The organism is Ruegeria sp. HKCCA5491 (assembly GCF_013034565.1).
Taxonomy (GTDB): Bacteria; Pseudomonadota; Alphaproteobacteria; order Rhodobacterales; family Rhodobacteraceae; genus Ruegeria.
Window position 1 is genome coordinate 224,834 of the sequence record NZ_WQGG01000003.1, and the last position, 57,671, is coordinate 282,504.

The 57,671-nt window shown below is 57.9% G+C and carries 52 protein-coding genes (2 of these 52 running past the window's edge); 20 read left to right on the top strand and 32 right to left on the bottom strand.

What is annotated here, in order from left to right; translation table 11 throughout:
* The 9 genes from pheT to GOV88_RS06805 all read right to left on the bottom strand — a co-directional run.
* Positions 1-1,651 carry the 5' portion of a phenylalanine--tRNA ligase subunit beta gene (gene pheT, locus GOV88_RS06765; RefSeq protein ID WP_171239934.1) on the bottom strand. The gene continues 746 nt to the left of window position 1, outside the view, so 1,651 of the gene's 2,397 nt are visible here — the first part of the coding sequence; the start codon lies at positions 1,649-1,651; its stop codon lies beyond the left edge, outside the window.
* A gap of 78 nt (positions 1,652-1,729) precedes the next feature.
* Positions 1,730-2,533, bottom strand: coding sequence for a PHB depolymerase family esterase (locus GOV88_RS06770; protein WP_171239935.1), 804 nt, complete (start codon positions 2,531-2,533; stop codon positions 1,730-1,732).
* Positions 2,534-2,798: 265 nt separating this feature from the next.
* Positions 2,799-3,113, bottom strand: a complete 315-nt coding sequence (locus GOV88_RS06775; protein WP_171239936.1) for a hypothetical protein — start codon at positions 3,111-3,113, stop codon at positions 2,799-2,801.
* Positions 3,114-4,187, bottom strand: a complete 1,074-nt coding sequence (pheS, locus tag GOV88_RS06780; RefSeq protein ID WP_171239937.1) for a phenylalanine--tRNA ligase subunit alpha — start codon at positions 4,185-4,187, stop codon at positions 3,114-3,116.
* Between the two features lie 85 nt (positions 4,188-4,272).
* Entirely contained in the window at positions 4,273-5,340 is a 1,068-nt protein-coding gene (locus GOV88_RS06785; protein WP_171239938.1) for a Hint domain-containing protein, read from the bottom strand.
* 127 nt (positions 5,341-5,467) lie between these two features.
* The gene (locus tag GOV88_RS06790; RefSeq protein ID WP_171122737.1) at positions 5,468-6,838 is read right to left on the bottom strand and encodes a glutamate--cysteine ligase; all 1,371 of its coding nucleotides are present in this window, start codon (positions 6,836-6,838) and stop codon (positions 5,468-5,470) included.
* A gap of 64 nt (positions 6,839-6,902) precedes the next feature.
* Positions 6,903-7,430, bottom strand: coding sequence for a hypothetical protein (locus GOV88_RS06795; protein WP_171239939.1), 528 nt, complete (start codon positions 7,428-7,430; stop codon positions 6,903-6,905).
* Positions 7,427-8,275, bottom strand: a complete 849-nt coding sequence (locus tag GOV88_RS06800; protein ID WP_371808221.1) for a GNAT family N-acetyltransferase — start codon at positions 8,273-8,275, stop codon at positions 7,427-7,429. The genes GOV88_RS06795 and GOV88_RS06800 overlap by 4 nt, the downstream gene beginning before the upstream one ends.
* Positions 8,272-8,997: a 16S rRNA (uracil(1498)-N(3))-methyltransferase gene (locus GOV88_RS06805; RefSeq protein ID WP_171122743.1), complete on the bottom strand. Its 726-nt coding sequence runs from the start codon at positions 8,995-8,997 to the stop codon at positions 8,272-8,274. The genes GOV88_RS06800 and GOV88_RS06805 overlap by 4 nt, the downstream gene beginning before the upstream one ends.
* Before the next feature lie 12 nt (positions 8,998-9,009).
* Between GOV88_RS06805 and ubiA the strand changes: the two genes are divergently transcribed.
* The 3 genes from ubiA (at position 9,010) to GOV88_RS06820 (ending at position 12,270) form a co-directional block, all read left to right on the top strand.
* Positions 9,010-9,972: a 4-hydroxybenzoate octaprenyltransferase gene (gene ubiA, locus GOV88_RS06810; RefSeq protein ID WP_171239940.1), complete on the top strand. Its 963-nt coding sequence runs from the start codon at positions 9,010-9,012 to the stop codon at positions 9,970-9,972.
* Positions 9,973-10,037: 65 nt separating this feature from the next.
* Positions 10,038-11,948: an OmpA family protein gene (locus tag GOV88_RS06815; RefSeq protein ID WP_171239941.1), complete on the top strand. Its 1,911-nt coding sequence runs from the start codon at positions 10,038-10,040 to the stop codon at positions 11,946-11,948.
* Between the two features lies 1 nt (position 11,949).
* Entirely contained in the window at positions 11,950-12,270 is a 321-nt protein-coding gene (locus tag GOV88_RS06820) for a hypothetical protein (RefSeq protein ID WP_170387322.1), read from the top strand.
* A gap of 1 nt (position 12,271) precedes the next feature.
* Here GOV88_RS06820 and GOV88_RS06825 read toward each other — a convergent pair whose 3' ends face one another.
* From GOV88_RS06825 to pgsA, 3 genes are read right to left on the bottom strand one after another with little or no spacing between them, the layout of a single operon-like run.
* A complete protein-coding gene (locus tag GOV88_RS06825) occupies positions 12,272-12,715 on the bottom strand; it encodes a molybdenum cofactor biosynthesis protein MoaE (RefSeq protein ID WP_171124299.1) in 444 nt (147 codons plus the stop codon).
* A 3-nt stretch (positions 12,716-12,718) separates the two neighbouring features.
* A complete protein-coding gene (gene moaD, locus GOV88_RS06830) occupies positions 12,719-12,964 on the bottom strand; it encodes a molybdopterin converting factor subunit 1 (protein ID WP_142635267.1) in 246 nt (81 codons plus the stop codon).
* 3 nt (positions 12,965-12,967) lie between these two features.
* Positions 12,968-13,636, bottom strand: a complete 669-nt coding sequence (pgsA, locus tag GOV88_RS06835; protein ID WP_171122753.1) for a CDP-diacylglycerol--glycerol-3-phosphate 3-phosphatidyltransferase — start codon at positions 13,634-13,636, stop codon at positions 12,968-12,970.
* Positions 13,637-13,806: 170 nt separating this feature from the next.
* On the opposite strand from pgsA, the gene GOV88_RS06840 reads away from it, so the two are divergent.
* Entirely contained in the window at positions 13,807-14,691 is an 885-nt protein-coding gene (locus GOV88_RS06840; protein ID WP_171239942.1) for a DMT family transporter, read from the top strand.
* Here GOV88_RS06840 and uvrC read toward each other — a convergent pair.
* The 7 genes from uvrC to GOV88_RS06875 all read right to left on the bottom strand — a co-directional run bounded on the left by uvrC (position 14,688) and on the right by GOV88_RS06875 (position 22,749).
* Positions 14,688-16,562: an excinuclease ABC subunit UvrC gene (uvrC, locus tag GOV88_RS06845; RefSeq protein WP_171239969.1), complete on the bottom strand. Its 1,875-nt coding sequence runs from the start codon at positions 16,560-16,562 to the stop codon at positions 14,688-14,690. The genes GOV88_RS06840 and uvrC overlap by 4 nt on opposite strands.
* A 290-nt stretch (positions 16,563-16,852) precedes the next feature.
* Entirely contained in the window at positions 16,853-17,632 is a 780-nt protein-coding gene (locus GOV88_RS06850; protein WP_171239943.1) for an SDR family oxidoreductase, read from the bottom strand.
* Positions 17,633-17,653: 21 nt separating this feature from the next.
* The gene (locus tag GOV88_RS06855; protein WP_171122759.1) at positions 17,654-18,616 is read right to left on the bottom strand and encodes a calcium/sodium antiporter; all 963 of its coding nucleotides are present in this window, start codon (positions 18,614-18,616) and stop codon (positions 17,654-17,656) included.
* Between the two features lie 168 nt (positions 18,617-18,784).
* Complete coding sequence (locus tag GOV88_RS06860; RefSeq protein WP_171239944.1) at positions 18,785-19,582, bottom strand: S49 family peptidase; 798 nt, start codon at positions 19,580-19,582, stop codon at positions 18,785-18,787.
* Positions 19,583-19,695: 113 nt separating this feature from the next.
* Positions 19,696-20,457: an ABC transporter permease gene (locus tag GOV88_RS06865; RefSeq protein ID WP_171124289.1), complete on the bottom strand. Its 762-nt coding sequence runs from the start codon at positions 20,455-20,457 to the stop codon at positions 19,696-19,698.
* Entirely contained in the window at positions 20,454-21,383 is a 930-nt protein-coding gene (locus GOV88_RS06870) for an ABC transporter ATP-binding protein (RefSeq protein ID WP_171211708.1), read from the bottom strand. Before GOV88_RS06870 ends, GOV88_RS06865 begins: the two co-directional genes overlap by 4 nt.
* Before the next feature lie 100 nt (positions 21,384-21,483).
* A complete protein-coding gene (locus GOV88_RS06875; RefSeq protein ID WP_171124285.1) occupies positions 21,484-22,749 on the bottom strand; it encodes a TAXI family TRAP transporter solute-binding subunit in 1,266 nt (421 codons plus the stop codon).
* Positions 22,750-22,872: 123 nt separating this feature from the next.
* Between GOV88_RS06875 and GOV88_RS06880 the strand changes: the two genes are divergently transcribed.
* Complete coding sequence (locus GOV88_RS06880) at positions 22,873-23,961, top strand: CaiB/BaiF CoA-transferase family protein (RefSeq protein ID WP_171239945.1); 1,089 nt, start codon at positions 22,873-22,875, stop codon at positions 23,959-23,961.
* 82 nt (positions 23,962-24,043) lie between these two features.
* Here GOV88_RS06880 and hemE read toward each other — a convergent pair whose 3' ends face one another.
* Entirely contained in the window at positions 24,044-25,078 is a 1,035-nt protein-coding gene (gene hemE, locus GOV88_RS06885; RefSeq protein ID WP_171239946.1) for a uroporphyrinogen decarboxylase, read from the bottom strand.
* Positions 25,079-25,184: 106 nt separating this feature from the next.
* On the opposite strand from hemE, the gene hemC reads away from it, so the two are divergent.
* Positions 25,185-26,144, top strand: a complete 960-nt coding sequence (gene hemC / locus GOV88_RS06890) for a hydroxymethylbilane synthase (RefSeq protein WP_171239947.1) — start codon at positions 25,185-25,187, stop codon at positions 26,142-26,144.
* 232 nt (positions 26,145-26,376) lie between these two features.
* Here the strand turns inward: hemC and GOV88_RS06895 are convergent, their stop codons facing one another.
* Genes GOV88_RS06895 through GOV88_RS06915 form a run of 5 tightly spaced genes read right to left on the bottom strand, consistent with a single transcriptional unit; the run spans position 26,377 to position 32,863 of the window.
* Positions 26,377-27,654: an aspartate aminotransferase family protein gene (locus tag GOV88_RS06895; protein WP_171239948.1), complete on the bottom strand. Its 1,278-nt coding sequence runs from the start codon at positions 27,652-27,654 to the stop codon at positions 26,377-26,379.
* 1 nt (position 27,655) lies between these two features.
* Positions 27,656-28,759, bottom strand: coding sequence for a mandelate racemase/muconate lactonizing enzyme family protein (locus GOV88_RS06900; protein ID WP_171239949.1), 1,104 nt, complete (start codon positions 28,757-28,759; stop codon positions 27,656-27,658).
* Positions 28,756-29,331, bottom strand: a complete 576-nt coding sequence (locus GOV88_RS06905; protein ID WP_171239950.1) for a dimethylsulfonioproprionate lyase family protein — start codon at positions 29,329-29,331, stop codon at positions 28,756-28,758. Before GOV88_RS06905 ends, GOV88_RS06900 begins: the two co-directional genes overlap by 4 nt.
* Positions 29,328-30,410 (bottom strand): alcohol dehydrogenase family protein, encoded by a 1,083-nt coding sequence (locus GOV88_RS06910; protein ID WP_254449180.1) that lies wholly within the window; start codon positions 30,408-30,410, stop codon positions 29,328-29,330. The genes GOV88_RS06905 and GOV88_RS06910 overlap by 4 nt, the downstream gene beginning before the upstream one ends.
* Positions 30,407-32,863, bottom strand: coding sequence for an FAD-dependent oxidoreductase (locus tag GOV88_RS06915; protein WP_171239951.1), 2,457 nt, complete (start codon positions 32,861-32,863; stop codon positions 30,407-30,409). Before GOV88_RS06915 ends, GOV88_RS06910 begins: the two co-directional genes overlap by 4 nt.
* A 68-nt stretch (positions 32,864-32,931) precedes the next feature.
* Here GOV88_RS06915 and GOV88_RS06920 point away from each other — a divergent pair, with 68 nt between their 5' ends.
* From GOV88_RS06920 to GOV88_RS06930, 3 genes are read left to right on the top strand one after another with little or no spacing between them, the layout of a single operon-like run.
* Positions 32,932-33,819, top strand: a complete 888-nt coding sequence (locus GOV88_RS06920) for a MurR/RpiR family transcriptional regulator (RefSeq protein ID WP_171239952.1) — start codon at positions 32,932-32,934, stop codon at positions 33,817-33,819.
* Positions 33,816-34,904: an aromatic ring-hydroxylating dioxygenase subunit alpha gene (locus tag GOV88_RS06925; protein ID WP_171124267.1), complete on the top strand. Its 1,089-nt coding sequence runs from the start codon at positions 33,816-33,818 to the stop codon at positions 34,902-34,904. The genes GOV88_RS06920 and GOV88_RS06925 overlap by 4 nt, the downstream gene beginning before the upstream one ends.
* A 43-nt stretch (positions 34,905-34,947) precedes the next feature.
* The gene (locus tag GOV88_RS06930; RefSeq protein WP_171239953.1) at positions 34,948-35,331 is read left to right on the top strand and encodes a carboxymuconolactone decarboxylase family protein; all 384 of its coding nucleotides are present in this window, start codon (positions 34,948-34,950) and stop codon (positions 35,329-35,331) included.
* Positions 35,332-35,370: 39 nt separating this feature from the next.
* Here the strand turns inward: GOV88_RS06930 and GOV88_RS06935 are convergent, their stop codons facing one another.
* Positions 35,371-35,967, bottom strand: a complete 597-nt coding sequence (locus GOV88_RS06935) for a TetR/AcrR family transcriptional regulator (protein ID WP_254449181.1) — start codon at positions 35,965-35,967, stop codon at positions 35,371-35,373.
* Between the two features lie 140 nt (positions 35,968-36,107).
* Between GOV88_RS06935 and GOV88_RS06940 the strand changes: the two genes are divergently transcribed.
* The 4 genes from GOV88_RS06940 to GOV88_RS06955 are packed head-to-tail and all read left to right on the top strand — an operon-like array spanning position 36,108 to position 40,073.
* Entirely contained in the window at positions 36,108-37,463 is a 1,356-nt protein-coding gene (locus tag GOV88_RS06940; protein WP_171239955.1) for an NAD(P)/FAD-dependent oxidoreductase, read from the top strand.
* Positions 37,460-38,362: a bile acid:sodium symporter family protein gene (locus GOV88_RS06945; protein ID WP_171239956.1), complete on the top strand. Its 903-nt coding sequence runs from the start codon at positions 37,460-37,462 to the stop codon at positions 38,360-38,362. Before GOV88_RS06940 ends, GOV88_RS06945 begins: the two co-directional genes overlap by 4 nt.
* Positions 38,359-39,297 carry an SDR family oxidoreductase gene (locus GOV88_RS06950; RefSeq protein ID WP_171239957.1) on the top strand — a complete coding sequence of 313 codons (939 nt, stop codon included), beginning with the start codon at positions 38,359-38,361 and terminating at the stop codon, positions 39,295-39,297. Before GOV88_RS06945 ends, GOV88_RS06950 begins: the two co-directional genes overlap by 4 nt.
* Positions 39,294-40,073, top strand: a complete 780-nt coding sequence (locus tag GOV88_RS06955; RefSeq protein ID WP_171211697.1) for an SDR family oxidoreductase — start codon at positions 39,294-39,296, stop codon at positions 40,071-40,073. Before GOV88_RS06950 ends, GOV88_RS06955 begins: the two co-directional genes overlap by 4 nt.
* Positions 40,074-40,089: 16 nt before the next feature.
* Here the strand turns inward: GOV88_RS06955 and GOV88_RS06960 are convergent, their stop codons facing one another.
* Positions 40,090-41,166, bottom strand: coding sequence for an AI-2E family transporter (locus GOV88_RS06960; protein ID WP_171122801.1), 1,077 nt, complete (start codon positions 41,164-41,166; stop codon positions 40,090-40,092).
* Positions 41,167-41,390: 224 nt separating this feature from the next.
* Complete coding sequence (locus GOV88_RS06965) at positions 41,391-42,149, bottom strand: bifunctional 2-polyprenyl-6-hydroxyphenol methylase/3-demethylubiquinol 3-O-methyltransferase UbiG (protein ID WP_171211695.1); 759 nt, start codon at positions 42,147-42,149, stop codon at positions 41,391-41,393.
* A gap of 420 nt (positions 42,150-42,569) precedes the next feature.
* Here GOV88_RS06965 and GOV88_RS06970 point away from each other — a divergent pair, with 420 nt between their 5' ends.
* Positions 42,570-43,715: an AIPR family protein gene (locus GOV88_RS06970; RefSeq protein WP_217358911.1), complete on the top strand. Its 1,146-nt coding sequence runs from the start codon at positions 42,570-42,572 to the stop codon at positions 43,713-43,715.
* Between the two features lie 394 nt (positions 43,716-44,109).
* Here the strand turns inward: GOV88_RS06970 and GOV88_RS06975 are convergent, their stop codons facing one another.
* The 3 genes from GOV88_RS06975 to GOV88_RS06985 form a co-directional block, all read right to left on the bottom strand.
* Entirely contained in the window at positions 44,110-45,243 is a 1,134-nt protein-coding gene (locus GOV88_RS06975; RefSeq protein ID WP_171124897.1) for a DUF2652 domain-containing protein, read from the bottom strand.
* A gap of 316 nt (positions 45,244-45,559) precedes the next feature.
* Positions 45,560-46,447 carry a YegS/Rv2252/BmrU family lipid kinase gene (locus GOV88_RS06980; RefSeq protein ID WP_171124895.1) on the bottom strand — a complete coding sequence of 296 codons (888 nt, stop codon included), beginning with the start codon at positions 46,445-46,447 and terminating at the stop codon, positions 45,560-45,562.
* 438 nt (positions 46,448-46,885) lie between these two features.
* On the bottom strand, positions 46,886-47,278 hold the full coding sequence (locus tag GOV88_RS06985; RefSeq protein WP_170385925.1) for a hypothetical protein: 393 nt from the start codon (positions 47,276-47,278) through the stop codon (positions 46,886-46,888).
* 200 nt (positions 47,279-47,478) lie between these two features.
* Here GOV88_RS06985 and GOV88_RS06990 point away from each other — a divergent pair, with 200 nt between their 5' ends.
* The 6 genes from GOV88_RS06990 to GOV88_RS07015 all read left to right on the top strand — a co-directional run bounded on the left by GOV88_RS06990 (position 47,479) and on the right by GOV88_RS07015 (position 52,084).
* Positions 47,479-47,994 carry a DUF805 domain-containing protein gene (locus GOV88_RS06990; RefSeq protein WP_170386721.1) on the top strand — a complete coding sequence of 172 codons (516 nt, stop codon included), beginning with the start codon at positions 47,479-47,481 and terminating at the stop codon, positions 47,992-47,994.
* A gap of 42 nt (positions 47,995-48,036) precedes the next feature.
* A complete protein-coding gene (locus GOV88_RS06995; RefSeq protein ID WP_170386722.1) occupies positions 48,037-48,807 on the top strand; it encodes a hypothetical protein in 771 nt (256 codons plus the stop codon).
* On the top strand, positions 48,807-49,328 hold the full coding sequence (locus GOV88_RS07000) for a hypothetical protein (protein WP_170560367.1): 522 nt from the start codon (positions 48,807-48,809) through the stop codon (positions 49,326-49,328). Before GOV88_RS06995 ends, GOV88_RS07000 begins: the two co-directional genes overlap by 1 nt.
* A gap of 76 nt (positions 49,329-49,404) precedes the next feature.
* Positions 49,405-49,623 carry a DUF3955 domain-containing protein gene (locus GOV88_RS07005; RefSeq protein WP_217358912.1) on the top strand — a complete coding sequence of 73 codons (219 nt, stop codon included), beginning with the start codon at positions 49,405-49,407 and terminating at the stop codon, positions 49,621-49,623.
* Between the two features lie 1,071 nt (positions 49,624-50,694).
* A complete protein-coding gene (locus GOV88_RS07010; protein WP_217358913.1) occupies positions 50,695-51,366 on the top strand; it encodes an AAA family ATPase in 672 nt (223 codons plus the stop codon).
* A 256-nt stretch (positions 51,367-51,622) separates the two neighbouring features.
* Entirely contained in the window at positions 51,623-52,084 is a 462-nt protein-coding gene (locus tag GOV88_RS07015; RefSeq protein WP_171239958.1) for a hypothetical protein, read from the top strand.
* A gap of 322 nt (positions 52,085-52,406) precedes the next feature.
* On the opposite strand, the gene GOV88_RS07020 is transcribed toward GOV88_RS07015, so the two are convergent.
* Positions 52,407-57,671 carry the 3' portion of a VCBS domain-containing protein gene (locus GOV88_RS07020; RefSeq protein ID WP_217358914.1) on the bottom strand. It continues 441 nt past the right edge of the window, so 5,265 of the gene's 5,706 nt are visible here — the last part of the coding sequence; its start codon lies off the right edge, out of view; the stop codon is at positions 52,407-52,409.

The following is a 57,671-nucleotide window of genomic DNA, read 5'->3' on the forward strand; positions in this document are numbered from 1 at the left end:
GAAGATCGGGGCGCATATGGCTCATCTCAGACGAGATCGGGTTTTCCAACTGCGTCACCTCATCACCGCCACCGAACAGCGCAGCCGACGCCTGATCAATGAACGTGTATGACACGCACTCATTAAACCCCAAGGCCGCGCAAGTACGACGTGCCATGGATTGACGGCGCTGTGTGGGCGTCATCACCGGTTTGGGGATACCATCCGTGATACGCGGCAGCGGCTTGCCTTTAAGCTTGGTCAGGGACGCAATCCGCGCGACCTCTTCCACCAGATCGGCTTCACCCATGATATCGGGGCGCCAACTGGGAACATGGGCCATCTCGCCCTCAAGGCGGAACCCCAGACGGGTCAGGGTCTGGCGCTGCTCGCTTTCGGGAATATCCATCCCGACCAGCGACTGCACACGCGCCGCGTCCAGCTTGTAGGCACGCGCATGGTTCGGTGCTTTGCCTGCTTCGACAACGGACGAAACCTCGCCCCCGCAGATATCCAGAATCATCTGCGTTGCCTGCTCCAGCCCTTCGCGAGTGTAGTCCGGATCAACGCCACGTTCGAACCGATAACGCGCGTCCGAGTTGATCTTGAGCGCACGACCGGTCAGGGCGATCTGCACATGATCCCAGAACGCGCTTTCGAGGAAGACATTCACTGTCTCTTCGGTACAACCGGTTTCCTCGCCACCCATGATGCCAGCGATAGATTCCGCGCCCTTGTCGTCCGAAATCACCATCATGCCGGGCTGCAAAGTGTATTCTTTTTCATCCAGCGCCACCAGCTTCTCGCCGCCCTTAGCGCGATGAACGCGCAAGTTGCCCTGCACCTTGTCCGCATCAAACACATGCAACGGGCGGTTCTGGTCAAAGGTCATGTAATTAGTGATATCCACCAGAGCCGAAATCGGACGCAACCCAATCGCCTTCAACTGATCCTGCAACCATTGCGGGCTGGGGCCGTTCCTGACCCCGCGGATCACCCGTCCGGTGAAGTGCGGCGCACCGTCCAGCGTGTCTTCGTCAATCGTCACCTTGATCGGGCTTTCGAAATCGCCGGGTACAGGCGTATAGTCACGCTGCTTCAGCGTCCCCACACCCCGCGCGGCCAGATCGCGCGCAATCCCCGCCACACCAAGCGCATCGGGGCGGTTCGGCGTGATCGCGATCTCGATCATCGGGTCGACCTTCGAGGGTTCATTCTCGGCCAGCCAGTCCACGAACGTGTCACCCACCTCGCCCGAGGGCAGCTCGATAATGCCGTCATGTTCGTCCGACAGCTCCAGCTCGCGCTCGGACGCCATCATGCCAAAGCTTTCGACGCCGCGAATCTTGCCGACGCTGATGGTGATATCCAGACCAGGGATATACATGCCCGGCTTGCAGACAACGACCGTGATCCCTTCGCGGGCATTGGGCGCACCGCAGATGATCTGCAAATCGCCCTCATCGGTTTCCACGGTGCACACACGCAGCTTGTCCGCGTCGGGGTGCTTCTCGGCGTGTTTCACATGGCCCAGCGTAAAGCCTGCCAGCCGGTCCGCCGGGTTCACGATCTCTTCGACCTCAAGGCCAAGGTCGGTCAGCGCCTCGGCGATCTCATCAACCGACGCATCCGTATCGAGGTGGTCTTTCAGCCAGGACAGAGTGAATTTCATTGCAGCGGGCTTTCTTGGGCAATCATCCGTTTGGCACAGGCAATGGCAAAGATTGCGCCAAGGTGCAAGCGCTGCGCGCTACGGATAGGTGGGGGTGCGGCCCAAAAGCTCGTCCAATTGCCAGCCGATCCATCCATGCGGAATGAAATGTCCGCCCGGATGCGTGTCCAGCACCACCTGCCCCTGCGCACAATCGGTCCATTCCGTGCGGCTGAGCGTCAGGAACGGCTTCACGCTCCAATCCCCGCGCGGGGTCGCGCCGTTGCAATTGAACTTCTCGCGCCACAGCGCCACCGGATAGGTCGTGTCCCCATCGGGGCCGAGGGGGAAATCCATCACCGTATCATCCAAGCCATGCACATGCCGCACCTCACGCGGAGCTTCGGGGCAGGTTTCCGTCTGACGGATCGAGCCGGCAACAGCCAGCAGCGCCGCCATGTCATTGCCCGACTGACACACAAAGCGCCACGCCATCGCACCGCCATAAGAATACCCCGAGACATAGATACGGTCCGGGTCGACCGGATAGCGATTGGCCACATCCTCCAGCACCCTGTCGGCAAAGGGGACATCCCCAGTATCCGCCGACCAGAAATTCCAGCTTTTGCCCAAGCCGTTCGGGGCCACCAGCAACACACCCCGCAGCTTCGTGGCCCCTGCGATCCGTTCATGGTTCACCACTACGGTGCCCTGCCGCGACCATCCGTGAAAATGCAGCAGCACCGGCAGGCGGCTTTCCCCATCCCATCCATCCGGCTCCAGCACATGATACGAACGGTCTCCGACCTCACAGGCGGTATCGCCATGGCAATCGGATTTCCAAGGTCCCATGGCGAGCGCCGGGGTTGCGGTCATCAAGAGGAAAAGCAGTCGATAGATCATAGGTCAGAGCCTAGTCACCCGACACGCGGTGTCACATAAAATATTGGTGTAGGCCGAGCTTCAGCCCGGCACCCGACGCATGGCGGACTCAAGCCCGCCCTACGATTAACGGAACCACAAGCCGCGCTATTGCCAGACCGCGGGTTGGCGATCCAAGGGAAGTGTTGGGCACTTTATGCTAGCCAAATCTGAATATCGTTCGAGCGTCGCGCCGACGGAGACAAATCGCCAGCCCGTGCGGGCGGTCTGGCGATAGCGCGGCGGCCTATCGGCCTTTGTTCCGTGCCCTTTCGTCGAGTTTTTTTGCCCCATCTTGTACATTTGAAATACGGTTTACTTTTTCGCGCTTGTTTATGAACTGAATGCCCAGCCGTATGTAGCCAACAAACAAACCTGGAATGGCGGCAAACATTATGATGAAGCCAAAAATGATGGACAATGGGCCAAACAGTGCCATTGTAATATGGGTTAATGCAATCGGTCCAAGGAGCAAGCCTAGCACCCACCAAAAGGGTGCGCCTTTTACTCGATCACTCCACCAATCGAAATAGCGCGCAAGATATACGCCCAGCGGGTACACCTACCTACTCAAACCACCATGCAGGTTCGGCATATCCAGCGCCGCGAACCCGTAGTGGCGCAGCCAGCGCAGATCGCTATCAAAGAACGCCCGCAGATCAGGAATACCGTATTTCAGCATCGCCAGACGGTCGATGCCGATGCCAAAGGCAAAGCCCTGATAGACCTCGGGGTCAATCCCACCGGCGGCGATCACCTTGGGGTGAACCATGCCGGAACCCAGAATCTCCATCCAGTCGTCGCCCTCGCCGATCTTCAGCTGGCCGTTATCCCAAGAACAGCGGATATCAACCTCAGCCGATGGCTCGGTGAAGGGGAAGTGCGAGGCGCGGAAGCGTAGTTCGACATCGTCTACTTCGAAGAACGCCTTAACGAACTCTTCCAGAACCCATTTCAGGTTCGCCATCGAGATGTCTTTGTCGATGGCCAACCCCTCGACCTGATGGAACATCGGCGTGTGGGTCTGGTCGTAGTCGGCGCGGTACACACCGCCCGGACAGATCACGCGGATCGGCGCGCCTTGCAGTTCCATCGACCTGATCTGCACCGGAGACGTATGCGTCCGCAGCACATGCGGAGGGCGATTGTCACCCTCAGCGCGGTGCATATAGAACGTATCCATCTCGGCCCGTGCAGGGTGGTGGCCGGGGATGTTCAGCGCGTCGAAATTGTACCAGTCGTCTTCAATGCGCGGCCCTTCGGCCACCGAGAAACCCAGTTCAGCAAAGATCGCAGTCAGTTCCTCGGTCGCCTGACTGACCGGGTGGATCGACCCCTGTCGGCGCGCGCGGGTCGGCAGGGTCACGTCCAGCCATTCAGTGCGCAGGCGTTCGTCCAGCGCGGCATCGGCCAAAGCCGCCTTTTTCGCGGACAGGGCCGAGTTGATCTCGTCCTTCAAAGCGTTCAGCGCAGGGCCTGCGACCTGACGTTCCTCGGGCGTCATCTTGCCCAGTTCGCGCATTTTTAGCGCGACCTCGCCTTTTTTGCCCACGGCCGCGACGCGGATCGCCTCAAGCGCGTTCTCGTCGCCTGCCTCGGCGATCTGCCCCAGATATTTTGCCTTAAGATCGTCCATGACGCTTCCTGAACCTGGCCTCTGACTGATGTTCAGGACCTGCTATCACAGCGACGCGCGAAAGCAAGAGGGGGCCGGTGCGCTTTCAAATCGACCGCAGCGCGATTGCCTCGGCCTTGCGCTGTACGGGCCGTGATGTCGGGCCATAGCTGCCAGGATGGTCGCGCAATTCGGGAAACAGCGCGAAAAGTTCATCCGCCGTGTCAGCACCAAGCCCCTTTAGCCCTTCACCCCCTGGAAAAAAACTCTCAGAAATCAAGCCAGAGGTTGAGACAAGCTGATGGCGATCAAACATCAGATGCACATAGCGCACGATATCGCAGGGCGCAGAGGCGATCGTTTTGCCATTGGTCAAAGCGCTGGCGGCGATCAGAACGTCGTCCTCGCCAAACAGCAATTGCGCCTGCCAGCCAGAAATCAGCAACCGATGTTGGGGTGAGACAAGGATGTCGCGCTGCGCGCCCAAGGTGCCGGCCTGAATCCGAACAGGGGCAAACCGGCCGTTGCCCCTGACCGTCTGCCCTCCGACCCACCGCACCGGGCACGCACCGTCGTCAACCGTCAAAACCAGATCGCCCGGCCGCAGCGTTTCAACCCGACGCGGGCCGTCCGGTGTCTCCACAAGCGCTCCCGTCACAAAACAGGCCGCACCGCTGTCACCCGGCGAAAGAGGCGCGTTAACCTGCGTATCAGGGTCTGGCTGATTAAACTGAATAGACGTCGTCGTCTGACCCGGATTTGTCAAAACCGGCAGGTTTTCCGAGGTCGCACCAGCAGCGGCCCCATCCAAAGCCAGAATATTCTGCGTCCCGCGACCGATGTCGTAAAAGTCGATTACTTCGTTCGTCGCGGTATTGGTGAGCGCATAAGCCTCAAAAATGTTCGGACCACCGCCGTTAGGATCGGTAAGCAGGATCGGGAAATCGTCCGCCGAGATCACAAAGACCTGCTCGCCGTTGTCAGGGTCGGTAAAGACCTGAACAGACGGGTCATCAAGCGGAATTTCTATGCCGACCGTACCATTGGCCTGATAAAAGGACACCGTGAAATCCGATGGGTCCTCGGACGGGCTGAGCGAGACTTCCAGAAACTCGGCCACGCCTGTTTGCGCGGCATACGCGTTCGAATAATGTAGTTCACTGATACGAGCCATATGTCCACCGACACACAAAGGTTTGTCGGGACTATACCCTCAAAACCAAAAACCGAACCTTAATACACATGAGATTTGGACCGGGGATCACTCATTTGCAACAATCCGGCGATCGGCGTGACGGCAATCAATAGCTGTATTCGGGATAAATCCGGGTCAGATCGCCATTCCAGTCGCCATTGTAGTGATCCAGCAACTCGTCCGCGGGGACTTTGCCTGTCTCGATGCTGTCCTTCAGAGCGTTCAGAAAATGGGTCTCATCCGGAACCAACCCGCCAGCGCCGGGCAAGGCGCGGGACTTCAGGCCAGACTCGGCAATCGAAACAACTTCGCGCGCAAGATCGTGCATGTTGATGTTTCCGACCCGTGCCTGCAGGCCATCTTTAGCGGCCTCGACGCGTAAGGATTCGCGCGTTTCAGCGTCCCATCCTTTGACCAGATCCCACGCGGCATCCAGTGCACCCTGATCATAGGTCAGACCCACCCAGAAGGCAGGCAACGCACACAGCCGACGCCAAGGGCCGCCATCTGCGCCGCGCATCTCCATGAACTTCTTGATCCGCGCTTCGGGGAAGGCGGTCGTCAGGTGATCGGCCCAATCCGACAGGGTTGGCGTTTCACCGGGCAGCGCGGGTAGTTTGCCCTGCAGGAAGTCGCGGAAGGACATGCCCAGCGCGTCGATATACTGCCCATCGCGATAAACGAAGTACATCGGCACATCGAGCGCGTATTGCACGTAACGCTCGAATCCGAAGCCTTCTTCGAACACGAAAGGCAGCATTCCGGTCCGGGCATCGTCCAAATGCCGCCAGATATAGCTGCGCCAGCTTTTCTGGCCGTTCACCTTGCCCTCGAAGAACGGCGAGTTCGCAAACAGTGCGGTCGCCACCGGCTGCAACGCCAGCGCCACACGCAATTTCTGCACCATGTCGGCCTCGGACCCAAAGTCAATATTGACCTGAACCGTACAGGTGCGACGCATCATGGCGCGCCCCATGGTGCCAACCTTTTCCATATAGTCGTTCATCAACCGATAGCGGCCCTTGGGCATCAACGGCATCTCGTCATGGGTCCAGATGGGGGCCGCGCCCAGTCCGATGAACCCCACGCCGATCTCGTCGGCAATATCCTTCACCTCGCGCAGGTGGGTGTTCACCTCATCGCAGGTCTCGTGGATGGTCTCGAGCGGAGCACCCGACAACTCCAGCGCACCGCCGGGTTCAAGGCTGACATTCGCACCGTCTTTCTCAAGCCCGATCAAGTGACCCGCTTCGCGCACCTCGGCCCAGCCATGGCGGTCGCGCAGACCTTCCAGCACAGCCACGATCGAGCGTTTGCCTTCAAACGGCAGCGGTTTCAGAGTGTCTTTGCAATAGCCGAACTTCTCATGCTCGGTCCCGATACGCCAATCGGACTTGGGCTTGCAGCCCGATTCCAGATATTCGGCAAGTTGTTCGTGGCGTTCGATCGGCCCGCCGCCGGACTGGGGGATGGACATGAACCGCTCTCCGATCCTGATGTGTCTGTCTTTCGGTCAGTCCTGCGGTGAAATGCCGCCAGTGTCAATGCAGCCGAAGATGTTGCGGGCGCATCGGCTTACGCTCCCATATGACCACCGGATGCACGCCTCCGCTGTTCAGTTCCGCCAGCATTGCTTCGGTTTTAAGCCCCGGCAAGGCCGAGAAAACGTCGAACAACGCCTCGGCCCCTTCTGCATTCACAGGAATGTGAAGCGCAGGCTGACCCGGCTGATCCAGAACCCAATGCGCAGGGTTCGAGGTCGGGTCCAATGCCAGCCGCTCGATTTCACGTGCAGCGACGATGCCACCATCCAACGGGCCAAGATAGGTGATCTGCCCTTCGTCAATAGTAACAACGCCGGGTCCGCCTGCTCCGGTTCTGAACCGCGCGCGTTGAATACCGACCACGGTCAACGCCGCGGCGACAATCACCAGCACCCACCCCAACCAGCCAAGCAGGCCCCCGGGGCCGCTGATCCAACTGAGTCCGACCAACAGAACCACACCGGCCGCCAGCACCTCGCGCCAGCGCCACAGGGTCAGTTTGGCTTCGGGTCGGATGAAACTCATGCCGGGTCCTTTGGGGTCTTGAACAGGATCAGGGAATACTGACCTGCGGGTTTAAATCCGATTGCGATATAAGCACGCGCAGCGGAATCGGAAGCCGCAAAAAGAACAGCGCGGGTTACACCCGCCGCCCGAGCCTCAAGCAGGTGCAGCGCGACAGCCAATTTCGCATAACCGCATCCGCGCAAGGTAGGCGGGGTATAAACGCCACCGATTTGCACCACTTCGGGCAATCGCGCATTGAATCCCGTCATTCCCACAGGCTGACCAGAAACCAGCAAAGCCCGGTGAGAATCGCGTTCGACATAGGCGGCAACGTCTTTCTTTGACTGGTTTTGCGCGCGATCCTCGTCGAAATCCATCGCTTCGGTCAGGTAGCTCTGACGCCAGCCCTCGGCAATCTCGCGATCCACATCACCCAGCGGCACTAGCGTGGCGCCGGACGTTTCGGGCAAGACGATGTGGTTCAGATCCAGTGTGAAGCCCGGTTCGTCACTGTTCATGGTCGCAGGCCGATTATCCCACCCCGCCAAATGCATGAATCGGCGGGCCTGCGTTGCCTCGGCCGCCAGACCGAACAATGCGCGACCCCGGATCAACTCTATCGCTTCTAAAAGCTCGGCATCGCTGCAATCAGGGCATTGCGGCAGCACCATACCCTCGTTCGTGATGGCAAGAATGGCACGCGGACTATCGCCCAATGCCCAGACATTCAACGCGCGCGGGTCACACCCCCGCAAACCAAAATCACGCAAATTGGCCAGAGGAAACATCGATGTCTGAATGTGTTTCGACAGAAACCGGTCGATCATTGGCACGTCTTCTTGTCGCGCCTGCCGCCACGTCACGTCCAATCCCCCAGCGCCTGCTGCCACATTGTCAGCGCAGCAACCGCCGCCGTATCCGCCCGCAGGATGCGTGGGCCCAGACTGACCACATGCGCAAAGGGCAACCCAGACAGGCGCGAGCGTTCCCGATCGGAAAACCCTCCTTCGGGCCCTATGAGGATAGCCCAGGGCTGATCCTTTTCGTTCGCTGCCAGACGCAGGGCTGATCCCACCTCGGCCTCGTCACAGAACATCAGTTGGCGACCGTCAGGCCATGCATCCAGCACGCGGTCCAGACGCTGCAGGTCGGCGACTTGGGGTACATAAGTCCCGCCGCATTGCTCAGCGGCTTCGACCGCGTGGGCCTGCAGGCGGTCCTGTCGGATACGTTCGGAATTGGTGAATTCGGTCTGGACGGGCAGGATGCGCGCGGCACCCATCTCGGCCGCCTTTTCGACAATGAAATCGGTCCGTGCTTTTTTGATCGGCGCAAAAAGCAGCCACAGATCAGGCGGCAGTTGCAAAGGTTTGGACTGTTTCAAACAGGTCAGCACCCCGCCGCGTTTTCCGGCCTGCACGACCTGGGCCAGCCACTCTCCGTCCTGGCCGTTGAACAGCGCCACGTGCCCGCCCACGGCCAGACGCATGACGCCGAAAAGGTAATGCGCCTGCTCGCGCGTCAAATCAACGGATTGCCCCGGACCCAGAGGGTGCTCTACATACAGTCTGATCTTTGCACTCATGAGACGTTACATATGCAAGGCAACGCCCCAACACCAGACGGTCAGGTCGCCGATGCGGTATCCGGCAACTGGGTCGATACACACGCGCCCGCTTTCGCCCGGCCATACTTGCGCCTGAGCCGTGCAGACCGGCCCATCGGCACATGGCTATTGCTGATCCCCTGCTGGTGGGGTCTGGCGCTGGCGATCCTGAGCGACGGCAATCCGCGTTTGGAAGATCTTTGGATCGCTGTCGCCTGTGCCATCGGTGCGTTCCTGATGCGGGGCGCGGGCTGCACATGGAATGATATCACCGACCGAGAATTCGATGCTCAGGTCGAACGCACCCGGTCGCGACCCATTCCTTCGGGACAAGTCAGTGTGCGGCAGGCTGCGTTCTGGATGGTGCTGCAATGCCTTTTGGCGTTGATGATCCTGCTGACCTTCAATCGGGCCGCCATAGCAATGGGCGTGCTGTCTCTGCTTCCTGTAACGATCTACCCTTTCGCCAAACGCTTCACTTGGTGGCCGCAGGTGTTTCTGGGCCTCGCGTTCAATTGGGGCATCCTTCTGACTTGGGCCGCGCATACGGGAACAGTCAGCGTTCCCGCAATCACGCTGTATCTGGCAGGCATCGCGTGGACGTTGTTCTATGACACGATCTATGCCCATCAGGACGCCGAAGATGACGAGCTGATCGGCATCAAATCCACCGCCCGTCTACTTGGTGAGAACACGGCGAAATGGCTGAAATACTTCCTTGTCGCAACCGTCGCGTTAATGGGCCTTGCGATCATCGACGCAGCAACGGCACAGGCGTCGACCCTTGCACTGTTCGTGGCTCTTTTCGGTCCTTGGGCGATGGGATGGCATATGGCGTGGCAGTTGCGCGGATTGGACACGGATGACAACGCCAAGCTGCTGCAATTGTTCCGCGCCAATCGGGACACCGGCCTTATTCCGCTGATCTTCCTTGGCGTCGCGTTGCTGGTCTGATTGCACCTCGGCGCAGGCCTCTGTAAGAGTGCTGCTCAATCACCCGAGGAGTCGATTGCCCGCACATGCGCCTGCCCTATTTCATCGCCGTTGCCCTGATTTTCCTCGTGTCAGCCGGAGTATCCCTGCTGGCGGCCAGTTACGCGGTGACAAAGGTCGAAGAGGCATCCGAATTCGCAGTGCGGCGCGCGCTGGACCTTAAAGGCCATGACTGGGCCGAAGTTGAATCCGACGGCCTGCGAGTCATCCTGACCGGAACCGCACAGGATGAGGCCGCCCGTTTCAACGCATTAACAGCCGCTGGGACCGAAGTTGATACGTCGCGCGTCATTGACGAGATGCAGGTTGAAGCGACGCGTCAGTTGGCTCCACCACGCTTTTCCGCAGAAATCCTGCGCAACGACAGCGGCATTTCGGTTATTGGCCTCATACCTGCCAGCCAGGACCGGGACGCGTTGGTAGACCGGCTTCGCAATCTGGATGGCGGCAAGGTCTCGGACCTGATGGAAACCGCAGACTATCCAAAGCCGAAAGGCTGGGAAGAAGCGTTAAACTATTCGGTTGAGGCTCTGGCGCGTCTGCCGCGCGCCAAAATCTCGGCCAGCCCCGGACTGGTCAAGATCACGGCCATCGCAGACAGCCAGCAGGAAAAAGAGCAACTGGAACAGGACTTGACCCGGGCAGCTCCCCCTAGCCTGCGCATCGGGCTGTCCATTTCAGCCCCAAGACCGGTGATCACGCCTTTCACCCTGCGTTATTTGATTGATGAGTCCGGCGGGACCTTTGATGCGTGCTCGGCGCAAGACGAAGAAGCGCGCGACACGATAATCCAAGCGGCGCAAGGTGCTGGTCTGACGGGTCCGTATTCCTGCACGATCGGGCTGGGTGTGCCATCGCCCCGCTGGCCCGAGGCTGCATCTCTGGGCATTCGCGCGCTGGCGGAAATTGGTCAGGGTTCAATCACAATTTCGGATGCTGATGTAACGCTGGTCGCCGCCGAAGGCACCAATCCCGCGCTTTTTGACAGGATCGTAGGCGAGCTTGAGGCCGCTCTGCCCGGTGTTTTCGCCTTGCACGCCGTATTGCCGGAACCGACCGAAGACGCACCTGCAGGTCCGACAGAGTTCTCCGCAACACGCAGCCCTGAAGGTCTGGTGCAGATGCGCGGCCGTTTGGGTGACGAAGCGGCGCGCGACATGGTCGACAGTTTCGCACGGGCGGCTTTTGGGTATGAACGAGTTTATACCGCCGCTCGGATTGCCCCCGATTTACCGTCAGACTGGCCCGTGCGCGTGCTGGCCGGGCTCGAAGCCCTGTCTCACCTGCACAATGGCGCTCTGACAGTAACGCCGGATGATGTCGTCCTTAGCGGCATCAGTCACGATCCCGAGTCCAAGGCCCGCATCGCCGGTCTGCTGTCCGAAAAACTGGGGGACGCGCAGGACTATACTCTGTCCATCACCTATCAAGCACCCCCTGAACCAGAAGACACGCTGCCGGACCCCGAAATGTGTGAGGAGCAGATCGCGGAAATTCAGGCAGCAACCAAAATTGCCTTCGAGCCGGGCTCGGCCACGATTGCGTCAGACTCGCGCGATACTGTGAACCAAATTGCCGACATTTTGCGAGAGTGCGGACCAATCCGGATGGAGATTCAGGGCCATACCGACAGTCAGGGCCGCGAAGAGATGAACCAACAACTCAGCCAGGCGCGGGCACAGTCCATTCTGAACGAATTGCGCGGCCGCCGGATTCCAACCGGCAGCTATTCGGCCGTCGGCTATGGTGAAACCCAGCCCATCGCAGATAACGACACCGAAGAAGGCCGTGAGGAAAATCGCCGGATCGAGTTCCGACTGATCCGACCCGAACCTGTCGCCAATTCCGAAACCGGGCTTGAGGCGATGGAAGCCACGACAGGCGACTCGGAAGACGCGCAGCCAGAAGCCGAAAATACCGGCGCAGAGGAACAGTAAGTTGAACAGAATCGAATTTATCATCGCCACCGCCGTTATCCTGTTTGCGGCATTCTGCATGGGCTGGTTCGCGAACTGGCTTGCGCACCGCCTGTCGCGTGTGCGTCAAAGCGATGTGGCCGATCTGGACCGCATGAGTCAGGAATTGCACGAAGCCGAAGAGACCCGCGATCAGGCGATTACCTACCTGCAACAGCGTGAAGCGGAACTGACCAACCAACTGACGCAGGCCGAGGCGGAATTGTCCGCAGCCATGGATGGCCTGCGCGCTGCACGTCAGGAGGCCGAGGAACTGCGGGGCCGTATCAACAACGCGGACTGACCTACCACCGGGTCAGCGCGTCTTCATCCTCGTCCTTGGCGGCCACCCAATCGGCCCCATCCGACGTGATTTCCTTTTTCCAAAACGGTGCGCGGGATTTCAGGTAGTCCATCAGAAATTCTGCAGCCTCGAACGCATCCTTGCGGTGCGGTGCGGCGGTTGCCACCATCATGATCCGATCCCCCGGAGCCAGTCGCCCGTGGCGGTGGATGACAAGGACATCACCCAGTGACCAGCGGCTTTGCGCCTCTTCCGCGATCTTGGTCAGGGCACGTTCGGTCATGCCGGGATAATGTTCAATCTCCATGACATCCAAATCGGCCGCAGCCAGATCACGGACAACGCCGGTAAATGTCACAATCGCCCCGTTTGCGGCATCACTCGCGGCAAAGGCGTTGGCTTCGGCCCCCAGATCAAACGCCTCTTCCTGAACCACGATACGCATGGATTAGCCGCCGGTCATGGGAGGGAAGAACGCGACTTCACGAACCCCGGCAAGCGGCGCGTCAAAGTCCGAAAGCTCCTGATCGAGCGCCACGCGCAGCGCCGAAAGATCAGCAAAGGCTGCGGCATAGCGATCCTCGCGCGCGCTAAGTTCCGCGACCAGATCGGAAACGGTCGCGGCTTCGGTTTCCACCCGCTCTTTCGGCAGGCCAATGCGCTCGCGCACCCAGGCGAAATACAGCACGTCCATCGCTTAACTCTCCTTCAGATGGGGCATGGCTTTACGTAGGTAGTCGTAGCCCGTGATCAATGTCAGGGTCGCTGCGATCCACAACAGCCACAATCCGATCCGGCCCGACCAGAACATCCCTTCAAGGTGCCAGCGGATGTTGTTTACATCACCTACCTGTCCCGTAAGAACCTGATCAATGGTCGTAGGATCCATTCCGAACGTGGACATCACAAAGTTATGCTCGAATATCCCTTGCGAAAACAAGATAGCGATCGCAACCATCTGCGCGGTGGTCTTCCACTTGGCCAGCTTGGTCACTTTCAGCGTCCCCGCCACATCGCCCAGATATTCGCGCAGGCCCGAGACAAACACCTCGCGGAACAGGATCACGGTTGCGGGCAGTACCAGCCACGGCGTCCAGTGTTCGGTGGAATATCCAACAAGGATCATCAGCGCGATCACCACCATTGCTTTGTCAGCAATCGGGTCCAGCATTGCACCAATCTTGGTTTCCTGTTTCCACGCCCGCGCCAGATAGCCATCAAACCAGTCGGTGATTGCGGCAGACAGGAACAGGATCAGGGCAAACCAGTCCGCATAGGGTCGGGTGAAATACAGAAACATCACGGCCAGACCGGGGGCCGCAAGCAGGCGAAGAACGGTCAGAATATTGGGCAAGTTCCACTTCATGACCCGACCCTACATCGCCGGTTCAGGACATAAAAGGTGGCCCATCGAAAATCTGACCCGATCACAGGTAGTTGTGGCGCCCGGGGTCAAAGGGTCGCAACCCCGAATGCGCGGCTTGGCGCGCGGGGGCTTTGCGGTCAGATTGGCGCGCGGTCCAGACAGAGCAAAACATGACACAGCACATTCAAACCGATCCCCGATCCAACCTGATCGGCAGCGCGTGGATGATCGCCGCAATGGCGCTGTTCGCGCTTGAGGATGCGCTGATCAAGGCGGCCTCGGCGGCGATTCCGATCTGGCAGGTGCTAGTCCTGTTTGGCGCGGGCGGCGCGGTGATCTATGCGGCGGTGGCCCTGCTTCGCGGCTCGCGGCTGTTTCAGGAAGATGTACTGTCGCGCCCCATGAAAGTACGTGTGGTGTTTGAAATTCTGGGGCGGCTGTTCTATGTGCTAGCCATCGCACTGACGCCGCTTTCATCCGCCACGGTGATCTTGCAAGCCACGCCTCTGGTCGTTGTCGCGGGGGCCGCGCTGGTCTTTGGCGAAACCGTCGGCTGGCGGAGGTGGAGCGCCATTCTGGTCGGGCTGATCGGCGTCGTGATCATCATTCAACCGACCGGAGACAGCTTTTCGCCCCTGTCCATCCTTGCGGTGCTGGGGATGCTGGGGTTCGCGGGCCGTGATCTGGCCAGCCGCGCTGCGCCCGCCTCACTGGGGACCGAGGTGCTGGGTTACTACGGTTTCCTCTGCATCATAATCGCCGGGCTGGCCTATCGGTTTTGGGAGGGGACACCGATGCAGCCCCTTACCCCGCATGTCAGCCTGCACATGACAGGCGCAATCGTGGTGGGCGTCTTGGCCTATGCCTCGCTGATGAAGGCGATGCGCACAGGCGAGGTCTCATCCGTCACGCCCTTCCGCTATTCCCGGCTGTTGTTCGGGATCGGGCTGGGCGTGGTCATGTTTGGTGAGCGACTGGACCAGACCATGTGGATCGGGTCGGCGCTGATCGTGGCCTCGGGCCTCTATATCCTGTGGCGCGGACGGCGAGCCTAGCCCTTGTCATGGAAGAAATCATAGACCTTCTGCGCCAACCCGGCTGAGATCCCCTCAACCGCTTTCAAATCCGCCAGGTTGGCCCGGCTGACCGCCTTGGCGCTGCCGAAATGAGTTAGCAACGCGCGTTTACGCGCCGCCCCGACGCCGGGGATTTCGTCCAGAGGCGTCGCCCCCACCGCTTTGGCACGTTTCGCACGATGGGTGCCGATGGCGAATCTATGCGCCTCATCCCGCAGGCGCTGGATGAAATACAGCACCGGATCATTGCGTTTCAGCGCAAAGGCGCGCTGGCCGATGCGGTGGAATTCCTCTTTGCCGTGGTCGCGATCCACGCCCTTGGCGACACCGACCATCGGGATGTCTTCGACGCCATGTTCGACCATGATTTCATGCACCGCGCTCACCTGACCCGCGCCACCGTCGATCAACAACAGGTCCGGCCAATGCCCCTTGTCGCGGTCGGGGTCTTCTTTCAACAGGCGGGTAAAGCGGCGGGTTAGGACCTCTTTCATCATGCCAAAGTCGTCGCCGGGGGTCAGATCATCCCCACGGATGTTGAACTTGCGATAGGCGTTTTTCATGAACCCTTCGGGGCCCGCCACGATCATCCCGCCCACCGCATTGGTGCCCTGTATATGGCTGTTGTCGTAGACCTCGATCCGGCTTGGCGGGCTGTCCAGGTCAAACGCCTCGGCCACGCCGCGCAACAGCTTGGCCTGCGTGGCGCTTTCCGACATGCGGCGGGCAAGTGATTCACGCGCGTTGCGCAGGGCACCCGCGACCAGTTCCTGCTTCTCGCCGCGCTGGGGGACAAGGATTTCCACCTTGCGCCCGGCCTTTTCCGACAATGCGTCCTGCATCAGATCGGCGTTTTCGACCGCATCCGACAGGATCAACTGACGCGGCGGTTCCTTGTTGTCGTAGAACTGACCAAGGAACGCCTCCATCACCTCGGCTGGCGACACATCCGCCCCCACCCGAGGGTAAAAATCCTTGTTTCCCCAGTTCTGGTTGGCGCGGATAAAGAACACCTGCACACAAGCCTGCCCGCTCTCCATATAGAGGCCGATCACATCCGCCTCGGCCACGCCGCGCGGGTTGATGCCCTGGGACGTCTGCACCTGCGTCAGCGCCCGAATGCGGTCGCGCAGGCTGGCGGCACGTTCAAACTCCATCGCCTCGGAGGCGGCCATCATCTGTTCAGCCAGTTCTTCCTGCACCTTGGTCGACCGGCCCGACAGAAAGCGTTCGGCATCCTTGACGCTTTCGCAGTAATCGCTTTCCGAGATCAGCCCAACGCACGGCCCCGAACAGCGCTTGATCTGAAACAGCAGACAGGGCCGCGTGCGGCTATCGAACATGGAATCCGAGCAGTTGCGCAGCAAGAACGCCTTTTGCAACTGGTTCAGCGTCCGGTTAACGGCACCCGCACTGGCGAAGGGGCCAAAATAGGCGCCCTTTTCTTTCTTCGCCCCACGATGCTTCTTGATTTGCGGAAACCCATGATCCTTGGCGACCAGAATGTTCGGAAAACTCTTATCATCGCGCAGCAGCACATTGTATTTCGGCTTGAGCTGCTTGATCAGGTTCTGTTCCAGCAGCAGCGCCTCGGTCTCGGTCCGCGTGGTCAGAAACATCATCGAGGCGGTCGCGGCGATCATCTTCTCGATCCGCCCCGAATGACCGGGCCGCGTATAGTTCGACACCCGCGCCTTCAGGTTCCGCGCCTTGCCCACGTACAGAACCCGGCTGTCCGCATCCAACATCCTGTAAACGCCCGGAGAACTGTCCAGCGTTTTCACATAACGCTGTATACATTTGTATCCAGTGGCTTGGCCGTCGGGGTTCGATTCGTTCTGGGTGGTCATGAGTCCGAAATATGATTCCCTGACCATGGCTGCAATCTTAAGCGTCTCAATTCAAGAGAAAACAAATCCACGGTTTCTGTGGATAACTATGAAGATAAGTTTCCAAGGGTCTCGATTTTCCCTTGATTCATTAAGGATTCCTTGATTTGCACAAAAAATAGGCGTCATGTTAACTATCTGTTTTTAAATGTAATTTTTTCATACACATGGCAAGTGTATGAAAAAAAAGACAATTTTGTAACGCGCAAGTAACGGAAATGCGAGCGGTGCAAAACTTGAGGCAAAGATGCCTATTCAACCCCCAAAACATCCGGAGTTTGCCATCCAAGATGCTGCCCGCCATCGACGCATAGTAACTGCCCGGTCACGGCATGCGCGTCCAGAAAATATCCCAGCGCAGCGGTGATATCAGATGGGTTCGCGCCGCGTTCAAGCACGGTATTAGCGCGCTGCGCCTTGAAGTGATCTTCGCTTTGCCTGTGGCCCTGCATCGTCGGGCCGGGGCCGATCGCGTTGACGCGGATCGCGGGGGTTAGGGCCTGCGCCGCCGTGCGGGTCAGCGCCCAAAGACCCATCTTGGCAATGGTGTAGGACATGAACTCGGGCGTCAGTTTACGGACACGCATATCAACCATGTTGACGATCAGGCCAACTGCCACGGGCTCTCCCGCATCGTCGGTATCCGGTTCCAGATCCTGCTCTGCCATTGCCTGTGTCAGAACGAAGGGCGCGCGCAGATTACTGTCCAGATGCCGATCCCAGCTTTCACGGGTCGCCGTATGGATGTTATCATATTCAAAGATCGAGGCGTTGTTGACCAAACAGGTAATTGGCCCGCCCAAAGCCTCAGCCGCGCGCGGCAAAACCGTCTGGACCTGCGCCTCGTCCAGCAGTTCGGCCTGCAATGCGATAGCCTTGCGACCCATGGCCTGAACCTCGGATACAACCTCGGCGGCAGGATCGGCAGAAGTCGCGTAATGCACAGCAACATCATACCCGCGTTGGGCAAGGTACAAGGCCATGGCTCGGCCAAGGCGGATTCCTGCACCGGTTACCAACGCTCGGGTCATACGTACTCCCTCTTAATCAAGTCACGCCAATAAAGAGATGACGTAGACCGCATAGAGCAGAGTCAATAACAGTCCCCACCCACGCGTGATGTCTTTTTTGAAGAACACAAACGGGATCAGCAACAGCGACGCGCCCAACATGACCCACAGATCGAACCGCAGGAATTCCTGATCAACCGGAATAGGCCCGACCAGTGTGGCGATGCCCACGATGGCCAGCAGGTTGAACATGTTCGAGCCGATCACATTGCCTAACGCAACGTCCGCCTGACGGCGCAGGGCGGCCATGACAGTCGTTGCCAATTCCGGCAGCGAGGTCCCGACCGCGACCAATGTCAGGCCGATCACGGTTTCGCTGACGCCATAGGTGCGTGCGATGACGGTCGCATTATCCACCAGCAGATGCGCCCCCATCGGCAACCCGATCAGACCCAGAACCAAATAGATCGAGATCTTCCAATAAGGCATGTCCGGGTCGGCTTCTTCCAGCCCGTCAAGCTCTTCATCGTCGGCGCAGGCTTCGCCGCAGGCCTTGCGGTGAGCGTGGGCCTCGCGGAACGCATTCCACAGAACAAGACCAAGCGCGGCCAACAGGATCGCACCGCTGTACAAATTGAATATGCCACAGAAGGCCAGTCCGATGAAAAGAACTGAGGCCAGCAACATGAAGACATAGTTCTTGCGGCTGTCGCATTCACTGGTGTGCAGCGTCGCCAAAAGCGCAGGCAGACCCAGCACCAAAAGGATATTGGCCGTGTTCGACCCCACCACATTCCCCAGCGCGATCCCCGGCGCATTTTCCTTGATGGCGCTGATGGCAATCAGCAGTTCGGGGGCCGAGGTGCCAAAGGCCACGATTGTCAGACTGACGATCAGCGCGGGCACGCCCAGACGCAGGCTCAGGTTCACCGCACCACGCACCAGCGCATCACCCGCCAACAGCAGGATCAGCAGCCCGAGGCCGGAAAGCAGCCATGCCGTCATGTACGGCCTCCTTTTTCGCAGGCGCAAGGACCTTTGCCGATCCTAAACCGCCCGCAGCGCGGGCATCTTGAAGACTGCAACCTCTGCTGTCCCGGAAAGCGCAGTTTCCCGAACATGGCTAGGACACCCATAGCAATCAGAAAAAGGGTTACGATCTTGATAATCACGTTACAAACCGAAACGCGCGTAGGCCGCGCGCTCCTCAAGGCCGGCAATCGCATCCTGGGCCAGTGACGCCCCGAACCGAGACCACAGCGGTTTGCGAAGGCCGTATCGACGGAACTTTACCTTGTCGCCGAAACGCTCCTGCATCTTTGGCTTAAGATGGGCGATACCGTCGATCAGCCCCAATTCCCGCGCGCGCCGGGCTAACCAGACCTCGCCGGTGAACAGGTCCTCGTTCTCATCCAACTTTGCGCCCCGGCGGTTTTTTACATGGGTGATGAAATTGTCGTGAATATCGGCCAGCAATCTTTCGAGCCGCGCGACATCCTCTTTCTTTTCCGGAGAGAACGGGTCCAGCATGGACTTTGACTGCCCGGCCGTGTGGACACGACGTTCAATTCCCTGACGTTTCAGCAACACATGCGCCCCGAACCCGGACGAGATCACCCCGATCGAGCCAAGAACCGAACTGTCGTCTGCATAGATTTCATCGGCTGCCGCTGCCAGCCAGTACCCGCCCGAGGCTGCAACATCCTCGACAAATGCAATGACCGGCACATTCAGTTCGTCAGACAGCCGCCGTATGCGGGCGCCAATCAACGAGCTTTGAACCGGTGACCCTCCGGGCGAGTTAATTTCAAGCGCCACCGCAGAGGGTTTTCCCTTGCGAAAGGCTTTCTCAAGTACCGGGGCAAGCGAAGTATCAGACATCGACGCACGTCCGGCTATTCCGATGGCACCGGACAATCGCACGACAGCGACGCTGGGTTGTTTTTTGAGAAACGGCAGGCTGAGTTTCATGGATGCCGATGTAGAGTGCAGCCAACCGGTAAACAAGGGACCGCTGGGGCCTAAAACGCGACGTGAACCAGATTCACACACATGACGGGCAAAAATGCAACGCCACGGATCGCCTAGCTGCGAATGCGCCAGCCTGTTTTGAAAATCCACCCGATGATGCCCAGACAGATGCCGGTGAACACCAAAATTGCCAAAAGGCTGAACCCAATGGGAACATCGGCAAGCCCATAGAAGGACCAGCGGAACCCGGAAATCAGATAAACCACCGGGTTGAACAGGGTGATTGTCTGCCACACTGGAGGCAGCATCGAAATCGAATAGAACGTACCACCCAGAAAGATAAGAGGCGTCACCACCAATTGTGGGACCAGTGACATCTGTTCAAAATTGCTGGCCCAGATGCCTATTATGAACCCCAGCAGCGAAAAGCTGAGACAGGTCAGAACCAGAAACCACACCATCGCAAAAGGGTGTTCGATCCTTAGATCCACAAAGAACGTGGCGGTAATCAGGATCACCACCCCCACGAACAGTGCCTTTGTCGCGGCGGCTCCGACGTAGCCGATCACAATCTCGATAAAGTTCACGGGGGCGGATAGCAGTTCGTATATCGTGCCTAGAAACTTGGGAAAATAAATCCCAAAGGACGCGTTCGAGATCGACAGCATCACTACCGACAGCATGATAAGCCCCGGTACGATGAACGCACCATAAGATACGCCCTCGATCTCTTGGATACGGCTGCCGATTGCGGTGCCAAAAACCACGAAATACAACGAAGTCGACAGGACCGGAGACAGAAAGCTCTGCGCCAGTGTTCGAAAGAACCGGGCCATTTCGAACCGGTAGATGGCGGCGACGGCGGACCAGTTCATGCGGGGGCTCCGGACACTAGATTAACAAAAATTTCCTCAAGGCTCGACTGACGGGTCTGTACATCGCGCAACACCAACCCCGCCTGGGCCACGTCATTCAGCAAGGTGGTGATGCCTGTCCGGTCGGCGTGGATATCATAAGTATAGATCAGCACATCACCGTTTCCGTTCAAAGTCAGGTTGTGCTCGGCCAGGGCTTTGGGAATGGATTGAATGGGTTCTGTCAGCATGACCTCGATCTGCTTCTTGCCCATCTGGGCCATAAGCGTGTTCTTGTCCTGAACCAGCAGCAATTCACCCTTGTCGATGACCCCCACGCGGTCAGCGATGGCCTCGGCTTCTTCAATGTAATGCGTCGTCAGAATGATGGTGACGCCTGCCTGTTTCAGCTCGGCCACGATCTCCCACATGTCTTTGCGCAGCTCAACATCAACACCGGCTGTGGGCTCGTCCAGAAACAACACCCGCGGTTCATGCGCCAGTGCCTTGGCGATCAGAACGCGGCGCTTCATGCCGCCTGACAATTCCTTGATCGCGTTCTTGCGCTTGTCCCACAAGGACAGCTTGCGCAGGATTTCCTCGATCCGAGAATTGTCAGCACCATACCCGAACAACCCGCGCGAAAACCGCACCGTATTCCAAACTTTCTCGAATGGCTCCAACGCAATCTCTTGCGGAACCAGCCCAATCATTCGACGGGCGGCCCGAAAATCGGTCTGGATATCATGCCCGCCTACCGTCACCGACCCGGAAGTCGGGGTCGTGATCCCGCAAACGGTTGAAATCAGGGTCGTCTTGCCCGCTCCGTTTGGCCCCAGCAGCGCAAGAATCTCACCTTCTTCAATATCCAATGAGACGCCCTTCAGCGCCTCGAAACCGTCGGCATAGGATTTGCGCAAGTCCCTGATGGACAGAATTGGTGTCATTCACTTTCCCCGTTCTGGCGGGGACATTACCCCGGCGAACCGACACAGAACAGGCCCATTCCGCACAGGGTCCTGCGCATTTTTGTACGCGCCAACAGCCTCAAGCGGGTCCGGCATTGCGCAATTCGGCTATTCGCTTCTGGATCAACTCAACGTGCAACCGAGCGTCGTATTGCCCCTGCCGATAAGCAGCCGGCAACCGCAGCGCAGCCAGACGCTCATCCAGTTCACTCAAATGCGCCTGCATCATGTCCAACTCGGCGTCGCTTGGGTCATTGGCCAATTCCAGCTCGATATCGCGGATTTCGGGGTAATGTTGCCAAACACGCCAGCGCATCGCGTAGGCATAGGCAAAGGGCAGCAGCCGCATCAACGGAACCACGATAAAAAAGAACGGCAACAACAGCAGCAAAACCCGGTTGATCTGCGCGGCAATCCAATAAGGCAGCCAGTTATGCCAGGTGGACGGGCCATCAAGGATCAATTGGCGCGCGGTATTGCTGACATTCAGGCCGGTGCCGTCAATGTTCGGGAAAACGCCCGGGTCCGAGATAATGCCCCTTGCCTGGTGCAACTCGATCGCTGCCATCGTCAGACGGTTGACCAAAGCCGGATGCAGATCGGGTCGCACGACCAACCGTGCCTCGATCGCGACCAACTCAACAGCGCGTGGCGGCAGCACAGGGTCCAAAGACATTCCCCCGGCCGGCACTGATACCACCGTCGCATAGGTCAGGCGTCTGGAAATTGCCTGTACATGGGCCAGGTCCAACACCCGCAGCCCCGGAGATTCATAGGCCGCCTTGAGATAGGGCGCTTCTATCGGGGCCACATAGACTGCGATATCCAGTTCACCCGCAAGCAGGGCAGCCGCAGCTTCGGCATAAGGTATTGAGAAATGTTCGTTTGCGTCCTCGGCCAGCCCCACGGCCCGTTCAAGATCACGAAACGCCGCCGCCGTTCCTGACCCTGGTGCGCCACTGTTGATCCGCAAACCGGACCAAAGGGCAGGATTGCGCGGGATGGCCGCGTCTTTGTTCACCAGAAAAACAACAGGCTCAAAGAATACGGCACCGACAGCTTCGGCTCTGTTTGGGTCAACCTTGATTCCACCTTGCAGAAAAGCGGCATCCACCTCGCCATTATTCAGCAGATCAGCATTCTCTACCGATCCGGCCGTCTCGAGTATTTCAAGCCGGATGCCATCCCGCGCCAATATGTCTGCATAGTCCTGCGCTACGGTTTCATAGGCCCCACCCGCGGGACCCGCAGCCAATACGATGGTTCCAGGGGGATGCAGGCGCGACAGAACACCGGCGAGAACCGCCAGCGCAAGAACGCTCCCGAAAAGGATCCACAACCGCATCCGAGCCTCTCTCCAATCCCCGCTGGAAACGCTAGTGGTCACGTAACCATCTTGCAAGCCATCAGAATCCGGCCTTGCAATTCCCGCAAAGCCTCGAAACCCTGCCTGAAAAGGAGGGCCACAATGCTGAACGGAATCCGGATCATCGAAGTCGAGGGCTTGGGCCCCGGCCCGTTCGCGGCCATGATGCTGGCCGACCTGGGCGCAGATGTCATAACCATCCATCGCAAGGGCCAGCCCACCACCCCCGGAATACCTGAGAGTTCCGTGCTGGATCGCGGCAAACGGTCCATAGACCTGAACCTCAAGGATGACGCCGATCTTGAGATCGCCTTGCGCCTGATTTCGTCAGCCGACGCACTGATCGAAGGCTTCCGCCCCGGCGTGATGGAAAAACTCGGCCTCGGACCCGAAACCTGCCACTCCCTCAACCCCAAACTGGTCTATGGCCGCATGACGGGCTGGGGGCAGGACAGCCCCCTTTCGGACAGGGCGGGCCACGACCTGAACTATATCGCGATGTCCGGCGCGCTCTGGTACGCCTCGGCAGCAGGGCAACCCCCACAGACACCGGCAACATTGGTGGGCGATATCGGGGGCGGCGCGATGTACCTTATCGCAGGCATAATGGCTGGCCTGATCAATGCACAGCGCACAGGTCAGGGTACCGTCGTCGATGCCGCCATCTATGACGGCTCGGCGCATATGATGAACCTGCTCATGAGCATGCGTCAAACCGGCAACCTGTCGGAAACACGCGGCCATAGCCTGCTGGACGGCCCCCACTGGAGCCGCACCTATAGTTGCGCCGACGGAGGGTTCATTACGGTGCAATGCCTCGAGCCAAAATTCTACGCTGAGTTCCTCAATAAATTGGGCCTGTCACAGGATCCTGACTTCACTAAACAATACGACCCAAAACTGTGGCCACTGCTCACCGCGCGCCTATCCGAAATCTTCTCTCGACACCCCCGCGATCATTGGGCGATGCTTTTCTACGACACCGACGCCTGCGTCGCCCCCGCGCTTAGCCCCGAACAGGCACATTCCCATCCCATGAACAACGCGCGCCAGACATGGCAGAACATCGACGGAACCCTCCAGGCCGCCGCCGCGCCGCGCTTTTCAAACCACGCATGGCAACCTAAGCCCAGCCCATTGCGCGGCGAACACCGTTCGGAAATTCTGGACGAACTCAACCCAAAGCGCTGATCCGCCCCTTCACCTGGCTATAAATATCCCGGGGGATGAATTGGCCGCAGGCCAAGAAGGGGGCTGGCCCCCTTCAACCAGCTTACCGCGATCGCACAGTGTCAATCATCAATTGCACGTTCTCGGGGTCGGCATCCGGCGTGATCCCATGCCCAAGGTTGAAAATATGCGGTCCCTTTGAAAACGCCTCAACGATCTTGCGCGTTTCATCCACCAAAGCCTGCCCACCCGTCACCATATGGGACGAGGCCAGATTGCCTTGAACACAGCCATCCACCTGCACGTGGGCCGCCGCCCAATCCGACGCGACCGAGTTATCCAGCGCCACACAATCCACTCCGGTCGCCTTCGCAAACCCGACATAGCCGTCACCGGCCTCACGCGGGAAACCGATCACCGGAATGCCGGGATGGCGCGCCTTGATGGCCTGAGTGATGACCCGGCACGGCTCAACGGCGTATTTCTGGAACGCGTCCCCCTTCAACGACCCGGCCCAGCTGTCAAAGATCTTGACCACCTCGGCCCCTGCCTCGATCTGGGCCGAGAGGTATTCGATCGTCGCCAGCGTGATCCGCTCCAGCAACGCCTCGAACAATGCCACATTCCCTTCGCGCAGCGCATGGGCCGGGCCCTGATCCGGCGTGCCGCGCCCGGCGATCATATAGGTCGCCACCGTCCAGGGCGCGCCTGCAAACCCGATCAACGTTGTCTCGGACGGCAATTCCCGCGACAGGATACGCACGGTCTCATAGACTGGAGACAAAGTCTCGTGAATCGCATCCATGGGCTTCAAAGCGTCAAACTCGGCCTGCTGGGTGATAGTCGACAGGCGCGGTCCCTCGCCGGTCACGAACCACAAATCCGCGCCCAGCGCCTGCGGTACCAGCAGGATATCGGCAAACAAGATCGCCGCATCGAACCCATAGCGGCGAATTGGTTGCAACGTTACCTCGGCCGCCAGTTCGGGGTTATAACACAGCGACAGGAAATCCCCTGCCTGCGCCCGTGTCGCGCGGTATTCAGGCAGGTAGCGCCCGGCCTGACGCATCATCCAGATCGGCGGCACATCCTGCACCTCACCCGCCAGCGCCCGCAGCAGTTTCTTTGTTTCGGCCATGTCTGCCCCCAATCATCAGGTTTGCGCCACGGGTCGGCCCTCAGTGGCAATTTGTCAAGCTCTGCCCCCATTGTCAGGGCAATGTGACGCGACTAAAGCTGTGCGCATGACACTGACCCTGCCCTCCCCCGACTCGCCGCTCAAGATCGGTACCCGAGGATCACCTCTGGCGCTGGCACAAGCCTATGAGACACGGCAGCGACTGGGCGCGGCTTTCGACTTGCCGGATGAAGCGTTCGAGGTCGTGGTCATCAAGACCACTGGTGACAACCGCGCAATGATCGACGCGGACCGCCCGTTGAAAGAGATCGGCAACAAGGGCCTCTTCACCAAGGAAATCGAAGAGGCGATGCTGCGCGGCGATATCGACATCGCTGTCCATTCCACCAAGGATATGCCCGTCGAACAGCCCGCCGGGCTGGTGCTGGAGACGTTCCTGCCGCGCGAGGATGTGCGCGATGCGTTCATTTCCCCACAATTCGCCTCAATCCACGACCTGCCGCTGGGTGCCACCGTCGGCACCTCATCCCTGCGCCGAAGGGCGCAGTTGCTGAACCGCCGCCCCGACCTGAACGTGGTTGAATTTCGCGGCAACGTTCAGACCCGCCTCAAGAAACTGGCCGATGGCGTGGCGGATTGCACCTTTCTGGCCATGGCCGGTATCCGCCGCCTGAAAATGGACGGCGTCCCTGCCACCGCCATTGCGCCCGAGGACATGCTGCCTGCCATTGCGCAGGGCACTATCGGTATCGAACGCCGCAGCGACGATTCCCGCGCAGCTTGTATGCTCGAAGCCATCCACCACGCCGAAACCGGCCAGCGCCTGGCTGCAGAGCGCACGCTGCTGGCTGCGCTGGACGGTTCGTGCGAGACGCCGATCGCTGGCCTTGCCGAAATACAGGACGGCCACCTGCGCCTGCGAGGTGAGGTTCTGCGCCCGGACGGGTCCGAGGCCATCTCGGAAGACATCACCGGTGCGGTTGCCGATGGGCCCGAGATGGGCCACGCCATGGCGAAAACGCTGCTGCAGAAGGCGGGTTCAGGCTTCTTCGACTGGAGAAGTTGAGAAAAAGTTGCGCAATGTGAACTACTTCACTGCTCGCATTTCCAAACGCTGACAAGATACAGATACACCGATTGAGACGTCGGGCTGCTCTCGAAAAAGTCGAAAGTTTGCAAGTCTGTCCGTATTTTTAAGTGGTATTCGAGGGGGCGAGGTGCAGCCCCGGACATCCAATCAGTCAGGGCCGCTGTCATCAACTGGCAGCGGCCCGTTTCTTTGCCCAGACTAAATCCGTTTAGGCATTGGCAATTATCTGGACCGCTTTTTCAACCGCGTGCTTAGTCTGTTGCAGGTCCGCTTCCGTCACAGCCAAGGAAGGATAAAGCTTGCCCGGCGACTTGAATATCCCGCTCGCCCTTAAGCTGTTGTTGTAAATCACGTTACGATGCGGATCATCATGCTTGGCGCTGCGGTACTCACGGCAATCGTTTTCCGTGAAAAAGATATCGAACAACGTCTCGTCGCCGCAAATCCGAAACGGAATCCCGGCTTTGACCAAGGCAGTACCCTGCATCTGTTGCAACGCTGCACCCGTTGCGCGCAGTTGGTCATAGACGCCGTCGCGCCGAAGAACCTCCATAGTTTTCAGGCCCGCGACCGAGGCCACCGGGTTTCCCGACAAGGTCCCAAGCTGCATCAGCCACCCGTCCTCGCCAACCTGATCCTTGTCGAAATGTTTCATGATCTCGGCGCTTGCACCCAGCGCAGCCAATGGGAACCCTCCGCCGATGATCTTGCCCAGCGTGCAGATATCGGGTGTCACACCGTATTTCTCCTGCGCGCCGCCATAGGCCAGACGGAACCCTGTGACGATCTCGTCAAAGATCAGCAGGACGTTGTGCTTGTCGCACAAGTCGCGCAGCCCTTGCAGGTATCCGGGCAAGGGCGGGATGATCCGCTGCAAAGGTTCGACCATGATCGCAGCGATATCGTCATGCTCATTCAGCAGGGCCGCGACGGCCTCAAGGTCGTTGAACGGCGCAATCAGCATCTGCTCGGCCACCCCCGCAGGTATCCCGGCGCTGTCAGGAACCGCTTGCGGAAAGTTGACCCGACGGCTGGGGGCAAGGCTCATCTGCGCCTCGGCGCTCATGCCATGATAGCCGCCTTCAAATTTCAGAATCTTGTCACGCCCGGTATAGGCGCGGGCCAGACGGATGGCGTACATGTCGGCCTCGCCACCCGAGGCCACAAAACGCACCTGTTCGCAGCACGGCACCGCATCGACAATAGCCTCAGCCAGTTCGATACCCTTGGCGTTATTGGCAAAGAAGGTCATGCCCTTGGGCAGTTGCTCCAGCACTGCCTCCATCACTTCGGGGTGGCCGTGGCCCAGCAGCATCGGGCCGGACCCGATCAGATAGTCGATGTATTCATTGCCGTCCTCATCCCAGACGTGGCTGCCCTCGCCACGTGCGATAATGATGCCGGGGTCGAAATTGCCAAAACCCCCAGCGGGCAAGACCTCATTCGCACGGGCGATCCATTCGGATTGGGTGTTGATCTTGCGCATCTCAGGCAATCTCCAATATCGGGGCGCCAAGGATATCCGGGTCGGGCGTCACGCCCAAACCGTGTCCTTCAGGCGGAGCAATGCGGCCGTCTTTGCGGCTGGGCGCATCGGGGCAAAGGCGTGGCGCCACGTAAGAGGACAGATCACAGGTGTTCATCAGCGATCCCTGCGGGGTCGAGGCCGCGAAATGCAGCGCGGCCGCGGTGACGATATCGGACCCCCATGTGCACTCGGCGCAGATTTCGGCCCCCAGATATACGGTCAGGTCCCGTGCACGGCGCATGGCCGACAGACCTCCGAACTTAGATAGTTTTAACGCCACCGCATCCATGCAGCCAAGTTCATGCGCCCGCAGCAGCGAGGCCAGATCATGTGCGTTCTCGTCGATCTTCATCGGCAGGCCAGTGGCTTGCCGGACGGCAGCACAATCTTTCAGCGTTTTGCAGGGCTGTTCCAGCATCACATCCAGATGCGCCACCGCGCGGCCCGTGCGTGTGGCCTGAAGACGCGATGCGCCGCAGTTCCAGTCGCCATAGACGATAGGGCCCTGCCCCACGGCCTCGCGCACTTTGAACAGGCGTTCAGCGTCGGCCTGCCAATCGGCTTCGACCCCAAGTTTGACCTGAAACTGGCGAATGCCTGTCTGATAGGCGACTTGCGCGATGCGGGCCATCTCATCCGGAGCAACGCAGGTGATCGAGTGATAAAGCGGCATGTCCTTGCGCGTGCGCCCGCCCAACAGCGCATAGACCGGTTGGCCCGTGGCTTGGCCGAACAAATCCCACAGCGCCAGATCGACGGCGGACTTGGCGTAGCGATGACCTGGCAAAAACCCATCAAGCTTGCGCATGGGCGCGTCCGCCCCGAAAGGTGACATCCCGAGGATTTCCGGGGCCATTTCAGTAATCGCGGCGGGAACACCATCGGCATAGGCCGGAAGGTAGTGGGGGATCGGGCAAACCTCACCCCACCCTTGCAGGCCAGTATCTGTGATTAGGCACAGGACATGGGTTTTGACCGTGGCGCAGGTTTTGCCTTCGGCCATGCGGTACGTTTCATGGCTGCTGAGGTCGACAGACCAGAGGATGAGTTTGGTAATCTTCATGCGGCGTCCATCTGGGGCAGATCGTCCAAGCCTTCGCCGCGCCACAACACATAGGTCAGGATCGGGCTGTCGGTGGTGATCATGGCATGGCTCTGCCAACTGGCATGCAAGCGGGTTTGATTGGGGGTTAGGTCGGCCTCATTTCCTTGAACGCGAAACCGCGCGCGGCCAGCGGCGATCAGGTACAGTTCTTCGGCCTTGTGGCTGTGCCAATCATAGTTCAGCCCGTCACCCCAATAGGCCACATAGCCGCGCAGTTGCGCCGAGTAGAAATGGCCCGTTGGACCGAACAGCTCGTAATATCCATAGCGATTCAGGAAATCGGCTCCGACTTCGTCTTCAGTATAGGTCTGTTTCCAGTTGGCCAGATGTGCGGTTGCGCGAATTGCCTCGGTCAGGGCTAGGGTAGGCCCGGCGTCGGGCCGGATTGCCTGCACCAGGGGAACCGCCGGAATCGCGTTTGGCTGCACATCAGCGGCAAACAAGTCATCGGGCCAATCTCCGAACGCAGCCAGATCGGGATGCGTGTAATGCAATCGCCGCGCGGCTTCGAGGACATCATCCATGGTCATGGGATCACCACAATGTTTCCAGTGTGTTGTTTCGCGATGAACGCGGCCTGCGCCTCGCGCAGTTCTTCCAGCGGATAAGTCGCGGCAAGGGCCGGTTTGATCTGACCCGCCTCGATATATTTGACGAGGTTTTGCATCACCTGCGGGTCGATGACGGTCGAGCCGGTGAAGGTCAGGTCGCGCAAATAGAAGGTGCGCAGGTCAAAATCCACCATTGGCCCTGCGATGGCACCGGAACAGGTATAGCGCCCGCCACGTTCAAGGATGTCGATCAGGTTGGGCCAATAGGGGCCACCGACCACATCGGCGACCACTGTGATTTTTTCGTCCCCCAGCGCCGCACGCAAGTTATCGGGCGCGCGCGGCAGGATTTTGTCCGGGCCAAGTGCGGCGACGTCGGCGTGTTTCGCCTCGGACGCCAGTGCAATGACCCGCGCGCCGCGACGTTTGGCCAGTTGCACCAATGCGCCTCCGACCCCGCCCGAGGCTCCGGGCACCAGAACGGTGTCATTCTGGCTGACATTGGCGCGGGTCAGCATCCCCTCGGCGGTCGAGTAGGAACAGGAAAACGTCGCCAATTCCGCATCCGACAGGTCGGAGGTAATCGGCACAGCATTCACGGCCAGAGTGGTGGCGTATTCCGCAAACCCTCCGTCCCGTTCCGAGCCGTAGTAGCCGGTTTTGTCCTTGTTTCCGGGATCATCCGGGTCGCGCAACCAGCCATCTGTGATTACACGCTGACCGATGCGGGCCGGGTCGACGCCTTCGCCTACGGCGACGATATGGCCACAGATATCAGCTCCTTGGATGCGTGGGAAGGTGATCGGGTTGCCTCCCCAGGTGGGGTCTTCTTCGCCTACCTCTTCAAACGCGCCTCCGGTGGTCGCGTCAGTGACGGTCTTGGAATACCAGCCCGACCGCGTATTGACGTCCGTGTTGTTCAGACCGCAGGCGGCGACCTTGATCAGCACTTCATTGGCAGCCGGTTCGGGGCGGGGCCAGTTGGGGTGCAACACCATTTGTTCTAATCCGCCATGACCCATCGTGACCATGGCTTTCATTGTATCGGGCAGGGTCATTGCGCGGCCTCCAGTACGGTGTCAGTGCGTGGCAAAAAGCTTTGGGGATCGTAAGCCGGTTCATCCAGCACGCAGGCCACGCGGGGTCGGCCGTGGATCACGACCTGCAAGGCTGTGCCGGGTGTGGCGGCCTCGGGTTTGACGTAAGCGAAGGCGAGGATCTTGCCGACGGTATGCCCATAGGCCACCGATGCGATCGAGCCGACGACGCGGCCATCCAGCATCACCGCCTCACCGCCATGTCCGTCGATCTCACCATCCGGTTCAATCTCCAGATAAGCGCAAACCCACGGCAGGTCGCTGTTCAGGGTCTTGTCTTTGCCCAGATACTCCTTGTCGGTGCGCGCAAAGCGCAGCACATCGGCCTCGGCCAGAGTGACCTCATTGGTCAGCTCGCCTGCGCCTTTGAAGCCCTTCTCCATCCGCATCACATTCATGGCAAAGCTACCATAGTCGGCGATGCCGTGCGGTTCTCCGGCGGCCCAAAGCGCCGAGTAAACGTCCAAACAGGCGGCGTTTGGCATGTGCAACTCCCAGCCCAGTTCCCCGGCATAGGACATGCGGAAAGCCCAGACCTTGTGACCCGCGATGTCGATTTCCTGCGCCGAGAGCCAACGGAACCCGGCATTGGTCAGATCGGCATCGGTGCACCGCGCCAGCACATCCCGCGATCGGGGGCCGTTCAGTGACAAGGCAGACCAGTCAGCGGACAAAGCGTTGATCTGCACATCCTCATCCACACGCTGTTGCGTCATATGGTCCAGCAGGCGTTGTTCGAAGAAGGCCGCGCAGACCAGATAAAAGCGATCCTCGGCCATTCGGACGATGGTTGTCTCCAACTCGATCCGGCCACGGCGGTTCAGCATATGGGTCAGCGTGATCGAGCCGACCTTTTGCGGCATCCGGTTGGCGGTCAGCCGATCCAGCAACGCATAGGCGTCCGGTCCTGAAACCTCGATCTTGGTAAAGGCGGTCACATCCATGATGCCGACGCGTTCGCGCACCGCTTTGACCTCGGCTGCGACCATGTCATCGGCGGGGGTTCGGCGGAAGGAATAGTGGTCACGCTGTTCCACCCCATCCCGCGCGAACCAGCGGGGGCGTTCAAACCCATAGACCTCCTCATGGACCGCGCCCTTGGAGTTCAGCAGATCATACAAAGGCGACGGTTTGATCGGGCGCCCCTGGAGCCGGTTGAAATGCGGAAAAGGGATTTCGTGGCGCAGGCAATAATCTTCCTCGGCCTTGATCACCTGCCAGTCCTTCGTGGCATAGCTGCCGAACCGGCGCGGATCGAACTCGCGCATAGAGATATCGGCGGCCCCATGCACCATCCAGCGCGCCAACTCACGCGTCAGGCCCGGCCCCCAGCCAATGCCGATCTGGGTGCCGCAGCAGCACCAGTAATTCCGCACGCCCGGTGCAGGCCCGATCAAAGGATTGCCATCGGGTGGGTGCGAAATCGCCCCATGCACATCGCGCTGAATGCCCAACTCGGCAAAGATCGGCATCCTGTTCAGGCTTTCCTCAAGCCACGGCATCACCCGGTCGTAATCCGCGTCGAACAGCCAGTTTTCATATTCCCATGGGCAATGATCGTGCCAAACCGAGTTCGGGTTTTCTTTTTCATAAATCCCGATCAGGCCCCGATTTTGCTCCATGCGGATATAGCCCGAGACTTTGCGGTCATCGCGGATAACCGGCAATTCCTTGTCCAGATTCTGGAACTCGGGCACCGGCTCGGTCACGAAGTAATGGTGTGTCATCGAGGTCATCGGCAGTTGCAGCCCGGACCATTCGCCCATCTGACGCGCATAGGTGCCGCCCGCGTTCACCACATGCTCGCAAGTGATGGTGCCCATTTCGGTTTCAACCACCCATTCGCCATTCTCGGCCTGCGTGATGTTGGTGGCGCGACAGTTGCGGAAGATGCGGACGCTCCTTTGGCGCGCGCCCGTGGCCATCGCCATGGTCACATTGGTTGGGTCCACATGGCCGTCATCGGGCGTGTTCAGCGCGCCCAGAACACCGTCCAAGTTATAAAACGGGTGCAGCTCGGCCACCTTCTCAGGGCCAACCAGTTCAATATTGAACCCCAGCGAGCGACCCACCGACAGCGTGTGGCGCAGCCAGTCCATCTCATCCTCGGTATAGGCCAGACGGAACGAGCCGCAGCCATGCCATGTCACCGGCTGGCCGGTCTCGGCTTCCAGAGCACCGGAGTACAAACCGATATTGTAATCCACGCATTTCCCCAAACCAAAGCTTGAGGTCGAATGCGTGATCTGGCCCGCCGCGTGCCATGTGCTGCCGCTGGTCAGTTCGGCCTTTTCCAGCAGGACGGTATCCTCGCCCCAGCCTTCATGCGCCAGATGATAGGCCAGACCGACCCCCATGACGCCGCCTCCAACGATGACCACGCGGGTGTGGGTGGGCAATTTCTTCTCGGACATGACATTTCCTCTTCCCGAGTCGCTTTTCTGCTCGACAGGCTAATTCCACATTTGTACCATCGTCAATCATGAATGACACAAATGTATCATCCACCGTATTGGATCGTCTCAGTGAAGAATGGGACGCCCTGACGCCCGAGGCACAGAAGGCCGCGCGCTATGTGCTGGAAAACCCCACGGATGTCGGGGTTTCGACGGTGCGCGAGATCGCCGAAGCCGCCAAGGTCAAGCCCAACACCTTTGTCCGCATGGCGCGGCAAGTGGGCTTCGAAGGTTATGAGGATTTCCGCGCGCCCTTCCGCGATGCGATTCGGCGCGGTGGTATATCCTTTCCCGATCGCGCCCGCTGGTTGCAGGATATCGGCAAATCGGGTGAACTGGGCGGGCTTTATGCCGATATGGTCGGTGCTGCGATCCGCAATATCGAGGACACCTTTGCCGGGATCGACGCCGCCCGCCTGAAGGCGGCCGCCGAGGATATCTGGAACTGTCGCCAGATCTTTACCCTGGGCGTCGGCGTGAACAACTCGAACGCGCGCAACTTCACCTATCTGGCGTCGACGGGGATGAAGCAGTTCCATGCCATACCGCGGCCCGGATCGACCCCCGTGGACGATCTGGCCTGGGCGGATGAGCAGGACGTGCTGATCGCCATCACCTGCCACCCATACCGGACCGAGGTGATCGACGCGATCAAACTGGCCCGGCAACAGGGTCTGACCGTCATCGGCATCTCGGACAGCCCCGCCAGCCCAGTGATCCTGAACGCGCAGCACGGCTTTGTCGTGACGGCTGACACGCCGCAATTCTTCCCTTCTTCCGTCTCGACCATCGCTTTGCTGGAAACGCTGCTGTCCTTTGTGGTGGCTGTGTCCAGCGATGAAATCGTCGACAGGGTCGAGAAGTTTCACCAACGCAGGCACCACCTTGGTCTTTACGCAGAGGAGCCCGAATGAACGCCCCCCTGACCCATTCACTGGACGCGCGATACTATACCGACCCTGCGATCTTCGTGCAGGAAATGCAGGGGCTTTTGGCGCGAACCTGGCAATTCGCGGGCCACGTGGCGCAGGTGCGCGAACCCGGCGATTACTTCGCCTTCGAGATTGCGGGCCAGAACCTGTTCTGCATTCGCGGTCGTGACGGTGAAATCCGCACGTTTTACAACGTCTGCCAGCACCGGGCGCATGAGATGGTCAGCGGCGCGGGCAATACCCGCGTTGTCGTCTGCCCCTATCATTCCTGGACCTATGAGCTGTCAGGCCAGTTGCGCGCCGGACCAAACATCAAATCAGTTCCCGGTTTCGACCGCAGCGCCATTTGCCTGACTTCGGTGCGGACCGAGGTGTTCAACGGTTTCATCTTCGTCAACCTCGACGATGACGCCGCGCCCATGGACGACTGGTACCCCGGCGTGCGCGAGGAAATCCGTGCCTTTGTTCCACAGATCGACGATCTGGAACCGCTGGAATGGGTGGAAATCCAAGAAAACTGCAACTGGAAAGTCAGCATCGAGAACTATTCGGAATGCTACCACTGCCCGACCAACCACCCAACCTTTGCCGAAGGCGTCGTCAAGCCCGAGACATATGACATCCAGCCCGATGCGGGCGGCGGCTATGTCCTGCGTCATACGACCGAGTGTCAGAGCCTCGACAAGATGACCTACCCGATCGACATGTCTGTACCGCACGCGGGCGATTATCAATCGTGGTTTCTTTGGCCGATGTTCTCGTTCCAATGCTATCCGGGCAACGTGCTTAACACCTATCATTGGCGCGCACATGACGCCGATCACTGCACCGTCTGGCGCGGCTGGTACACCGAGGGCGGGTCCGAAAGCGCGGTGATCCGGCAACTTGCCGTCCAAGACCGCGAAACCACTGTCGAAGAGGATATCCGTCTGGTCGAATCCGTTCATCGCGGTCTGAAGTCCCGCGGCTACCGCCCCGGACCATTGGTCTTGGACCCCGGTTGTGGTGTGATGTCAGAACACTCAATTGCTCGGTTGCAGCAATGGATGCGCGAAGCCGTGGACTGAAGACCTGCACAACAGATCGAGACCCGAAAAAACAGAGGATAATATGGCAGATATTTTCGACGAAGACCTGTTCCTGAAAGGGTTGGAACAACGCAAAAGCACTCTGGGCGCGGAATATGTCGAGAAGAACCTGGCCGCAGCCGATGACTTCACCCGCCCGTTTCAAGAGGCCATGACCGCATGGTGCTGGGGCTTTGGCTGGGGCGATGACGTGATCGACGCCAAGACGCGCTCGATGATGAACCTGTCGATGATCGGTGCGTTAGGCAAGATGCACGAATGGGAGATCCACTGCAAAGGCGCGGTTAACAACGGTGTAACCCCCGAAGAAATTCGCGCCATTATTCACGTGATCGGCATATACTGCGGCGTCCCACAGGCGTTGGAGTGCTTCCGCGTCGCGCGTAAGGTTCTGGGATACGCATAACCGACGTGATGCGCGGCAGGTCCGAGGCCATTCGCGGGATCAGGCGGTCTCGGCGCCTAAACTGCCAGTAATGCCTGCCTCGCAAAAACTCAGCAGATTCTCGATCATATCCTGAGCCTTGGGCCCACCCTCGGAACCGGACAGGGCCGAAATACGCCAGTCGGACGTACACAGGGCCAGCATCGCAGACACCGCATAGACCAGTGACGCGGACACGCGGTTTGGATCGGCATCGGGGAACCTGGCGCACAAGGCCTGAACCGCGAAAGACGCGGCGGGATCGAAATGCACCTTTGCCAGCGCCCGCCAGCGCGTATCCGCAGAGACCATCGCCACAATACGCGCGTAGGCCAGCCATTGCGGATCACCACCGAACGCGCGCGTGATCAGCGGTTGCATATAGGCCGCGACAAAGTCCCTGACCTGCCAATCCTGGCCCTCCAGCGCCTTGATCGCGGTCAGGCGTTCTTCGGAAAGAACGGAGGCACGGCGCGCGACGATCCGTTCAAACAGCTCTTCTTTCGGGCCACCGTGAAAATTCACGTTCGCCTTCTGAACCTGTGCCCGCTCTGCGATGTCCCGAATCGATGCGCCTTCGAATCCCCGTTCGGAAAAAACCTGCTCGGCAGCGTCCAAGATTCGCTCTCGCGCAGCTACGGATCGCTGCGACGGCGCCCTTTTTCTTTCTTTTACAGCGTGTTGCGACATCTCAAAAATCAGTTTGCCTTATTTAGAACGATCGTTCAAGGTAAATGACGTCGCAGGAGGAGAGACGCATGGAGCAGGTGCAGTTTGGAGCGGGCCAGCCGGTAAAGGTGAAGGCCCGCCCGGAAGATAGTTTTGCGCTTATCGGGGCCGGGCCTATGGGTCTTGCGATGGCAAAAACGCTCATCGAGCAGGGCGTGCCGTTTCAAGGATTTGAACTGGCAGATGATGTGGGTGGTCTGTGGAACATTGATGCACCTCGGTCCACGATGTACGAGACCGCCCACCTCATTTCTTCGAAACGCATGACCGAATTCGCAGATTTCCCGATGCTTGAGGAAACCGCCGAATATCCCTCACACCGCGAACTAAAGACCTACTTTCAGGACTTCGCCACCGCGTTCGATTTGTATCAGCACTTCCACTTCGGTGCCGAGGTTCTAAGCACCAAGCCGCTGGACAAAGGTGGGTGGGAGGTCCGCTGGCGCGACAAATCCGGCACCGAGCAAACACAGAAGTTCGCGGGCGTTCTGATCGCCAACGGAACCCTGTCAGAACCCAACCTGCCTGAGTTTGAAGGCACGTTCACCGGTGAATTCATCCATGCGTCGCAGTACCGCTATCCAACGCAGTTTGCGGGCAAAAGGGTTCTTGTCATCGGCGCGGGAAACTCGGGCTGTGATATTGCAGTTGATGCGATCCACCATGGGGTTTCGTGCGACATTTCCATGCGTCGCGGGTACTACTTTGTTCCGAAATACGTCTTCGGCAAACCAGCTGACACGATGGGCGGGAAAATTCGCCTTCCGATGTGGCTGAAGCGCAAGGTGGATGGTGCAATTCTAAAATGGTTTGTGGGGAACCCTCAGAAATACGGGTTTCCAAAACCGGATTACGAACTGTACGAGTCCCACCCCATCGTGAATTCGCTTATCCTGTTTCACGCCGGGCATGGCGACCTGAAAGTCCGCCCTGACATTGCACGGTTTGACAGCAAGACCGTCCACTTCCGGGATGGCAGTTCGGCCGAGTACGACATGATTCTTGCGGCGACCGGGTACAAGCTGCACTACCCGTTCATCGACAATTCGCTTCTGAACTGGACAGGCGACGCACCGCATCTTTACCTGAACTGTATGCATCCTGAACGGGATGACGTGTTTGTTCTGGGCATGGTCGAAGCATCCGGGCTGGGCTGGCAGGGCCGGCACGAGCAGGCCGAAATGATCGCTCGGTATATTTCCGGGTTGCGGTCCGGAAACACGGCAGCAGAAGCGATCCGCGCAACCAAGGCCGAAGGGTTCGAGCGGGCAACGGGCGGCATGAACTATATCGACCTGCCCCGCATGGCCTATTACGTCGACAAGGCAACCTATCGGCGCGAAGTGACGGGCCAGATCGCGGCTCTTAGGGCGGCAGAAAAATGAACGGGATCGACCAGGTCACACTGAACTTCGACGCGAGCAACCTGAAGCTGTTGAACGCCATCCTCGCCGTCGTCATGTTTTCAATCGCGCTGGACCTAAGGTTTGATGATTTTCGGCGGGTGGCTCGGGGGCCCAAGCCCCTGATCGTCGGACTGATTTCGCAGTTCGTCGTTTTACCCGCCCTGACATTCCTGATGATCGTCGCGTTAAAGCCCATGCCCTCTGTCGCGATGGGGCTTATTCTTGTTGCGGCATGTCCTGGTGGGAACATCTCGAATTTCATGACCCATCGTGCAAAGGGCAATGTCGCGCTGTCCGTGTCGATGACAGCTTTCGCAACCGTCGCAGCGATCATCATCACGCCCGCAAATATCGCGTTCTGGGGCAATCTCTATGGCCCGACCCGTGAAATCCTGCAGCGCACTGAAATCGACCCGGTCGCGGTGGCAATCACCGTAGGGTTCATGCTGATCCTGCCGCTGATCCTGGGAATGTTTGTGAACGCGCGCTTTACACTGTTTGCCGATCGCATTCGCCGACCGATGCAGTGGCTGTCGATGGCCATCTTCGTTGCGTTCATTGTCGTCGCATTGGCGGCGAACTGGGACAACTTCCTTCAGGTTGCCGGGGCCATCATCGGGCTGGTCATCCTGCACAACGCCCTGGCCTTTCTGGGCGGCTACTTCACCGCCACCGCGGGCGGCCTGTCCAAGCGCGATCGTCGCTCGGTCACGATCGAAACTGGAATCCAGAACTCGGGGCTGGGGCTGATCCTGATCTTCGCCTTCTTCGGTGGCTTGGGCGGCATGGCCGTTGCCGCAGCCCTATGGGGTATCTGGCACGCAATATCGGGCATCGCCCTTGCCGCGTTCTTCGCAAGACGAGAGATTCCGCAATGACCCGGATTCTGATCACAGGTGCAGCCGGAGCCGTTGGCACGGCGCTGCTGCACCGACTTGGCCACCGATCTGATCTTGAGATCATCGCGACCGACATTCGGGAACCTTCGAACCTGCCCGCAAATGCGCGGTTCAGAAAAATGAACGTGACCGGAAATGACCCTCAATCCGTTATCCTCGAAGAGCGTCCTCATACGATTGTACATCTTGCCTCTATCGTAACACCCGGTCCGAATTCGACCCGCGAACTGGAATACAGGGTTGATGTCGAAGGCACGCGCAATGTTCTGGACGCCGCAATCGGTGCAGGCACCCGACGATTGGTGGTAACATCGTCTGGGGCGGCCTATGGATATTACGAAGACAACCCCGTTCCGCTAAAGGAAACGGACGCGATCCGAGGCAACGAAGAGTTTGCCTATTCCTGGCACAAACGTCTGGTCGAACAGATGCTGGCCGAGGCCAGAAACTCTGCGCCGGATCTGCAACAGGTCATCCTGCGCGTTGGCACGGTACTTGGTGCAAATATCGAAAACCAAATCACCGCCCTGTTCCGCAAGCCCCGCCTTTTGGGCCTGAAAGGATCGGACAGCCCATTTGTCTTTATCTGGGACAAGGATCTGGCGGAAATCCTGGTGCGGGCCGCGACTGACAGTCCCGCCGGCATCTTCAACGTATCCGGCAACGGATCGCTGACCATTTCACAGATCGCGTCGGCGATGGGAAAGTCGGTACGATGGTTACGGCCTGGGCTGCTCAAAGCTGCGCTAACACTTGCGCGCCCTCTGGGTCTGTCACGCTATGGCCCTGAACAGGTGCGTTTTCTGCTGTACCGCCCTGTGCTGGACAATTCCGCGCTTAGGACAAGTTTCGGATATGAGCCCGAGCTTTCCAGCGCAGAGGCATTTCAACGCTGGTGGGAGGCCGCACAATGACACAAACCGCAGTGATAACCGGCGGCGCGGGTGGACTAGGCCGAGCCCTGTCTGCGGCGCTGCGTGCCCAAGGGTGGCACACCGTACTGATCGACCTTCCGGGCCCCGAGCTGGACTCTTATGCCCGCTTGGACGGCGTAACCACATTCGCCTGCGACCTGACCCAACCAGACCAGATCAAAGAGACCTGCACCCAGGTCATTGAATCCTGCGCGTCGATTGATCTGGTGATTTACAACGCGGGCGTTTCGCAGATCTCTGCCTTCGCCGAATGCGATATGGCCTCACACCGAAATCTCTTCGAGATCAATTATTTCGCGGCAGTCGACTGTGCCAGGCAGTTTCTGCACCCTTTGCGACAGTCCAAGGGAACCCACTTGGCCATATCCTCGGTTGCCGGGTTTGCGCCGCTTTTTCATCGTACTGCCTATGCCGCCAGCAAACACGCGCTTGAAGGGTTCTTCAAATCGCTTGGCGCAGAAGAAATCAAGCATGGTGTAAGTGTCAGCATCGCCGCACCTTCGTTTGTAGCCACCAACATCGGACGCCCCGATGCGGCACAAAGCGGGTTTGTCAGGCCGGGTTCAGCCTCGGACGGCGTTGACTATATGGAGCCTGAGGACGCAGCCCGCGTCATCCTTCGCGGCTATGCCCGAGGCAAGCGGTTTATCCCCGTGGGCCGCGTGGCGCGGCTGGCCAATATCGTGAACCGCATTGCGCCGGGTTTTTACTTTTCACAAATGTTGCGCACGATCGCCAAGGACCATCCGACCTGATCCGGTGCGCCGCGGGTCAGGTATCTATTTTTCCATCACCGGACATCAATATCGCGATAGGTTTTGTGGCGGGGATGTTGGACATCACGATCATAATGCAGACGGTTATCGGGACGCTCATCAAAGCCCCTGCGACACCCCAGATTGCCGTCCAAAACGTAAGCGCAAGAATAACCATGAAGGGTGACAAATTCAGGCTTCGCCCCAAAAGCATGGGCTCCAGGATATTGCCAACAGAAAACTGGACCGCGCCGCACCCGCCCAACACGATCAATAGCGGGATGACTTCTTCAAATTGAACCAGCGCCACCACTGTCGGCAACGCCACGCCAATAATCGAACCCACTGTTGGAATGAAGTTCAGTATGAAGGCAAGAACGGCCCATGTTTCCGCGAAATCCAACCCCACCGAAGCCATCACCAGATAGCTCCCAAAACCTGTAAGAGCGCTGGCGAAGGTCTTGATGCCTACATACCGCTGAACGCTGTCGGATGTTCGATCCAGAATACGCCTTACCTTCTCGGCGGTTTCTTCATCTTTGACCGCCAGCTTGATCTTTGCACGCATCGGGGTGCGCTCGATCAGCATGAAGGGGACATAGAGTAAAACCAGAAAGAACGCGCTGAGGAAGGCACCGGCTGACCCGATCACACCCTGCGCGAACCCCGACAGGTTGATCTGCTTCAACGCCTTGAGCGCGGCCGCATAGTTGTCTTGCCCCACCAACGAAACCACGCGCGCCAGAATACCTGTCAGTTTTTCTTCATATCGCGGAAAAGCTTGCGAGACTTCGCCCGCCTGACTGGACAGGATCGACAGCACAACGCCAACCCCCATTATCACGAGCGCAATGGCCGCAAGTTGCGCAATCCATTTGGGAATTGTCCGCCCCCCAAGCCTGACCCTGCCGATTTGATCCGACGTGGCCGTCAGCAGAACGAACAAAAGAACTGCAAAAGACAGCGGCACCAGAACCGAGGACGCAAGCACCAGCGACGCAACGAAGAAAAACAAAAACGCGACCAGATGATACCAGAAAGCCAGTCCCCGAAAGTATGACGAGGGCGTGCCGGGTTGCTTGGTCTTATTCATACACAGGCTCCGTCCACAGGTTGCCAGAACTTTAAGACATTACTTTCGGACGTATTTGGCCTTTTCACGAGACATCTGACAAGGGCCACTCAGCAGCCGGTAAGTTCGGCTGTTTGGCCCCTGCGGTGAACTGCACTCCGAAAAGTGCCCGGGCGACCGCGACTGCCCGTTATTGAAATTCAGACTTTCGCTGATCAAAACTCGCAATCAGTCGCCATGCGACGTCACCCCCTCTTTACGGCAGAGGCTGAAAAGAAGGGGCGAAGGCGCGGGAACACGCGTTGCGTCAGGCGCATCAGGCGTTTCCCGCGCATACCGCGATAGATGATTTCCCGTGTCTTAAGATCAAAATGCTCAAGAAATTCTATGACATCGCGTGTCGTGTATTCGCGAACATGACCCATATGGCCCAATGTGCGCAGCTTGCTGAATTCCTCATAGGGATCGGGGCAAACAAACGCGCTTCGGTTTGACAGAACCAGATTTCGAATACCCGCCAAACTTTGCAGGTTTGGGGTCGAAAGAAATAATTGCCCGCCGGGTTTCAGCACGCGGGCCACTTCACTGATTGTGAATATCGGATCAATACGCAGATGTTCAAAAACCTCGTTGAAAATCACAACATCCGCGACGCCATCGTCAAGCGGCACGGGATCCCTCTCAATATCGCATTTCAAAATCTCAAGCGATCCGGTTGCTTCCGTGATCCGGTCAGGTTCAAGATCAAGCCCGATGACCTTAAATCCCGCCGACTGCGCTGCATGAGTCAATAGACAAGGCGCCGACCCGAATTCGACAACCGTGGCACCGTCAGCCGCATTTTCCCGAAGCATCCTCAGGTCGATCGCCAGCCGCTTTCTGTGATTGAGAGTATATTGCGTGAACCAATCGCTGATCGCCTCTGACGGGCGCAACTTCTCATAGGCCGCATCTATCAGAGCAATATCTGCCTCGGTGAAATCTGGCTCAATTGATCGCTTCATGCGCTGGTAACCCTCCCGTTGGGGCAATGACCGGCTTTCTCAACTCGACCAGCCCGCGCATCTCCCCAATTCCAGAAATCTGATATTCCAACAGCGGTTTGATGGCCACCTGCATTATGACGCGCATATCAAGTATTAGCCGCACTGTCCTCTACAGTCTCTAGGAAAGGTAACGAAACTAGACCTAGAGACATCCACTTTGAGAAAGAAAACTTAAAGATCAAAATTCGGACCAGTGAAAAAACAGTCACAAAAGAAATTTTACTACTAAAGCGGCTGGTTGACCTAAATTTCTTACATTCGGTAACTGTTTCTAGAGGTAATCGAGAACCGCTCAAGATTGATTTCTCTCGCGACTTTGGGAAACAGATTGAAGTCATACAGGCTGCAACAGAAGAGAACTTCGAGTCATATTTATGCGTGCTTGACGCTAACACAATTTCTGATTTGTATCGCCTGCACAGTAGCCGGTTGCTCGAAAAAAACGTGCGATCATTTCTTCAATTTCGTGGGGTCAACAAGGGAATTCGTGACACAATTCGGGAGTCTCCAGAAAAGTTCATTGCTTATAATAATGGTCTAACCATAACGGCCACTGAAGCGATTGTTAAAACCCACAAAAAGCGTCAGTACATTGATTCATTGACGGATTTTCAAATCGTCAATGGAGGTCAAACCACAGCATCGATTTACTTTTCCAAAAAGGACGGCCTTGATGTGAGTGCTGTTCGTGTAATGGCAAAAATCAACGTCGTCAAAAGCACCGATCCAGACGAGCTGGAAGAATTGATCTCCAACATAAGCAAGTTTTCAAACAGTCAGTCTCGTGTTTCAAATGTTGATTTACGATCAAGAAACCCGAAATTGCGACAACTCAAAAATTTAAGTAACAGTGTTACTACACCCAGTGGCGCAAAGTGGTTCTTCGAAAGAGCAAAGGGTGAGTTCAACACTAGCCTGCGATTAGCAGGGCGGCGAAAAGGCGCCCAGCAGCAAAAGTTCCCACCGGCGAGACGTTTTTCCAAGGAACAATTGGCTAAGTATCACACGGCTTGGGGTGACGTCCCTTTCATGGTCAAGAAAGGCGGAGAAAAAGTCTTTCGGCATTTTATCGAATTCATTTCTCCTACTGAAGAAGGCAACCCTGGCGTCGAGATAGATAGAGAGTTTTACGAACAACTTGTTGCGAAGATTATTCTCTTCCGGCAAATGGAGAAGATTTACGGTCAGGGGAAGAATTCTATTGGCCAAATCCGTTCTGCGGCGATCCCTTACGCAATTTCGTCTTTATACCAAATGACTGACGGATCGAGCAATGGAGGCAAGTTTGACCTGGAGAAGATCTGGAGAAGCGAAGGTCTTGAGGACGACCTTCGTGATTATCTTCGCAATTTACTGGTGCTCATGAACGAACTGATAAAAAAATATTCGCTGAGTGATGATTTTGGTGAATACTCCAAGAAGCCTGAACTCTGGAGTTCGATCAAAGGCTCTCCCGAAATAGAGGCCTTTTCTTCATCAAACGACACAAAAATCATTCTGGAGCGATACACGGTCCAGAAGTGACGTTTTGCTTATCATGGGCAATTTAGATCGCCCAAACTACAGGTGAAGAACCAGCCTGAAAATCTGATTGCCGATAAAATCGCCAACTGCGGCAAAAGCATCTTTCTACTGAGGGAGCAGGCAAACTGAAACCCACTAAACGCCCACCAAAACGCCGTTTTAAGGGGTGACCACAGCTTTCCGAGGTGGGGTACCACCCAACACTGGGGTGAGCTGGTTGTGTGGGTAGATCTAGCTGGGTATTTCTTACCCTCCAGATCTTTGGAAAGCGGGCATTCATGCAAGTTGCAGCGAACGTCTGCTTCGAGCCCAAAGCGGTCAAACAAACAGCGAAGCTGGAAGAATTCGCCTTCGCACAACGATAAATTCAGCCTTTAGACGTTCTCTAGCTTGTTCAAGCAGTAGTTGCTGCCTGGACGTCTGTAGCAAGTTTTCCGGCAAGCGCCTTCATTCTCTCGACACGGTTCTCTTTGTCTGGCACGATTATGCCACGCAGTTTTTTCTTAACCATGCCAGACATTAGTTTGCCCATAATTTTGGACGAACTTGGCGTTGCAAACCTGATCTTGACCAGTGTCCCTTCCCCGACTTGGACCAGTTCGTTGGTCTCTAACATCGAAAGCCCCATAGGAAGGTTGTATTTGCCGGTCGCGTAGTCACCATGATGCCAGTCGACAATCTGAAATGGGAAAATGTCTTCGCCGTGATAGCAGTGATAGAGCGTTCCAGGTTCAATCTTGTTTTTGTTGGTATGGAACAGTTCGACCTTGTTGGCACCGAGCCATTCGGCACGCAACTCCGGCCGGGTGCAAATGGTAAAGGCTACGTCAGGCGAAACCGGCAGCGGAATGATCCATTCGTCAATGAGAAGGTTATCGGCTGCTTCCACAAACGTTCGCTCCGACAAGCGACGACGGTCCCAAGCAGCACGCATGTCTCGCACGACATACTCAATCTCGCCGATGTGTTCGATGTCCTCGGTGTGGAATTCGGAGCTTTCGAAATAGTCCACGAGATCCATTGCGCGAAGCGCTGCGCAAGAAATCAATGTGTACGCGGTCAAACCAGTACGTTCTTTGACGCCATTTTTGAGAAGTCGAAATGCCGTGATCACATCCTGACCGGCTAATTCTTCACGATCTCCAGTCTTTTGAACGATACATTCACCGTGGTGTACAACGATTTTGAGTTCGAGACTGTCAACGGTTGAACAGGCATCGCATGAGCATGATGTATTGATGAGCATCTTTTCTTTGGCATGTGCAAAGACGCAGTAGAGTTGCTCTGCAAAATCGAGGATGAACTGTTGCGAAACCACCTCGCTTTCCAATGCGTAAGCAAAGATGGCGTCACCTTGTAATCCTGAAACTGCCAATGGAGACCGGATCGAAGGGATCATGCTACCGAACAGTGCCTCCAGAATCCCTTTAGCATGTTCGATGGCTGTTTCGGACATAAATTTCGTGTAACCGGATATATCCGCAATTACGAAATATGCAGTTTTCACACTGTCGACTGTTTTATGCATAGCGTCTTTCCTGTCCTCAATGATCTTCGTGCCGCCCGGCGCTGCTTTTCTTGCTCTAACTCTGCTGATGTTTTATTGCTTGGTGCAAGGGAATTCATTTGAATATGATTTCGGAACCAAGGAACAGATTGATGCTATAGGTTTCAGGTCTTTGCTTTACTGACTTGTATTTTGCTGTCATCCACTGTGTCTTCCATTTGGTCGGCCAAAACTCGATGTTGGCTTTTTGTCTGGCTATACCGGCGAATGTATGTGTCGACTCCGCGTATAATGTTACAAGCACAGTGCGAAATTTTAGTATTAGGAGAAACCCGAGTTACTTACCGCTTGGGAAAACGAAGTTCAGCGCATTTGATTTAATTGAAACCTCAAAGCGTTGATCAATCATCGGCTCGCCGTCCAAATTCATATGAAACGGCCGGGAGGTTTCCAAAACCATAGATCTCAGACGAGAGCGCTGTACTACACCATCCTTGGGATCCGAAATATCCGGCAATCTGCCAAAAGGCAGGTTTTCTGGCATTAATCGATCTGTGGAGAGCACGCTTAAATCGAGTAAGCCGTCGGACACCTCCGCATCAGGCGCCACGTCAAAACCGCCACCCGCATAGCGACTGTTCGCAATCGCGATTGCGGAAATGGAAACGTCATACGGGTCTTCATCATCAATTGAGATTTTTGCGGGAACAGATTTTGCATCAGATAAACGAGCAAGCCCAAACAGCGTATACGCAAGCCCACCAAGTCTTTTCTTCATTTCCTTGGGGGTTGTTGCGGTGATCATCGCTCCAAAACCGCCGCTGGCAACATTCACAAACGGTCTGCCGTTTATGTATCCGACATCGATAGGCCGCGCGTCTTCCGATGCTGCAACTCGAACAGATGTTGCCAAGTCCAACCCCTTATCACCATACGACCGGGCGAAATCGTTAGCCGTCCCCAAGGGAACAAGACCTATCGAGACAGGCGACTTCAACTTCAAAACAGCACTCGCGACCGAGTTCAAAGTGCCGTCACCACCGCCAGCAATTATCCGCGTTGCCCCATCGCCCACGGCTTCTCGAAGTGTCTTCTTCAAGTCTTTTCCTGACCAAGGAATACACACCCTGATACCAAGCTCTTTTTCTAGTGGCCGGACAGCAGAACGCAGATCGGGTCTTGCTGCTGACTTTCTGTTGAGAACTAGCAGGGTACGTTTAGCCATGGTTCTAGCATAAAGCTCTCGAACGTTGGGGCAACCGCTTAGAAAGTTCTAAAAGCAGAGGCGCTCAGGAAACTGAGTTTCTTGGTGCCAGCCAATAGTCTGCTTTGTCCCGCAAGGCAGACGTTCACGGAATTTTTCCGAATGACCGCACCGAGCCCATTCCGGAAGTGGTCCCGTGCTGACGCTCGCAAGTGTGGCAATTCGAAACTCAAAATTGTTAGCAGCGCCGCAGATAGAAGAGCAGACTTTGAATCCACTCACAGGGAAACCAACTGCAGAGATGTCCGAGGTGCAAACTGTGCAGGCCTCTGACCTATCCGTATGAACGAACCAGAACGTCACACGGGCACGGACTCTGGCCCGGGATTCGGCGGCATCGAGTTGTGTCGAAGCGGATTTCGACCACTAGCCAGTCGCCACTCAGGTGTAAATCCTGGCTCAAAGGCCGTCCAGCTCGAGCCTTTGAGAGAGTGTATGCGCATCTGATTTGGGCATGGGAAGAATCAATCGGTCTCCCTCAACGCCTTCAACGATGTTGACCGAGCGAAGCAGGCTTCCATCTACCTTGATGTCAAGCGAACCACCCACAGATGCCTTGGTGAATGCCGAAAGGGCAGCGGCAATGTCAGGGACTAGGCGTAACTCGACAAGAGGCTGGCCATTTGGATCCTCGCGTATTTCGCCACCGACAATCTCCCGCGCCGTTACTACGATCGGTCCAAGTTGAAGGGGTGCCGTTGTGCCATCGATCACGCATATCGGGTAGTTGCCGGGGACCCGGCCTCCGCCCAGATCGAGGCATCGGTCAAGATAGGCGGCTTTCTGGATCACTGAACCAGCCCAGAACGCGGCGCAAACAGCAACAAGTGCAGTGCCTACTACTAAAATTCGCTTTGAAGGCATCGGGATCCTCTGTCTGTTTAGCCGCTTCAGGCGACGGTAAAGGCCGTGTCTTGCGGCTTGACTAGCAACGCAAAATCCTATGCCATGACGGAGTTTCAAATGCAAAACCACAGAAAGGTAAGCTTGGAATGGGGTTTGTGCAATCGATCAAAGTCTGCCTTTCGAAATACGTCGTCTTTTCAGGGCGGGCAACACGTTCGGAATACTGGTGGTTCGTGCTTTTCGTCATCTTGTGCAACATCGTTTTTTCGGTCCTAGACAGGGCGATGTTCGGCGCAAACCCCGAAACCGGCGAAGGCACGAGTGTCCTTAACCCCTTATTTCAAGTCGCGGTTTTCTTACCGATGCTTGCTGCTGGGTGGCGCCGACTGCACGACACCGGACGCCCGGGATGGTACCTTCTTCTACCAATGGCGTTGGGGTTTGCGACCATGGTTGCGATTCTGAGCGGTGTTGCGGTCTTCTCCGTACTGGAGGGCGGCGTAGACGATCCGGAAGTTCTGCGCGGCCCAGCAGCGTTCCTCGGAGTAACCGGGATGATCGTAGTCTGGGTGCTGCAATTGGTCTTGACGGTCATGATGATCTGGTGGCTGACCCGGCCGTCCGAGGAAGGGGCCAACCCCTACGGGCCACCGGCAGCGTGACTAACTTGCCAGATTAGCTGTTGAGATTTGAGGGGAGCCAGAATGAAACGAAAAATGCCTTTAGGCTTTGCGATGGCCTGCGCCATCGCTACGCCAGTCCTTGCAGAGTGGAATTTCGTTGCCGGACCGACAGCAAATGCTTTCATCCAATCCAACGACTCCACGCTGGAGCTCCAATGCGACCGAATTCGCTTTGCGCCCGCGGGCTACGAAGACAGCGAGGACATAGTGGCCAAGCGGGGACTGTCGATCCGTTTCATGCAGGACGGAACGACCGAAGCTGGTGCTTTCCAGGTCGGGCAGGACAACGCCAGCATTCAAATCGTTGACAACTACCCGGTCGAGATCGCGTTCAATGATGCGCAGGATTACGGTTTCGTCCTGGATCAGTTGGCGGCAAATGCCTCGGTCAACCTTTCCATGGTCGAACAGGACATCACCTATGGAATCTTCGACCTCGCGGGGTCCAGTGCAGCCATCAAGTCACTCAGGTCTGCCTGCGGCGGAGCGGCACAGGAGATTGCAAGCACCGAGGCCCCGGAGGGCGTGGTTTATTGTGGCGGCGGTGACGTCAAACGTCAGATCGAATACGTGATCCTCGACACTCCGGATGGCGAATGGGATGCCCTGCTGACCGTTAATGGTAAGGTGACACGGGCCATGACGGCCTACAGTTTCTTTGGCAATGCGGCAGCTCCGAAGGGGTTCGTCGTCGCACTCCTTGGCGAGGATAGATCGGAAACGCTAGTGTTCAGCGATGGTGGCAAAGATTGGCTGGAATATGGGGATTACCAGTATGATAAGTGCAATTGATGCTCTGGCGTGAAACAGAACCGCAGATTGGAACGGCCAAGCCCCTGAGGTTTCTTGGGTTTTGGGCCGCGTCCTGGCTTGCTTTTGTTACGTCGGCGTCATCCGCCGATGTTTCCGATCTTCCCAAACAGCTGCAGAAAAAAGTCGAGACGGCCCGGCAGGCTTGCGCCGAGTTCAACAATGGCACCTTTTACCTCGAATGGGAGGCCGTCGACCGGGTCGATCTGGATGGCGACCTGTACCTCGACTGGGTGCTGAACGAGCGCGGTTTCTCCTGTTCAACGGCGGCCTCTCTGTACTGCGGTACGGGGGGGTGCATGTCGCATTTCCTCGTGGAGGACGTCCTTCATTCCCTGTTTAACCAGGGGTGGGGCCTGGCGGATCTCGGGCCGAACAAGGTTCTTCTAGCGGATGTACACGGCTCGCAATGCGGCGGTATCAGTCCGACGCCATGCGTGACGGCCAGCACATGGGACAGCGACGCGAAGGAATGGCGCACGACAGGCGCGGAATGGGAGTGACCCGCATGGGAAGGCCGATCGACCGCCCAGAAGCGTCTTGCACCGTCCGGCGCTATGGCCAACGGAGTAAATGCACGTGAGAAAGCTGACGCTCATCTCCCTTGTCTTGCTGGGCCTGGGCCTTGCGTTTTGGACAGGATACGCGGTTCAGGGATCGCATGTCGATGAGGACGGCATCCTGCAGGAGCCTTTCCATTTGCTGGCCCTCGGTTGGTTTTTTGTCCTGATCGGTGGCGTTGCGCTGATGGCCGCACTTGTTGCCCGGATCATCAAGAACTGGGGCCGGGCCAAATGAAGACCCAGCTCATGCAAAGCGTTTACTCCGCGGTTCGTTTCGTGCCGCTTACGTCCATAGCGACGCGCGCAAGCTCCCTGACCGCTTGCTGCTTGTTGCTCTGCCTCGGTATGCTCGCTGGGTGCACTGGCTCTGCGCCGAATGTAGCAATCAGCGAACCGGATCCAGAACTGGTTTTCGTGCGAGGCCACCGTTCCGCTTATGACGACTGCAAACTAACCGGCGAGTCAGCCTTCACGGTCGAGTTCTTGGATGATGCCGCAGACCTCGTCACTTGCCCGACGGGGAGCTCTGCGGCGGCAACATTGGTTTCCGAAACATCGGCCTCGATTGTTACCCAGACCAATAGTTACACCCTCTACTCCGTGTCGCGCCGTTGACACTGCGGCATCGTTTTCAGACTCTTCGTGTGATGCTGGAACGAAGGGTGAGCGTGTTTCAATGAACCAGACAAGATCATTGTGCCTGTTGTTAGCCGCTTTCATATGGTCCTCAAGCAAGTTGTGGGCTGAGGCCGTCCATTTCTCTGGTCTTTATGTCCCTGAGGGCCTTTCATGCTCGGACGGCGCGCGCATTTCTGAAGAGTACGGTGATTTGAGGGCCGGTTACGTGATTTACGACGATGAAGGTCGGAAGTCAGACGATAGCTCCTGTGAATACGATCAAGTGCAAGCATTGCGTGGGACTGCAGTACAAATAGTCGACTTGAAGTGCACCTTTGACGGCAAATCATACACCTATCGACAACTCTTGAGCCCGCTGGACTCAAACAGAGTTTTGGTTATCAATCAGGTGGCCGAGGACTCGTCGTCGTTTCAGGTGCTGACTTATTGCGGCTGGGTGCCGCAAAAATGAGCCAACAAGTGCAAATAGGGCTGCAATCGTCTCCTGGGCACTACCTAGCGTTCAAAAGGAGGCTTTTGTGAGCCGTCGCAGGCCGATCACAAAACTCCCTGCTCCGTTCTTGCAGCGTATTGTCTTGAGAGATGATGTGATCGAAGGCAAGTCGGGCTACCCCTATACCTTCCCTGGCTGGACCGTGAGGGCTTCGAGTTGCGCTTCACAACCCCAGTGACCATTCTGGTCGGTGAGAACGGTACCGGGAAATCAACATTGGTAGAGGCCATAGCGGCACTCAGTGGCTACGACGAGGCCGGTGGCGGCAAGGGCTATCGTCCCGTCGATCACGCCCGCGCGATAGACCAGAGCGGTGCTGGGTTGGCCGACGTGTTTCGCGCGAGTTGGCTGCCCAAAGTTACACTTGGCTGGTTCATAAAGGCGGAAACCTTCTTCTCAGTGGCCCGATACCTTGATATCGCTGCGGAAGACAGTGGCAATGCGCCCCCGGACTTCTTGTCATGGAGTCATGGCAAGGGCTTCGTGAGATTTTTCAAAGAACGCATATCGCAACAGGGTATCTATTTCATGGATGAACCTGAAAGTGCTCTGTCGCCGAAGCGTCAGTTGGAGCTTCTCGCAATTCTTGATCGTATTCAGCGAACGGCAATCTCGCAGGTCATCGTGGCCACCCATTCACCGATCCTCATGGCCTTACCGAACGCTAGCTTGCTTGAAATCACGCGACACGGGATTACCAAAACGACATTGGAAGCAACCCAGCACTTCAAGCTTTACCGCGCCTTCACCCGATCTCCGATCGATTTCGTCACCGACGCCCTTCAGGAGATGGAGGCGTCTCGGGAAGACAAATCCGGCAACGGTACGCACCGGCCATTCGATTGATGAACAGAACTCCTTTCCATTGGGCACGGTGTCGCCGTTCAACAAGCCTTAAATGGACAGCTGCTGTGAGGTTGAGTTGAACTTCGGTGCGTCACGAATGAGCTCGCACCCCACGGGCGATCTCGCCAGTATGCGCATTCCGAACGCGTGCACCTGTATGGCGAGGGCAACCTCAGCGGTAGGTAGAGTTCAACTCGGATCCTGCCTATTGTTCATGCCAGCGATATCGCTCGGCCACATGAATCAGAGGAAAAGTATGGCTCGTTGGACATATTTGGCATTGCTCTTGATCGGAGCCATCGGCGACCCCGCAACATCTCAACCTGTTCTGGCGGACGCCAAAGCCCTTCGTCCTTATAGCGAAACAGCTGTTGCGATCACCGGACCGGTGATCCTGTCGAAAAAGCGCATGGTCTTTGAGACTGGTGGGTTTCTCGATCTGAATGTGGTCGACGATGCAGCTTCGGGTAGATGGGGAGCATCTGGCAATGTACCCGTCGCACAAGTCTTCAGGGTCTCAGGAGACGCCGGACAACTTCGGCAACAAAACACGCTTTGTGGGGACCAGCCAGTAACCTTTATGGCAGCTTGGGATGAAGAAAGCTCAGGGTATGCGTACCTGGGCATTGCCATGTTCACCGGAGCGGAAATACCGACTGGGGTCGCCGAAGAGAGCATTTGTGGCACCTTTTTCTTTTCGACGGATGTGGAAAAATAACCTTTTGGTAGGCGATGCAAGGGTAAGTTCAGCTGCCTCGAGACAAGAAGTTGAGTCGCGTCCGATGATTACGAAACGCGATTGCTTCCCGTACTCTTAGACGGGCCAAGAAATTGAACCATTACCCCGCTCTCGTCGCGTGGGTGGAATTTGCGCGATATCGGAGGCAGGCTCGCTGTCCATTCGGAGCCCCGTTCGCATTCGTCTGGCAGCGCCTATCGACGGTTTCCAGCGGCGCGATGCGCTGCCCGAACTGTCCCCGGCAGTTGATCGGTTCTCCGCCCCCTTCGTCACCCAGCAGGCCGGATAGACCTGATCAGGATCAACCTGAGTTGGCTGAAGGGTCGTCCTCCTCCGGCAATGGAACAAGCGGTTCATCATGCGGGAGGTCGATCCCTTCATCACTGGTCACTCTGTCCGAACTCAGATCCTCGGCCGCCGCGGGATCATCCAGCATGGTTGGATCCAGCGTCGGTGCGTCGGTCAGCATATCCGCATCAACACCGAGCGCCGCAGTGTAGGGATTGGCCGGCTCGGAATCCTGTAGCTGTGTCGGAACGTCGGAATGCGGGCCCGCCCCAACTGCATCAAGATAGGCGTTCACCGGGTCGCCTTGATGGAGAGATGAGCCGTCCTGCCCTTGGTGCTCGTCTGGGGTATCGAAGCCTCTGCTATCCTGAATAGCGGGATCGTTCTCGCTGCCTGCCCTCGCGGCGAGAGATACATCCATGTCGTCGGTCAGTCCGAGCGCGGCAGCAGACGGGTCCTGAGTATCGTCGCCAAGCGTCACTTCGAAAACTGGCCCATCGTCACTCGGGGAGTCGTGTTGCTGTGGTGTTACCGGAACAATATCGATACCGATCAGGGTCGTTTGATCGACGTGGTGGCCGCTCGCTCCATGCACGCTCTGGACGTTGATATTGACCTGCACATCTGCATCGGACGTGTGCGCGCCATGCTGGAGGATGTGGAAAGTGTCGGTGTGACGCCCCGATGCTGCTCCGCCGCCGCCGTGTTTGATCACTGCAGATTGCGCTTGGTAGTGATAATCAAAGTGTCCAGTTTGCGGGTTGATGGTCAATGTCCCGTATTGGCCCTGGAGCGACAACACGCCGTGTCCGTGCCCGTTGTCGATCGACCAGCCACCTGATCCGCCGGTCAGTGTGCCGGAAAGATGGGTCGTGCCCGTACCATGTACCTGAGTTGCAGTGGGCGGTGTCGGCGCCGCGGTCACATCCAACGTCGCCGTTGCACTGCGTGTTGCATGTCCGTCCGTGACGGAAATCGTTACTGGGACATCGGTATGGCTGGCGCCAGCTGCGGGGGTAAACACCCAATTGCCGCCAGATTGGTGGAAGCTTCCATATTGCGGGTCGACCTGAACATTTGAGATAGACAGCTGATCGCCTCGGTCCACATCGGTTGCATGAACAGCCGCCAGCAAATCTGCGGTCGAGATGGTTTTACCCGCACCTGGTTGTGTGGCGCCAAGATCTCCCGGCGTTACAATCGGCGCATCATTCGTCCCGGTTATGATGATCTGGACCGGCTGCTTTGTGCCATCCAGCGTTGTGACGGTGAATGAGTCGGTGAGGGTTTCTCCCTCACCAAGCGCTTGAACCCTGCCGTCTGTCTGATCGACCCGATAGGTCCAGTGACCGCGGCTGTCGATCTCATAAGCGCCAAAACCACCGTCCGAAGGTCTGGGCTGCCCATAGTTCGTACGATCGGTGCCGCTCTGTCCCCAATCCGGATCGTGTACGTTGAGGGTTCCGCGGGCCACAGTCCTGGTGTCCTCGACCACGGTCCCAGATGTATCGCCCGTGATCTTGGGAACATCCGCGGTGCCCTCAACTGTAATGTTGACGCGATGAGTCGTGCCGTCGACACCACGCACCTCAAAGTAGTCGTAGATGAGCTCGCCTTCGTGCAGGGACTGCCGCGAAGGAGGCAGGGTGAAGGTCCAGTTTCCGGCGGCGTCGATTGAATAGGTTCCAGCGTTGTGCGGTGCCTGAGCATTTGTCACAGGTACAAAAGCCGCGACGCCACCATCCGGATCCGAGATGTTCAGCTTGCCGGATGTGGACGGAGCGTTGTCCTCCTTGACATGCCCGGAATCTGTTCCCGTGATGATCGAAGCATCGGGCGTTGCGCCAAGCGTGAGAGACGCTTTCTGTGCGGTGTTTCCGCCGTGACCGTCGGTCACCTGATAGCTCAGGCTGACGGGGCCGTTATAGTCCTTGTCCGGCGTGAAGGTGAACGACCCGTCCAGGTTGGACGTGATCGTGCCGTGGCTCGCCGTCAGCCCCGTGACCGACAGCTGATCGCCGGTGTCGACATCCGTCGCATGCTCCAGCAACTGCGCCGCCGTGATCTGTACCGTCTTGTCCTCGGTGCCGCCGGGCAGGGCGACCGGGCCGCTGACGCTGGGGCCGTCATTGGTGCCTGTCACGGTTATGACGAGGTTCTCGGTGTCGGTGGCGCCGGTCTTGTCGGTGACCGTGACCGGGATGGTGATCTGTTGCGGCTGACCCGCCGCAAGATGCTGGTAGGCCGCGTCGGTCGGATCAAAGTTCCAGCTGCCGTCCGCATTCAACGTGAAGCCGGCCGGCGCAGCGCCGCCCAGCGAATAGGTCTGCGTGTCGCCCGTATCCACATCGGTCGCCGACATCTGCCCGGAGACCGCCTTGCCATCCTCCGTCGCCGAGGCCGTCGCGGCAGACAGAACAGGCGCGTCGTTCGTCCCGTGGATCGTGATCTTGATTTGATGGGTTGTTCCATCGGCCGTGCTCACCCGATAGGTAGCATAGCCCTCCTCACCTGCTGCGAGGCTCTGGACCGCAGCATGCGAGTTATCCACTGCGTAATGCCAGTTTCCATAGCGATCGATATGGAGGCTTCCGCCAAAAGGATCAGAGACCGCATGTTCTCCCCATATGGAGTAATGGAAGTGGTTCCATGCGGTTCCGTCGGGATCCGAGACGCTCAAGGTTCCGTCGGCGACAATCGGATGCGCCGAAGACGGTCCGACATTCTTGTCTTCGGTCAAATCGCCCGTATCCGTGCCGGAAACAACCGCGGCATCGCCTACTGGTACGAGGGTCGTCGTGGCTCCAGTATGGGTCACACCGCCATGGGCATCCTTCACGTCATAGGTGAAGTGAACGTTGCCGTTGTAATCCTTTTCTGGGGTGAAGGTGTAGGTGCCGTCAGGGTTGGCGCGGACCGAGCCGTGATCGACCCGCAGCGCGTCGATGGTGAGTTTGCCCGCATCATTGGCGTCCACATCGACCGTGTTGGCGAGAAGCTGCGCCTTGGTGAGCGTCTGCGCCGTGTCCTCGGTACCAGCCCGTAGAACGACTTCAGAAGAGCAATAAGGCCGGTCATTGCTGCCATGGATGGTGATCACGATGTCATGCGGCGTGCCATCCTTGGAATGCACAGTGATCGTGTCGGTGAGCGTCTGATTCTCGCCCAGCTGATCAATCGCCGTGCCGCGGGTGGTGGGCCGCCCGTCAAAGAACCGCGACTTTCCGACGTCAGCGCTGTAGAACCATTCGCCATTCTCGCGGAGCATCAGGTCTCCGTACGTGCCGTGATATGTGTATCCCGGCCCATGGGTATCGAAGGACGCCTCGCCAGCATCGGCATCGATAATCGTCAATGTCCCAGAAGCCTTGATAGTTTCCTGATCGAGCGTCGACATACCCAGCTGATGCTGGTCGGGCGACATGTCCACTCCAGCTGTGTTTTCCGTCACATCGCCGGTATCAACGCCGCCAATAATGGCAGCGTCTCCGACTGCCGCCAATGTCAGGTTGGCGGTTTGCGCGGTGTTTCCACCATGACCGTCGGTGACGGTGTAGCTCAGTGTCACTGGGCCATTGTAATTGGCGTCCGGCGTGAAGGTGAAGCCGTGGGCCGCGTCGCCGGTGATGGTTCCGTGGCTGGCGCTCAGCCCGGTCACCGAGAGCTGGTCGCCGGTGTCGATATCCGTGGCATGTGCCAGCAGCTGGGCCGCTGTGATCTGTACCGGTTTGTCCTCGGTCCCGCCGGGCAGTGTGACCGGGCCGGTGACCGCCGGTCCGTCGTTTGTTCCGGTGACGGTGATGGTCAGGTCTTGCGTGTCTGTGGCGGTGCCGTCAGTGACCTTGACGGGGATGGTGACCTGCTCGGTCGCGCCTGCGGCAAGGTGCTGATAGGCCGCGTCGGTTGGATCAAAACTCCAACTCCCATCGGGGTTCAGCGAGAACCCGGCGGGTGCCTGGTGGCCCAGAGAATAGGTCAGCGTGTCTCCTGTATCCACATCTGTCGCCGACATCTGACCCGTGACCGAGGACCCGTCCTCGGTGGCTGACGCCGTCGCGGCCGTCAAAACAGGCGCGTCATTGGTGCCATGAACCGTAATCTCAATCTGATGGGTGGTTCCGTCTACCGAACGGATCGTCACAGTGTCCTTGACGGTCTGTCCAGCACCAAGCTGTTGTACGACCGCCAGCCGATTGTCGAGGTAGTAGATGAAATTGCCATCCGGCTGCAATAGAACGTGACCGCCAAGCTGTGTATCATAGCCAACACCCGCAGATGTCTGCGGTCCTATGTTGCCATCAAACCGCGCCTCGCCCGGATCCGGGTCAGAAATGTCAAGCTTCCCGTACACCTGAAGTTCGTAATGTGTGTTGATGTAGCCCCTGTCCTCGGTCACCGAAGGAATACTAGCATCGGTAATTGTCGCAGGATCGCCGACCGCAGCGAGCGTTGTGGTTGCTCCGGTATGGGTCACCCCGCCATGGGCATCCGTTACGTCGTAGGTGAAGTGGACCGCGCCGTTGTAATCGCGGGCGGGCGTGAACGTAAAGGTGCCGTCGCCATTGTCCCGGATCGAGCCGTGATCGGCTCGCAGCCCTGCGATGGACAGTTTGCCTGCATCATTGGCATCCACCTCGACCGTGTTTGCAAGCAATTGCGCCTTGGTCAGTGTTTGTGCGGTGTCCTCGGTGCCGGGCGCAAGCGTGACCTCGGACGCACAATAGGGGGCATCGTTACTGCCGTGGATAGTGATCGTGATGTCATGCGCTGTGCCGTCCTTGGAATAGACGGTGATCGTGTCAGTAAGCGTTTGCCCTTCGCCCAGCTGGTCAATCGCACTACCGCGCGTGGTCGGGCGACCGTCAAAGAAGCGCGCGTTCCCGGCATCGGCAGAATAGAACCATGTGCCATCCGCTCGAAGATTTAGGTCGCCGTAGGTGCCATGATAGGTGAACCCGAGCCCATGCGTGTCGAAGACAGCTTCACCCGCGTCCGGATCAAGAATCGTAAGCTGGCCGCTTGCATTCAGTGTTTCCGTTCCCAGCACTCCGATGCCCGGCTGGTGCTGATCAGGGGACTTGTCCACGCCTGCAGTGTTCTCTGCGACACTCCCCGTATCCACACCGCCAATGATGGCCTTGTCGTCGGTGCCGTTGATGGTGACGGTGATCTGCTTGGTGGTGCCGTCGACGGTGGAGACGGTCAGCGTGTCGGTCAGCTGCTCGCCGGTCTTCAGCGCCTGTACCGCCGGCTGGCCATTGTCGAGCGTGTAGCTCCA

Coding starts and splice junctions, on each gene's coding strand:
- GOV88_RS06770 (WP_171239935.1), bottom strand. CDS start 2,533: ATGATCTATCGACTGCTTTTCCTCTTGATGACCGCAACCCCGGCGCTC.
- pheS (WP_171239937.1), bottom strand. CDS start 4,187: ATGGACGATCTTAAGGCAAAATATCTGGGGCAGATCGCCGAGGCAGGC.
- GOV88_RS06785 (WP_171239938.1), bottom strand. CDS start 5,340: ATGGCTCGTATCAGTGAACTACATTATTCGAACGCGTATGCCGCGCAA.
- GOV88_RS06790 (WP_171122737.1), bottom strand. CDS start 6,838: ATGTCCATCCCCCAGTCCGGCGGCGGGCCGATCGAACGCCACGAACAA.
- GOV88_RS06795 (WP_171239939.1), bottom strand. CDS start 7,430: ATGAGTTTCATCCGACCCGAAGCCAAACTGACCCTGTGGCGCTGGCGC.
- GOV88_RS06805 (WP_171122743.1), bottom strand. CDS start 8,997: ATGAGTGCAAAGATCAGACTGTATGTAGAGCACCCTCTGGGTCCGGGG.
- ubiA (WP_171239940.1), top strand. CDS start 9,010: ATGCAAGGCAACGCCCCAACACCAGACGGTCAGGTCGCCGATGCGGTA.
- GOV88_RS06815 (WP_171239941.1), top strand. CDS start 10,038: ATGCGCCTGCCCTATTTCATCGCCGTTGCCCTGATTTTCCTCGTGTCA.
- GOV88_RS06825 (WP_171124299.1), bottom strand. CDS start 12,715: ATGCGTATCGTGGTTCAGGAAGAGGCGTTTGATCTGGGGGCCGAAGCC.
- moaD (WP_142635267.1), bottom strand. CDS start 12,964: ATGGACGTGCTGTATTTCGCCTGGGTGCGCGAGCGCATTGGCCTGCCG.
- pgsA (WP_171122753.1), bottom strand. CDS start 13,636: ATGAAGTGGAACTTGCCCAATATTCTGACCGTTCTTCGCCTGCTTGCG.
- GOV88_RS06840 (WP_171239942.1), top strand. CDS start 13,807: ATGACACAGCACATTCAAACCGATCCCCGATCCAACCTGATCGGCAGC.
- uvrC (WP_171239969.1), bottom strand. CDS start 16,562: ATGACCACCCAGAACGAATCGAACCCCGACGGCCAAGCCACTGGATAC.
- GOV88_RS06850 (WP_171239943.1), bottom strand. CDS start 17,632: ATGACCCGAGCGTTGGTAACCGGTGCAGGAATCCGCCTTGGCCGAGCC.
- GOV88_RS06855 (WP_171122759.1), bottom strand. CDS start 18,616: ATGACGGCATGGCTGCTTTCCGGCCTCGGGCTGCTGATCCTGCTGTTG.
- GOV88_RS06860 (WP_171239944.1), bottom strand. CDS start 19,582: ATGAAACTCAGCCTGCCGTTTCTCAAAAAACAACCCAGCGTCGCTGTC.
- GOV88_RS06865 (WP_171124289.1), bottom strand. CDS start 20,457: ATGAACTGGTCCGCCGTCGCCGCCATCTACCGGTTCGAAATGGCCCGG.
- GOV88_RS06870 (WP_171211708.1), bottom strand. CDS start 21,383: ATGACACCAATTCTGTCCATCAGGGACTTGCGCAAATCCTATGCCGAC.
- GOV88_RS06875 (WP_171124285.1), bottom strand. CDS start 22,749: ATGCGGTTGTGGATCCTTTTCGGGAGCGTTCTTGCGCTGGCGGTTCTC.
- GOV88_RS06880 (WP_171239945.1), top strand. CDS start 22,873: ATGCTGAACGGAATCCGGATCATCGAAGTCGAGGGCTTGGGCCCCGGC.
- hemE (WP_171239946.1), bottom strand. CDS start 25,078: ATGGCCGAAACAAAGAAACTGCTGCGGGCGCTGGCGGGTGAGGTGCAG.
- hemC (WP_171239947.1), top strand. CDS start 25,185: ATGACACTGACCCTGCCCTCCCCCGACTCGCCGCTCAAGATCGGTACC.
- GOV88_RS06895 (WP_171239948.1), bottom strand. CDS start 27,654: ATGCGCAAGATCAACACCCAATCCGAATGGATCGCCCGTGCGAATGAG.
- GOV88_RS06900 (WP_171239949.1), bottom strand. CDS start 28,759: ATGAAGATTACCAAACTCATCCTCTGGTCTGTCGACCTCAGCAGCCAT.
- GOV88_RS06905 (WP_171239950.1), bottom strand. CDS start 29,331: ATGACCATGGATGATGTCCTCGAAGCCGCGCGGCGATTGCATTACACG.
- GOV88_RS06910 (WP_254449180.1), bottom strand. CDS start 30,410: ATGACCCTGCCCGATACAATGAAAGCCATGGTCACGATGGGTCATGGC.
- GOV88_RS06915 (WP_171239951.1), bottom strand. CDS start 32,863: ATGTCCGAGAAGAAATTGCCCACCCACACCCGCGTGGTCATCGTTGGA.
- GOV88_RS06920 (WP_171239952.1), top strand. CDS start 32,932: ATGAATGACACAAATGTATCATCCACCGTATTGGATCGTCTCAGTGAA.
- GOV88_RS06925 (WP_171124267.1), top strand. CDS start 33,816: ATGAACGCCCCCCTGACCCATTCACTGGACGCGCGATACTATACCGAC.
- GOV88_RS06930 (WP_171239953.1), top strand. CDS start 34,948: ATGGCAGATATTTTCGACGAAGACCTGTTCCTGAAAGGGTTGGAACAA.
- GOV88_RS06940 (WP_171239955.1), top strand. CDS start 36,108: ATGGAGCAGGTGCAGTTTGGAGCGGGCCAGCCGGTAAAGGTGAAGGCC.
- GOV88_RS06945 (WP_171239956.1), top strand. CDS start 37,460: ATGAACGGGATCGACCAGGTCACACTGAACTTCGACGCGAGCAACCTG.
- GOV88_RS06950 (WP_171239957.1), top strand. CDS start 38,359: ATGACCCGGATTCTGATCACAGGTGCAGCCGGAGCCGTTGGCACGGCG.
- GOV88_RS06955 (WP_171211697.1), top strand. CDS start 39,294: ATGACACAAACCGCAGTGATAACCGGCGGCGCGGGTGGACTAGGCCGA.
- GOV88_RS06960 (WP_171122801.1), bottom strand. CDS start 41,166: ATGAATAAGACCAAGCAACCCGGCACGCCCTCGTCATACTTTCGGGGA.
- GOV88_RS06965 (WP_171211695.1), bottom strand. CDS start 42,149: ATGAAGCGATCAATTGAGCCAGATTTCACCGAGGCAGATATTGCTCTG.
- GOV88_RS06975 (WP_171124897.1), bottom strand. CDS start 45,243: ATGCATAAAACAGTCGACAGTGTGAAAACTGCATATTTCGTAATTGCG.
- GOV88_RS06980 (WP_171124895.1), bottom strand. CDS start 46,447: ATGGCTAAACGTACCCTGCTAGTTCTCAACAGAAAGTCAGCAGCAAGA.
- GOV88_RS06990 (WP_170386721.1), top strand. CDS start 47,479: ATGGGGTTTGTGCAATCGATCAAAGTCTGCCTTTCGAAATACGTCGTC.
- GOV88_RS06995 (WP_170386722.1), top strand. CDS start 48,037: ATGAAACGAAAAATGCCTTTAGGCTTTGCGATGGCCTGCGCCATCGCT.
- GOV88_RS07000 (WP_170560367.1), top strand. CDS start 48,807: ATGCTCTGGCGTGAAACAGAACCGCAGATTGGAACGGCCAAGCCCCTG.
- GOV88_RS07015 (WP_171239958.1), top strand. CDS start 51,623: ATGGCTCGTTGGACATATTTGGCATTGCTCTTGATCGGAGCCATCGGC.